Origin of the sequence: Proteus penneri, assembly GCF_022369495.1 — a bacterium.
In the GTDB taxonomy this organism is placed as follows: domain Bacteria; phylum Pseudomonadota; class Gammaproteobacteria; order Enterobacterales; family Enterobacteriaceae; genus Proteus; species Proteus penneri.
Genome location: NZ_CP059690.1, coordinates 3,286,961 through 3,344,631, shown reverse-complemented (window position 1 = coordinate 3,344,631; position 57,671 = coordinate 3,286,961). Strand labels below are relative to the sequence as shown.

Below are 57,671 nucleotides of genomic sequence, written 5' to 3'. Positions count from 1 at the left end.
TTTTATTGACATGTGGACTGCCTGTTTTTATTTGGTCACGTAAAGAGAAACACGATAATAAACCTATTTTTCAGAAAAAAGAGACGCTTTATCTCGTTATTTTATTACTACTTGATGTGATAGTTATCGGTTTACTGATGAAAGGAATTATCACGCTTTAATATTCTCTCATATTGCAATCAATAACCTCACGTACCATGGTGATGCGTGAGGTTATTTATACTATTTATCTAATAGTGAATTATGGTTAATTGTTTTTTTTCTTACAGTATGACGTAAACAATAAGGCAAAAAGAATAAACTTAATGCAGTCATAATAGCCGTGGCAATTAATACAACAAAAAAGGCATTTTCAAAGGCTAAATTTGCTTGAGATATCACAAGAGAAGCCACATCATTTGGTAATTTTTCTGCCACAATAAGAGCCTCATCTAAACTGTCATAGGCTGCATCATTGATAGCTAATGAATCAGGTAGTACGAGTTTTAAGGTGTACACTGTACTCATCAAACTGCCCATAAATGTCACTCCAATCACGCTCCCTAGCTCATAAGCCACATCTTCAATGGAGGCCGCCATTCCTGCTTGTTTATCAGCGACACTTAACATAATGGATGTCGATGCGGTGGTAAAAATAATACCTAAACCAAAGCCGATTAAAAATAAGCTACCAATTAACACCATTGGCGATGTTGTTTGATAAACAGCAATTAACCACAGATTTCCTATCAAAGTAAGCATAAATCCAGCAATAATTAAGCGAATTTCCCCTAGTCGTGTTAAAAAATAGCCCGCTAAAGGGGATGCCAACACAGAGCCAATTGGAATAGGTAAGATCACTAATGCTGCATTTAAAGGGGTAAAACCCGCAACAAGCTGTAAACGCTGGCTAAGTAGTAATTCAATGCCCACAATGATCACCATAGAAAGCACTGCCATTAAAATCCCGATACTAAAAAAGCGGTTTTTAAATAACCCAAAATCAATCATCGGGTGAGTTTGTTTACGTTGGCGCAAGGTAAATAGTGTGAGAAAAATTACCGCAATTACACCTGTAATAGTGACTTCATTCCACTGTGTATAAGGTTTTCCTAGTTCTTTTAAAGCATAAATAGCGCTGATTAAACCGATTAGGATCAGTACTGAGCTTAAATAATCAATTTTATGGTTACCATGTCCAGCAAACTTAGGAATAAGCCAAATCGAAAATGGTAATACCAAAAGCACAATAGGGACGTTAATTAAGAAGACAGAGCCCCACCAAAAATGTTCAAGCAACATTCCACCAATTAAAGGCCCTAAAGCCGCACCGCCAGAAGCAACCGCAGACCAAATGCCAATCGCAATAGCGCGTTCTTGCGAGTCGCTAAAGACTTGTCGCACTATCGACAGCGTAGCTGGCATACTCATTGCGGCTCCAACTGCTAAAAAACCACGAGAGGCAATTAAGGTCGTTGCGGAGGGTGAAAATGCTGCACACAAAGAAGCGAGAGCGAATAGCGGTAACCCACAAATAAAGAGTGTTTTATGGCCAATCCTGTCTGTGAGCATACCCGCTGCAGGTAGTAATCCAGCAACAATTAACGGGTAAGCATTCATTATCCATAATTTTTCTGATGCACTGGCGTTTAAATCATGAGTTAAACGTGGCAATGCGGTATAAAGCACTGTGACATCAACAACAATGAGAAACAGCATACTCGATACCAAAAGTAGTACTATCCAACGTTTATAATCTTTTATCATAGAAATCTCAGTTATTTTTATGTGTATTATTTTTACTAACGGCTACAATATAAATCCATACGGTCGTATTGAAAAGAGGTTTTTTTATGGGACGGCAAAGAACGATTGATAGAGAAAAATTATTAGAAGCGATCTTCGATATCGTTATGGAACAAGGTGCTGCCGCACTGACGATTGATACTGTTGCAAAAAAAATGGGGATCTCTAAAGGGGGTGTTCAATACTGTTTTAGCAGTAAAGAGGCGATGATTGATGCCATGTTTGAACACTGGGAAGGTCACTATGAAGCGCAGTTTCAAAAGAGTGTTGAAAACGATAACTCGCCAGAAAATCGTGTTGCTGCACATATTCATGCGACCCATAATCATGACAAAGTCGCTTTTGCCAAAGGTGCGAGTTTGATGGCGGCATTGTTACAGACGCCTGAGTATCTACAAAGTACCAAAGAGTGGTATCAACAGCGATTGGCGGGATTAGATACAACAACGGAGGTTGGAAAACGTGCACGATTGGCATTTTTAGCGACAGAAGGCACCTTTTTATTGCGTTATTTTGGACTAATGGATATTGATGATAACGAATGGCAATCTATCTTTGAAGATATTGATTCAGAGTTGCTTGAACAAGAGAAAAAACAATAAAAAAGCATGTTGCTAATAATAAAAACAACATGCTTTTTATTGAAGACAATATGGCTAAATGGAATTAGTAATACATAGCAATGAGTTTATTATCGAGCTCTTTAACGTCAACGGGGGTATCGAAAATATCCTCGATAATATCGGCTTTCATGATCTCTTTTGGTGAACCATGATAATACAGCTGTCCATTACGCATGGCTAAAATATAGTCTGAATAGACTGAAGCAAAATTAATATCATGAATAACGATAATAATGGTTTTTCCTAATTCATCTGCGGCTTTTCGCAGAAGTTTCATCATGATTACCGCATGTTTCATATCAAGATTATTCAGTGGTTCATCAAGCATGACATATTCTGTATCTTGGCATAGCACCATCGCAACATAGGTACGTTGACGTTGTCCGCCTGATAACTCATCTAGATAGCGATGACGAAATTCAGTCAAATTTAAAAAGGCTAATGACTCATCAATGACTTTTTTATCGTCGAGTGTTAACCGCCCTTTGCTGTAAGGATAACGCCCAAAGCCAACTAATTCTTCTACGGTTAAACGGCTGACGAACTGGTTTTCTTGGCGCAGTATTGAGAGGTTTTTTGCCAGCACATCACTATCTGTTGCCGCAACATCCATACCATTAACACTGACCATGCCACTTTCAGGAAGCAATAAACGCCCAATAACAGAAAGTAGTGTGGATTTACCCGCGCCATTAGGACCAATGATCGAAGTAATACCGCCACGTTGAATGGTTGTTGTAATATTATCGAGAACGGTTATATCTTGATAATGCTTTGATATCTTACTGATTTCAATCATATTAAAGTCTTCTTAACACCAAATAGATAAAGAACATCCCACCAACAAACTCAATCACAACAGAAAGTGTTCCTGTCATTTTTAAGCCATATTCTAAAACCAGTTGCCCACCGATTAAGGCAATAGTACCTAGTAGGAAGGCAACAGGCATTAAGAAACGGTGTTGGCTACTGCCACTGATATGGTAAGCAAGGTTAGCAACAATTAAACCTAAGAAGGTTAACGGGCCGACTAAAGCGGTCGAAACAGCCACTAAGACAGAAATGAGTAACAGAATATAAGTGGTCTGTTTGCGGTAATTAATACCGAGGTTAATCGCATTCGCTTGGCCTAATGCCATTACATCAAAGCTATAGCGCATACGCCAAAGTAAAACACCGACGACAACGATAATGGCTAAAGCGCAAAAGATAAGATCAGGGGTTGCACGGGTGAAGGTGGCAAACATGCGACCTTGTAAAATGGAGAACTCATTAGGATCCATCAAACGTTGTAATAGTGTGGCTGAACTACGAAATAACGTACCTAAGATGATCCCAATCATCAGGACTAAATTGATGTTAAAACGTACCGAGCTAAACAACCAACGATAAAGTACAACCGAAAATAGCACCAACAATGTTGATTCTAAAAAGAATTTTGATAAGTTCAACATCCATGACGCAGGCATATCGCCTTCAAAAAAGACAAATACGGTTTGTAGCAATACAAACAGGGCTTCTAATCCCATAAGTGATGGTGTCAAAATACGGTTATTTGCAATAGTTTGGAACAATATTGTTGAAACACCCGCGGCAAAAGCCACCACAATCATGGTGAGAATAATGTAAGCACGATGAGTCAAAATATAAGAGATATTGCCGTTTAGGTTTATCGTCATAAATAACACAATAGATAATAACGATACCCCTAATAATAACCAGATACGTGACATGGGCGAAAGGCGCGTTTTCTTATGTTCGGCAGCGCCAGTACATTTGCTAATTATGGATGAATTAACTTTTTGCATAACGTTGCTGCTTTAGTAGTAAAAAAAGGAAAATAACGGCACCCACCGCGCCTAAAATAACACTGGCAGGAATTTCAAATGGGTAGCGAATAAGTCGGCCAATGACATCACATAATAAAACAATCGCACCACCACTTAAGCAAACCCAAGGGATGGTTTTGCGGATATTATCCCCCATCACTAAGCTCACCAGATTGGGCACAATCAAACCAAGGAAAGGCAATGCACCAACAACAGACACCACAACACCACTAATCAGTGCAATAATCGATAATCCTATTATCATCACTTTGCGGTAATTCAGCCCCACGTTAATGGAGAACTCTCGTCCCATTCCGGCAACAGTAAAACTATCTGCAACCCAACACGCCATGATTGCTAGAGCACCAACAAGCCATAACAGCTCATAACGGCCTTGTAGCACACTTGAGAAATCACCACTTGTCCATGCATCTAATGATTGCAGTAAATCGAAATACACCGCTAAGAAGATGGTAAGTGCGCCAATAACCGCACTAAGCATAATGCCGACCAAAGGCACTATCAGTGTTGTTTTTAAGGTGATCTTTTGCAGCAACAACATAAACAACAATGTACCAAGAAGGGCAAAAACAGTTGCGACCATCATTTTGGTGAAGATGCCTGCCGCTGGAAAGAGCAGCATGACGACTAATAATCCAAGACTTGCAGATTGCGTTGTTCCGGCAAGAGAAGGTTCGACAAAGCGGTTTTGGGTAAGCAGTTGCATAATCAATCCTGCAACACTAATGGCACCACCGGCGAGTAATAATGATAGCGTTCTTGGAACACGGCTGATAAAGAAGATATCGCGCATATCGGGATCAGTAAAAAGCGAAGCAGGAGTAATATCTCCTGCGCCGATGAATAGACTGATCATTGAGAGGATAGCGATACCCCCTATCCCCAATGATAAATGGAACGTTTTCATTCAGTTACTTTATTTTTTTGATCCAAGGCTTGATTAATTGTATCCATTAAACGAGAGTAAGTTTGGATCCCGCCGGAGATATAAATGGAACTTGCATCAAGATAGATAACTTGGTCTTTGTTCCAAGCATTTACTTTTCTAACTAGTGCATTATCAAGAACTTGTTGAGCTGGTTGTGAATCTTCACGACCAATGGCTGCATCACGGTCAATGACAAACAGCCAATCTGGGTTAAGTTTTAACAGTAATTCAGAGTTGACGATGTTGCCGTGTGAACCTGGGCTATCAAAAACATAAGCGGGTTCAAAACCTAATACGTCGTAGATAAAGCCAAAGCGAGAGCTTGGGCCATAAGCCGAAATTTTACCGCCACTGACTAAAACCACCATTGCTTTACCTGCGTCTGGTGTTTTGGCTTTTACGGTATCAATTTTGCTATTGAAATCAGCCAGTAATTTTTTAGCTTGTTCTTCTTTGCCAAAAATTTGACCTAATGTTGTGGTGCGTTCAGCAAGGCTTTCAACGAAACGCTTCGGATCGATATCCATTGAAATCGCAGGTGCAATTTCACTTAATTTTGCATATGCATCACGAGCACGGCTACCACTTAAAATTAAATCAGGCGCTGTTGTGCTGAGCTTTTCATAGTTTGGCTCGAATAAAGCACCTTCATTGATATAGTCGTTCGGATTGGTGTATTTCTCTAAGAACTTTGGTAAATGAACATTCGTTTGTGGAAGACCAACAATAGAAACACCTAATGCATCAATAATATCAAGGGTTTCCATATTCATCACAACCACTTTTTGCGGGTGTGCAGGGATTTCAGTTGTCCCTTGGAAATGTTCAATCGTGAGAGTTTGTTTCTCCGCTGATTGTGCTGTTGATGCGTCTTGAGCGTTATCACAACCTGCGATAACAAGTGAAGAAAGCAGTAAAAACAGTGGGCTTAATGACTTTTTAAACATTCTCTTTCCCATATTGTTGCAACACGAAATAACACGGATCTTTACAGCAGTGGCTTAAATGTCGATCCACAAAGAAGGCGATAATACCATCAAAAACATAAAGAGTAATGATACTAATTCACATTCTCATAATAATAAAGGATTAACTTGACTAAAATGGCGAAATTTTGTGAGAGATCATTAAAGGAAAATAAAGAACAAATTTTGTGACGTGAAAGAACTCTTAAGATTATTTGCTCAATTTGTGAAGAGTGTCAAAAGAGTAGGTCAAGGAGAGACAATTCTGAACCACTAAGAAATATCGTTAGCCAGTATCATTGCGTATACTTCATTCAAGCAGAAACAATCCTTATTTTAATCTTACTTCGGTTTCTGTACTGACACAGTAATGAATGCACAAGAGAAAGCCTTGTTATCTCTAGGGTAAATCGTTGCCAACTCAAGAGGGTTTTATGCAAAAGAAATATATTTACTTATTTTGTTCTGCTGGCATGTCAACATCTCTTCTCGTGACCAAAATGCGAGCACAAGCAGAAAAATATCAAGTGCCTGTGGTTATTGAAGCATTTCCTGAAACCTTAGCGGCACAAAAAGGACAGGATGCGGATCTAATTTTACTTGGTCCACAAATTAGTTGGATGTTGCCTGATATCCAAAAATTACTCCCGAATAAACCGGTCGAAGTGATCGACTCTCTGTTATATGGAAAAGTAGATGGCTTAGGCGTGTTAAAAGCCGCTGTCGCCTCTATTAAAAAAGCATCTGCAACAACAAATTAATTTTATTTTTTTATTATTTAATTTTTTATTCCAGTCAAAGAGCGAATTTTTCAGCAAGCCGAGTAATTAGCGGCATTTTAAGGGTATTTTTCTATGAGTAAGTTCATTGGTTCATTTGAAAAGGTACTCCTTCCTTTTGCGGTTAAAATTGGAAAGCAACCTCACGTTAATGCGATTAAAAATGGTTTTATTCGTTTAATGCCGTTAACCCTTGCAGGGGCAATGTTTGTACTTATCAATAACGTCTTTCTTAGTTTTGGTGAGGGCTCCTTTTTTTATTCTTTAGGTATCCGCCTTGATGCATCAACAATAGAAACACTCAATAGTTTTAAAGCCATTGGGGGGAATGTCTATAACGGAACATTGGGTATCATGTCATTAATGACACCCTTTTTTATCGGTATGGGATTAGCCGAAGAGCGAAAGGTCGATCCTATCGCCGCGGGGTTACTCTCTATCGCCGCGTTTATGACTGTCACACCTTATAATGCTGGGGGAGCGTATGCTGTTGGCGCCAACTGGTTAGGGGGCGCAAATGTTATTTCAGGTATTATTATCGGTCTTGTTGTGGCTGAAATGTTTACCTTTATTGTGCGTCGTAATTGGGTGATCCGCTTACCTGATAGCGTACCAGTTTCTGTTTCACGTTCATTCTCGGCCTTAATCCCTGGTTTTATTATCTTATCTGTTATGGGAATAGTTTCGTGGGGATTAGGACATTATGAGACACATTTCCACCAAGTTATTTTGGACTCTATCTCAACACCTTTAGCCTCGTTAGGTTCTGTAGTGGGTTGGGCGTATGTTATCTTCACATCATTGTTATGGTTCTTTGGTATTCATGGTTCACTAGCGCTGACAGCGCTTGATAGTGGCATTATGACACCATGGGCATTAGAGAATATTGCGATTTATACAGAGTACGGTTCTGTTGAAGCCGCATTAGCGGCAGGTAAGACATTCCATCTCTGGGCCAAACCGATGTTAGACTCCTTTATCTTCTTAGGGGGTACGGGGGCAACGCTGGGGCTGATTCTGGCTATCTTTATCGCATCTCGTCGCGCCGATCATCGCCAAGTGGCAAAACTGGCATTACCAGCAGGTTTATTCCAAATTAATGAACCGATTATTTTTGGTTTGCCTATTATCATGAACCCAGTGATGTTTATTCCCTTTATTCTTATTCAGCCTATTCTTGCCGCAATTACTGTGACGGCTTATTACTTAGGGATAATCCCACCGGTAACAAATATAGCGCCATGGACGATGCCAACAGGATTAGGTGCATTCTTTAACACTAACGGCAGTATCGCAGCACTGTTATTAGCGCTGTTTAACTTGGGTGTAGCAACACTGATTTATCTTCCTTTCGTGATTATTTCAAATAAAGCTCAAACTGAAATTGAAAAAGAAGAAAGTGAAGAAGATATTGCTAACGCGTTGAAATTTTAAGTGATAGAAAATACAAGTGCAGAGGTTTCTCTGCACTTGCCAGTGTCAAAGAGGAAATATGATGTTAGATATTGAAAATGTCGTTGATAGCAGTGCAACCGATGATGAATTTGAAGAGATCATTATGGGGCTTATCATTAACTCAGGCCAAGCTCGTAGTGTGGCTTATGGCGCATTAAAAAAAGCCAAAGAAGGCGATTTTGAAGGCGCTAGAAAGTTAATGGAACAATCTCGTGAAGCATTAAATGAAGCACATAAAATACAGACTCGTTTAATTGGTGATGACCAAGGTGTAGGAAAAACGAAAGTCAGTTTAGTATTAGTTCACGCGCAAGATCATTTAATGACATCAATGTTAGCCAGAGAGTTAGTGACAGAATTAATCGAGTTACATGAGAAGATAAAATAAGATGAATATTGTGGTGGAGTCATTGAGAGCACCAAGCGAAATACGCATGGTCTATGAAGATCAGCTATTTAATGGCAAAAACTTTCATGTCTTTATTTATAATAAAACAGAAAGTGTCAGCGGACTGCATCAACATGATTATTATGAATTCACCATTGTTTTAACAGGGCGTTATTATCAAGAGATTAATGGTAAGAAGGTGTTATTAGAGCGAGGAGATTTTGTTTTTATCCCTATAGGCTCTCATCATCAAAGTTTCTATGATTTTGGTGCAACACGTATTTTAAATGTGGGAATTAGTAAGGCCTTTTTTGATAAACATTACTTCTCGTTATTGCCTGCTTATTTTATCGCTTCACAAGTTTATGAATTAAAAAATGAATTTCTTTCCTATATTGAATCCGTTATTGGCTCTTTGAATTTTCGCCATACGGAATTTAATGAATTTATTGAAATTGTCACCTTTAATGTGGTGAACAGATTACGACACCATCGAGATAATCGTATTGAAGATGATATTCCTTTATGGCTAAGAGATACCGTAAGCGAGATGCATGACAAACAAAAATTTGGTGAAAATGCATTGGTTAATATGGTGATGTTATCAGGGAAATCACAAGAATATTTAACCCGAGCAACTCGGCGTTATTACGATAAAATACCAATGCAAATTATTCATGATATTCGAATTAATTTTGCGAAAAAGCAATTGGAAATTACAAACTATTCGATAACAGATATTGCCTTTGATGCGGGTTACAGTAGTCCTAGTTTATTTATTAAGACATTTAAGAAAATAACTTCGCTAACCCCAAATAGTTATCGAAAAAATTTATGTAGTATTAAAGAAACAAACTAATTCATTATTGGGCGTAATAAATTAATCAACAATAAAGATTAAATTTATTAAAAATAAAAGAGAAAGAAGAAAATAAGCTTATTTTCTTTATGGCTCTTTACGCCTTAATTTTGCCATTAATACACAAATAACAGCATGATTACGCTGTATGGGAGTGTTTTATGAGTCATAAATTAAAAGTTGTTACCATTGGTGGCGGAAGCAGTTATACACCTGAGTTATTAGAAGGTTTTATTAAACGTTATCATGAACTGCCGATCACTGAATTATGGTTGGTGGATGTAGAAGAAGGAAAAGAGAAGCTCGAGATTATTTTTGAGCTTTGCCAACGCATGGTAAAAAAGGCGGGTATTCCTTTAACCATTTATAAAACCCTTAATCGTCGTGAAGCGTTAAAAGATGCTGATTTTGTCACAACACAATTGCGTGTTGGTCAATTGAAAGCAAGAGAACTTGATGAATCTATTCCGTTAAGTCACGGCTATTTAGGACAAGAAACCAATGGTGCGGGCGGGTTATTTAAAGGGCTACGCACGATCCCTGTTATTTTCGATATTATTAAAGATGTTGAAGAAATTTGCCCTAATGCGTGGATCATCAACTTTACCAATCCAGCAGGCATGGTAACAGAAGCGGTTTATCGTCATACCAACTTTAAGAAATTTATTGGGGTTTGTAATATCCCAATTGGTATGAAGATGTTTATTACAGATGTTCTTAAGTTAACAGATAAAGATGAACTCTCCATTGATTTATTTGGCTTAAATCACATGGTGTTTATTAAAGACGTTATTGTAAATGGCCAGTCTCGTTTCCCTGAATTATTAGACGGTGTTGCTTCAGGCACATTAACTGCTGGCTCTGTGAAGAACATTTTTGACCTACCCTTTAGTGAGGGATTGATCCGCTCTCTTAATCTGTTGCCATGCTCTTATTTGTTGTATTACTTCAAGCAAAAAGAGATGTTAGCTATTGAAATGGGCGAATACTATAAAGGTGGTGCTCGCGCTAAAGTAGTACAAAAAGTCGAAAAGCAACTGTTTGAATTGTATAAAAATCCTGATTTGAATATCAAACCGAAAGAGTTGGAATTACGTGGAGGGGCTTATTATTCGGATGCGGCCTGTGAAGTGATTAATGCTATTTATAATGATAAACAAGCTGAGCATTATGTGAATATTCCTCATCATGGTCATGTCGATAATATTCCAGCAGATTGGTCAATTGAAGTGACCGCGATTTTAGGGCGAGATGGTGCTAAACCTCATCCACGTTTAACACATTTTGATGAAAAAGTGATGGGATTAATTCATACCATTAAAGCCTTTGAAATCGCGGCCAGCAAAGCGGCTATTAGTGGTGAATTAAATGATGCTTTATTAGCAATGAATTTAACGCCATTAGTACTTTCAGATAAAGATTCAGAAGTGCTTACGCGCGAAATGTTATTAGCACATAAAGCGCATCTACCTAATTTTGCTAAAACAATTGCTGAGTTAGAAAAAGCCGCTCATTAATTGTCGGTAGATAAAAATAAGTAATAAGGAGACAGAATGGCTGGTTTATTAATTGTGAATGCAGATGATTTCGGACTGAGTAAAGGCCAAAACTACGGCATTGTAGAGTGTTTTCGTCATGGAGTGGTTAGTTCAACAACGGCACTTGTCAACGCTGAAGGAATTAAACATGCAGCACAATTGTGCCATGAGTTACCCGGTCTGGGTGTTGGGCTTCATTTTACTTTGACGATGGGTAAGCCGCTGTCTCCTTTACCTTCTTTAACGCGTGAAGGTGTACTAGGGAAATGGGTATGGCAAATGGCAGAAGAGGGCAATTTACCGCTGGATGAAATTCGAGTTGAACTTGACGCACAATATCAGCGTTTTATTGAGATCTTTGGTCGTGAGCCTGACCATATTGATAGCCACCATCATGTACATATGTTTAAGCAAGTTTTTCCTATCGTGGCGGAGTTTGCCAAAGAAAAATCGCTACCGATACGGGTTGATAGACCGTTAGCGCAAAAAGAAGGGATTGATACCCAAGGTGTGATAAGTAGTGATGGTTTTGATAGTCAATTTTATGGAGATGAAATCACTCAAGCTTTATTTTTAAAGGTGCTTGATGAGTCGAAAGCGCGTCATGAGCACTCTATTGAAGTGATGACACATCCAGCTTTTGTGGATAATCCATTACGTGCGAGTGGTTATTGTTTTCAGCGCTTAATGGAACTTGAAGTGTTAACAGATATGACGTTAAAACAAGCGATTATTGAACGAGGTTATCAATTGGGAACGTATCAAGATTTAATGAAATGATTTGGAATGTGATTTGGATGATTGATGTCTGTGTTATTCCCTGGTGTGGGTCTTTTTGAGTTATTTTGCCTCTGTTTGTTATAACGCAGAGGCGTTTTTGTTTTTACCACCGTAGAAATCAAAACCGATAACCAATATTGCTGATAAGTGCATAACTTGGATAGCTTTTCCCTGCCATTTTAAAGTAACTGCCTTCATAGCCTAAAGTAAGTGTAATATTTTGTGGTGATGTAAATGTGATACCTGTTCCCCAACTGACAGATTTAGATGAATTATCTTTATTTATATTTTCTTTGGTTTGATAACTTATTCCACTGGCACCAATTGTGGCATAGAGATCAATAAAAGATGTTAGAGCATAAGCAGGTCCTAAAGCGATAGAAACATAACGTAACCTGCCATTATCTGATAATGATTGATTCGATAAAGTTCCTGCAAGTTGTATTGAGATTTTTTTATTAGCTGCCGGTAATGCTTGAATTCTCATATTAATCCCATTTGCTGTGGGTAAATCTTTCACTTTAATATAAGCATAACCAATAGAATATAAAGGACGATCACTTTTAGCATAAGTGAAAGAAGTAAAAAGTAATGTAGAAGAGAATAGTGATAATAATATTTTTTTCATAAGAATAATGAATTTAATAATAATCAAAATAAGAAAAAAGCACATATTATAAAAATAATATGTGCTTTTTTTATTAGAATCGATAACCGATATTAGCGATAAATCCATCCATGACAATTTTACTATCGCTCAACTTATCAAGTTTATAGCGGCTATTTTCATAGCCAAGTGAAATAGAAACCATTTCGGCAGGATTAATGATCAAGCCAGCTCCCCAGCTAAATGCATTTTTCTTGATTTTTTCGTTGAGATCCACACCTTTAATATTCTTCATCTCAATTTGGCTAATCCCTGCGGCACCATAAACACTTAGGTAATCATTTAAGCGTAGAGTAGGGCCTGCCATAACAGAATAATAGCGAGTATCTACATCTTTTAAGAACTGTTTAACAGGTTTATCTAAATCGTAATCTTTTTGAGCGTATGAACCTGTGATAAGAACACCGAGTTGTTGATTAAGTTCTTGGCGTAACGAAATTGTGCCACCATGCATCGGTTTTTGGCCTTCCATTTTGAGTTGTGCGTAACCCGCTGAAAGTGTTGTTTTGCCAAGGTTAAAATCTTCTTGAGCATAAACAGAAGATGCAGCTAATAAACTAGATATAAATAAAGTTGATAGTAATTTGGTTTTCATAGTTATATCCCATAATTAAAATAATAAGAACGCATTATTAAGCGATCAAATTATAATAACGAGTCCATTTCTAATGGAATAAAAAATAGCACGAGAATTTAAATATGGTTGTTTTATTAAAGTGCCTTATTAATTATTATCAATATTATATAAATAATAATATATATGCGGTGTAAATCATCATAAAAATAAATAAGAATTAAGATAAAGGCTCTCTAAATAATAATAGAGAGCCTTTTTAGGTTTATTTTAGTCCTAAATCACTTTGTAGACTAATGACTTGATTTTGTAAGTTTTCTAATTCAAGCTGTTTTTCCATCACTGATTTTGATGGGTTGTTTTGTGCTGCTTTCATTTGCTTATCAATTTCATTGATCTGCTTTTGAATATCATTTTGCCCTTTGGTTTTTTGGCGAATTTGATTTAACAGATTATTCATTGATTGACTTAATGCACGTTGACTAGCTTGTTTACTTTTTAGATCTGCATTGGTCTGTTGTTTTTCTTTCTCAATGGCAGCAAGAACGGCTTTAAACTCGGTGTTTAATGCTTGTTCGTTACCTAAAATCGCTTTTTTTTGTTCAATACGATTGTCATAAGTCCCTGAATAATTACAGTTAAATTTAGTAATTATACTGACATCACCCGTTGTCGGATCACAATCCGCGGGATTGGTGACACATCCACTTAAAAGTAAGCTCATGCCAACAAGGGAAAGAGGTAAAAATTTCATTATCATCCTTTTTAACGTTAACTAAGTCTTATTGCTGTGCGTTGAGTATAAAGACTATCAAGCTCTTCTTGTAAAGAGGCAACTTGTTGCTTCATCCCATCGATTTGTTTATCAAGCTGTGCGGTTTTTAAGCCATCTTGACGACTTTGAGCAGCGATATCACGCCATTCACCTTCACGTTTTTTCATATCAGCTAAGCGCGAACGAAGTGCTGCAATGTTGGCATCAATACCTTTGAGTTGTTTCTCTGCGGCGTCTTTATTTAAACGTTGTTGTTTCATCTCTTGCTGAATTTTAGCGATGGCTTTTTTATCATCAGCAATAACGGCTTTCGCCGTGTTAGAAGCATTTTGTAAGCGCTGATTTTCATTTTGAATATCAGCAATCATGGAATTGAGCATCTCTTCTTTTGTCGCGTAATTTTGGCGTTTATTGTCTAAATAGGCATTGGCACCAATACCAACACCACAACCCGCGACAGCAGCAATGAGCATACATGCGCCTTTATTGCTGGAATTTGAAACTAAGCAGCCTAATGCACCAATCGCGGCACCCCCCGCACAGGCTGTAATACCTGATTTGCTGAAAAACTCCATATCACTGTTGTTTTTCAAACGAGGATCAGTACCGTTATTACTTTGGCACCCTGATAAGGCAAGTAAAGCACTAATGCTAAGTACCGCCATAAGTTGTTTATTCATACCACACCTATCCCAAAGTCTCTGTTATTGTTTTTTACACGCTTCAAGCCATTCATTCCGTGAAACTTTACCGTTAGCCCAATATCCTTGAAGTCCTTGCATATACGTTGAAAGGTACGTATTTAAATTTGATTTACCTCTGGCCTCCATCAATTGGCGTACAACGTCAATTTGCGGTTTTACTAAAGAGGCGTCGTATGTTGTTGCCATATCCACTAACGTGTCAGCGTAATAGCTCACAACAAAGTCGAGGGTTTTCTTATGTTCGTTGACTTGTTCTTGACGTCGTTCACAAGTGGCATCTTTAGTGCCAGCAGGGCAGTTTTTTTCATGTAATGCGATTAATCGGTCGTAGAACTCGCCATCATCTTTTAATTTGGTACATAAAAAAGCACCTAATTGTAGTGAAGTACGGATAGCTTGATCACGTTGCTCATCACGCAGTTGTGCATTGGCTCGTAATGTATTTTTCAATTCAGCTAACTGTTTTTTCAATGCTTCATCTTGCACTTGAGTTGACAGTGTATTCAGGCTATTAATGGAATTATCGCTATTGGATTTCGATTTATTATTTGCTGGCTTCTCATTACCTAATTGCTGCCACTCTTTTTCTATCTCTTTGATTTTGTCGCGTGATGTTAATGCTGGGGCAACAATGGCTAAACGAAAGCCAGTGTATTTGTTTTTATTTGCACCAGTGTCAGTGTAATAAGGCTCTTCTTGACGCCATGAACTGCGTATATCACTCTCCGGCGTGAGATAACTACCGCCACGTACAATAAATCCACCTGCTTGCCCATGTAAGCGGTCGAGTTTATTTAATCTAAAAGGCTCAAACATCATTTCAGCGACATTACCCAACATATCATGTAAGCCTAATGGATTGGGTGATAATAAACCGGTGAGTTGTAATGAGCCATTAGCAGATTGGCTGCCTGCTGACCAAATATAATTTTTGGTACCTTCTGGCATTGGAAAACGCACATCACGAAACTCGGAGGCTGAGACTTTTAGGCCACCACGCGCTGCGAACTCCCATTCTGTTTCTGTCGGTAATCGTGCAAAACCTTTTGCGCCATCTTCAACGGGTAATGCCTCGGGATGTTTGCTTCTTAACCATTGGTTATATTGGTCTGCAAATTGCATCGCTTCGTACCAACTAATATTCACTTTTGGTAAACGTAATTTATTTGAAGCGACAGGGCACTCTTTATTGTTAATCACGCTCTGCATGGCGTTATATTGCAGATCGGTAACGGGGTATTTTGCCATAAGGTAGTAACGGCCTTTTTCTTTGCCTTTTAGTGGGAAACTACCCGCGATATGTTCAGCTCGTGATTGTTCTAAATACCCCCATTCATCCCCTTCTTGCCCTAAAGTCACGCTGTAGTCTTGTAAAGGCTGACTGAGAGGGATAGTCACTTGGCGAAATACCATTGAACCTTCACAAGGGAAAGGCAAGATCACATCATCAGGCAACGCTTTTGGGTTAACGAATTTATCGTCCCATTTGGCAGATACGGTAAAACTGCTAGATAACAGCGCAAATGATAAAGTTAAAAGCGATAAATTAAATTTCACGTAAGCTCTCCGCAGGTTCAATCGAAACGGCACGTAATGCGCCAATACTTGCCACTACTAAGGCCACAAGTAAGGCACTACACATGGCGATCAATAAATCCCAAAACGTTAACTGACAAACAAAGGCTTGTTCAGGTAAATGGGTGCCTAATAATGTGGTAAATAAGGTGCTACCAATGCCATAAAGCCCAAGGGCTAAAATAAAGGCAACGCTCGTTAATAGCAGCGCTTGCAATACAATATATAAAGAAACAGCAAATTGACGAAAACCTAATAGGCGAAGGACTGCCATGTCTTTGCGTTTACGATCAATATTGGCAAGAAAGGCGCCAATTAATGAGGCAATACAACCTAATAGTGAGACCCAAGCAATAACAGAGAAAATAACGTTAAGGACATAACTGATCGCTTTTACAGACTCTATTTGGCTTTTTTGTGTTATTACATCAATGTGTTGTTGCCTAAACCAATCATCTAATGGTGCGATGGCATCTAAATTTGTGGCGTAAAGGCGAGCTTTAGCAAACTGGGTTCTTGGTTTTGACTCAACTCCTTGTGTAATACCAAAAAGAGGCGCCTGATAACCATCTCGGTAATCTTCCATTGCGACTAAAATATCAAGAGAAACAAAGGCCGCCGCTCTTGAAAATTTGCTATCACTGATAATGGCGCCGACAGTAAAGGTGCGTTTGGCCCGTTCATTAACGCCATTAAGCTTACGGCTGATAAATAAGCGCACTCTATCGCCTACATTTGCCTGTAGCTTTTGTGCTGCATTGGCAGAAAGCACTAAAGTGTCTGCATTTTGGGGAATAGCTACACCTTCTAATAAAGGATCGTTGTCTGCCGTCGGGATAACTTCAGCGTTATCAATAAAATGCTGTCCATCAATTACAATATCGGCTTGTGTGTTTAAGCTACGTGTTAATGGGATAACAAAACGGACTTCTTCTTTTTGCGCAATTTCATCAAACCAGCTTTGTGGATAATTACCATTGCCCAACATCCGTATTTCAAGGTTACGAGGATCATTTAGCAGTTGATTATGAAGCTGCGTTACAATGCCATTCTTTAATCCAAACAGCAGTAGCAGTGGCGCAATCACTGAGACCAAAGAAAACACAATACATAATGCGACTTTGCGATCGTAAATTAAGTCGCGCCAAGCGAGTGAGCTGAGTAACCCAAGGCGATTAGGATTGGCACTATTGTTTGATAAAGACACTACCGCCTCCTTCGAGTTGTGCGTGATAGTGGCTAAATCCAAAACGCTCGACTAAAGACCAATCGTGGCTAACAACCAGCGCAGAAATTTCCAGTTGCTTTACCATCTCTACAATGAGTGCATACAGCGCTTGTGCATTATGGGGATCAAGGGCTGCTGTAGGTTCATCAGCAAGTAATAAAGCAGGCTCATGAGCGATTGCGCGAATAAACGCTGCGCGTTGGCGCTCACCAATAGAGAGTTGGCGAGGAAGACGAGTTAACAATGGGCGTAATTGCAGATGGTCAATGGCGTGATCAAGCCAAGCGGAGTGTGGCGGTAATTCCAGCATTTTGCGAGGTAATTGAATATTTTGCATGACGGTTAAAAAGGGAAGCAATCCGCCACTTTGGAGCATAAAACCCAATTTTTCGGCACGCAATGATGCGAGTTGTGCCTGCTCATTACTCAACACCGCTTGTGTGATAATGACATCATCACCGAGTTGGAAATGGGTTAATTTATCAGGACGTAAGATTAACCCGATCATTTCTAGTAAGGTGCTTTTACCACAACCACTTAATCCTGTTAGCGCGCCAATTTCCCCTTTTTTAAGGGTCAATGAAGGAAGCGCAACACGAAAACCGTGTTGCGCATCACCACGCGTAATTGCCATGTCTTCAATCTGGATCATTAAGGCAGGTTTTCCAGTGGGACAGGATAAACGTGATCGCGCGGATCGCTTTGTGGTGCGAGGGATATCCAACGATCAACATCTTCGTTATAGCGTTGATAATATTGCAACTTGGTATTGAGTCGGCGGATAAACTTCTCTTGCTCAAGGCCATCCCAGCTTTTCCATGTCTCTTCATCTAAGCCTAAAACTTCACTTAAATAAGGGAGATTTTCGATATATTCACCGAGTAAGCCCATTTCACCTAATTTGGTTGCCGAACCCTGTTTGATTTGATTAGGATCGTTACCCATTGTGGCAGCAATCGAGCGTAAATCTGCAAACATATTGTCAGGTGAGATCAAACCTTCATTAGCCGCATTAACGATTTTTTTCATCACGTCACTCAAATCGCTAAGCTCACTTTTGGTCAGTAACACTTGTACTTCTGTGGTTGGGATATTTTGCTGTAATAAGTCACGATCACTTATCCATGCTTTAAAGACCGGAGGCGCTTTTGTACCTTGTTTTTCACCTAAATACGCTAAACGCATGGCATAGCCTAAATCGTGTGCATCACTAAGTAAGGTGTCAGTCTCTTTATCTTTGCCATAAGTAGGATCAGCATTTAATGCACTTCCCACAGTAGCTTCACCACGATAAGCGGTTTGAATTTGCGTGGTGACAGCAGTTGCTAAACTGTCTACCATACGACCAAAACTATTTACATCTCCTGAGTTGATAGGGTAGTAAAGCGATTTGTGTAAGAACGGATTCAGCGTTAATGCTTCATATTGCGTTTGTGCTGAAGCATGATTTTTTGCACCTGACGGGGTTTTTAAATGCAGGGTATAAAGTGCAACACCACGATAAGCGGCTTCTTGGCGAATTTGTTCAGCATCGAGTTTAGTGGATGACAGAGGATCATCGCCCGTTAATGCGCCCGCGTCGGTGATTAAAATAACGTAACGCGCACCAAAACGAGTCCAATCAACATCATCAAGGGCTTGCATAACACCAGCATATGCATCTTCATCAAAACGACTACTTGAGACTTTTGCTTGACGCAATTCTTTTACTTTATTCAGGAAATCAGGGCCATCTTTTACGTCATTGGGGTTTACAAACATTTTGCTATCGTATTCCAATGCGGGAACGGCTTTGATATTAGAGCGAAACGCCACTAAACCAAATTTTACCTTATCCAACATATTGTCTTTTTCGATTTGAGTATAAACTTTCTGAATCGCTTCTTTGGTTCTATCAATGTAAGGGTCCATTGATATTGTTGAGTCGATAACAAACACGACAGCCGCAGAAAAACCTTGCATCATATTGTCAGCATCTTTGCTATCTGGCGTTGCTGGTTTTGTATTGTTTGCGGTTGCATTTGTATTCTGTGCGTCTTTGCTGTCTTTGGTTTGTGAAGAGACCGATGCCACATTAAGCACTCGCACTTTATAGCCCGCGTCAGTAAAGACTTCATCTGAGCCTAGTACAGGTAACAGATAAAAATTACTTTTCTGATCAATCATATAATCGGGCTCTTTAGCTAAAATAGCCGGATTGACTTTTTGATTTTTGATATCAGCTAAAAAAGGTTGATACTGTTTTTCGGGAGTAGGGCTTTCAAGTAAGCCTTCAACCGTTTGCTTATCTTTGAAAAACAGCATTGGGTTACGACCCGCAGGGTTAGTAAATGCGAGTGTTAACTGCATTTTCCATTCAGATGTGCAGCTTGCATTCATCCAACCGCTAATATGTCCCAAGCTATCAGGGCCGACTTGTAACCACTCATTGGTGCCTTGTTTTTGACGTTGATAAACATAAAAACGGCTAAATGCGGGTTGTTCTTTACCTGCTGCACCAATTGTGTCTGCCACTTGGCAACCTGGGTAGGTTAATACACGCTGATAGAGCGTCTTTTTCCCCTCTTGTAATAGCGGTTTTTTCTCTTCAGCACTGGCAGGTGCTGTTAGAATTAAACCACTGAGAATAAGTGTCAGCCAATGCGCCTTTTTCATGTGACTTTCCTATTTTTTCAAAGCTTCAAGACGCGCTTTTGCGTCACTGTTTTGTGGATCATGATTTAAAACTGCTTCGTACCAATAAATAGCGGTCTCTTTGTCTGCACTAAAGCAACCTTGTGCTGATGCGGTTTCTGGATCGTATTCACGAGCATAATTTAGTGCGATTTCAACATCACCTGATTGCGCTTTATATGCATATAAACGCTGAGCAACATCACATTGATTGTTCTGTTTTGCGAGTGAGATCGTTGCGAGGATAGTTTTGCTATCTGGTTGGCTCTGTATGCAACTTTGTACAAAAGCGAGCGCCGTACCTGATTTCATATTTTCAACACTACACACACTTGGTGTTGATGGCTCTGATATCGGTTGTGGTGCTGGTTCACCTGCTGGATTGCCTCTTAGTAAGAAGAACCACGTTAAGATACCCGCTAAAATTAAGATCAGGATAATTGCTAAAATTAAACCAATTTTAGATTTTTTCGGTGCAGGTGGTGTCGGCCGTTGTGGCGGTTCATCTACTTTAATTTCAGGAATAATCGGCTCAGGCTCTTTGATTGCTTCAGGCTCCGGCTCTGGCGGTGTTTCGACAATCGGAGCCGGTGGAACGGCTTGAGTATCTAATGTTGCCGTTGATTTTAATGCTTCACTTTGACCTTGTGCTTGAGAAGCTAATACACCATCACGAATACGTAATCGACCGATATCTTGTGTTTCATTATCGTCTTTTAACGTAAATTGATACGCCATTTGTAAGTTGCTAACGAGGGGATCAACTAACGTTTTATCAAGAACGATTTGATAACCGTCATCAGCATCTTCAAGAGACAGCTGGTGGAAAAAGGCATTACCTACCCACTCCCCTTTATCATTTAAGAAATAGCGATCTTGGTTGCGCTGAATGCTTAAATAAACAGGGGAAGCGTCACCTTCCCAATTACGAATACTTAATACCGCAAAGCCAGGACGAGCAGGTTGTACGGGTTTTAATTCTGGATTAAACACGAATTATGACTCCACGACGGATGATTTCATGGTTTGAATGATTTGGCCTAACTGTGCGTTTTGTTCAGCACTGATTTCTCTTCCTGCTGAATGACCTGCATTCTCAGTAATAACCGCCGATAAAGCGATAAGCCAATCAATCACAAATAAAAGGGTATAGTTAACTGGGTTGGTAGGTAAGCGGACTAAGCGCTCATCATCACCCCATTGCACGCTAGTGTTATCGGGTCTTTCAAAGATTTTATGGCCTACATTGATTTTGCTATCTGGCTTCTCAACACCGTTATCTTTGAAATTAAACCAAGTAATAAAATCACCCAATACATTATAAACACGAGATGATTGCTGTTCGGCTAAGTCATCACGGCGGGCAATGGCTTCAGTTCCTGCCAGAGTTTTCAACATGCGTTGTTCAACACCAAGACGATTAATCGCGGTAATAAGTTCATCAACTAACAGCACCATAATTTCTTGGTCGATACCGAGATAGGTTAACAATGTATTGTTATCAGGTAGACTACGCAGATGGTTTATCCATAATGCCATCACTTTTTTAGGGTAGGTAACCTCATTGCCGTGGCCTTTAGGGGCTTCATCTTCTTCTGGCACCAAAGAGATTGGCGCATCGCTAAAGAGATCAAAAGTCGGTTGTTCCATAGCAGCAAAGGCAGAAACTGGGGCTTGTGTTGCTTTTTTGTTGTCTGAAAGGGTATCGACAACCTCTTTTTCCTGCATATACAGGTCGTAGAGAGATTTACGAGACGGCAACAGGTAATCTAGTAAAGCACCTTGTAAATAAGGGCGACTTTGCATAAAACGCAAAATAGTCGCGGCATTACGACGTTTTACTTGTAATTCCTCTTCACCACCTGATTGATACCATTTCTCAAGATGATGACCGATTAAATCACGTTGAATTTCTTGCAGTTGCTCACTGATACGTTCAAGTTTTAGTGATTTTAAGGCAACGGTTTCAAGATAATCGGCAAGGCGTTGCATACCCCCATCGTTAAGCGACAACATGGCATCCCATGCTTGGTCAGGCTCACGAATATAACGTTGGACAGTTTCGTCTTCAGCAAAGGTTTTTTTCATCAGATGTAATTGTGAAACACTGTCTTCATTTAGAACCGTTTCTTTACCATTACTGATTTGAATAAACGGAGTGGGTACGCCCGGTTTTCGCACTAAGAAGGTGTTATTAAACGCTTCACCATTGATCCAATCCGATGACATCCATTCGTATTGACCAAAGCGCTCTAACATAGCCATTTTTATCATGCCCCCTTTACCCCATGATTGGCGTAATAACGCTTCATTCATGGTTAAAGAGTTGGTAATACGCATATCAAACATGGTCATCGCCCAAATCAAGCCAGAAGGGCGTTTAGCACGAGTTTGTGCATCTTTACCTTGCGTGTTATTGATCCATTCTGTGAGGACAGCTCCCACTTCTTTTACATCGGATTGTTTGTTTGATGCGGTACATACCACCAGCACATTCATCTCTTGGTTATCGGTATAGCGCTCAAACAGATAGGCGACTTTACCCCGAAGAATAAGCTGAGCGAGTGGATTTGCGCTATCATCATTAACCTGACGGCGCACATCCGCCATGGTTTCAACCCCTAAACGCCCGCGATAACCCGGAAAATCCAGTAGCTCAACCTGTTCAAACAGCGTTTTACTTGGTGCATCTAATAACGGGACGACTAATTCAACCGTGAGTGCAGTTAACTCTGCTAACGAAAGGGTTACAGGGGTATCAATACGATCACCATGAACAGGACAAATGCTGATCTGGCTATCATTAGCAGTATTGAGACGCTCTAACATATCTACGTTCATAATACTGTCGTTTTGTACTAACACACCGTCTTGTTCTTTGACTAAAGAAGAAAGCGGAGCCAAAACTAAAGGTGCATTACCTAAAGAGGCAAGTGTGGTACTAAAACGCTGATAAGCAGATGTCAGTTCTGCAATGTCGCCCCATAACACTGAAAATAACTTAGCACGTTGGGCTATGCTGAGATAAGGCGCTAATTCAATCGCTTTAGGCCAATAGGTTGTCGCTAATTTCTTCTGACTTTTTTCCGCGTGGCGTTGCAGGTAATCCCATAATGAAACAACATCATCATGAGTAATACCAGCAACAGGTGTCGCACTGCGTTGTGTACTTAATGACTTGATTAAACGAGAGATTTTTTCCTCATCTAATTCAAAATCAATTTTTTCCTGATTAAAGTCATACAGGTAAGCATTAGCGAGAATTTTAACGATCTCAATTTCGCTAAAAAGATGTAGCTCGACAGGAAACGCTTGCGTACCTTTTGTGGCGTTGCGACTAAAGCGAGTCACTAAGCCTGTGGCTTCTTTGCCGCCACCTGGTGGGTTGATATGGTCGATAAAATCAAGTGTTTTACCTGACATGCTGGTTCTTAAACGACCTTCTTGTCCTGCGGCAAGGGCTGAGATCAGATACGATTTTCCTGCCTGAGACAGACCAAAAAAGCCCACTGACATTGGGCGTTGGGTCGCTAAGCTGAGATTTTTTGCCATATTACGGCTACGGCGCAGGCGATAGATAAGGCTATCGGCTTCGGTATTTAAACGAGGTGCATTACCTCTTACAGCACTTACCCAATCAATGGCTTTGCCTGCACCTTGATAAATGGCATCCCATTTGGCTGTTAACTGTTTTTCATCCATCATATTCATTTACCTAATACACTCCCGCTATCCAGCCAATAGGATGTTTCACCAATACCACTATCTGCTAACGTATTGAGTTTGAAGCTTAAACCGTTTTTATTAACGCCACCTTTGCCATTAATAAGCTCCATTTCTTCAATCCGTAATTTTTCAGATTTATTGTCATTATTATGGCTAGAGGCTCCGCGCTCTTCGCCTAGCTTAATATGCAATACGCTGTCTTCTTGGCTTAACTGTTGTGCCAACTTCGGATTTTTAATGCGTAAGGTATAAAGTGGCGAGGCAGGCCAACGGGCGTTATCTAATTGACGAAAACCTAAACGTATTCCGCCTCTGACTTCAAAATAGGTATCAGGATCAGGTTCAAATTTATCCTGAATATCTCGGTAATAAACGTCATTATCGGAAATCGTGTTGTTATTATCTAACATCCCTAAATAACGGACTGTTGAGTAAGTTTTAAAATTACCTGTCGAGAAGTAAAAGTTGAGTAAACGTGCATTCTCAGCCATTAAACACAACATCGCACCAACCGCAGCGGTTGATTTTGGATCGTCAATGCGGCCTTTTTTATTGAACGGATACCAACCCCCCGTTTTGTAACCATGTAATGGCAATATACGAGAAGGTGGTACAGGCTGTAATACTTTTAACAGTGCTTGAATACCCGGTAAGCGAGAAGGGCGACCTGTGAGTAGTAAAACATCACAGGAGTAGTAATAAAGTACCTCACACAATGCTTTTAAACTACGGGTGATGTTAATACGTTCACCTGAAATAAATTCAGCGTGTAGTTGTGTAAAGTTAATTTGTACTGGCACATTCAAGATAGAGAAGCTATCTCCGCCACCTAACTCTTTATTGGCGGCATCGTCAATATAACGTCGCACATGCTCTGTTGGTTGGACATCTAGCAATTCGCCAAAGGTGCTGTTAATACCTTCATGAGGCACTAATGGATCGAAGTTTTCGTATTGGCTTAAAATACGTAATCCAATTGGATTGAAGATTTGTAAGGTAAGCTGTTGACGCAATACTTGCTGACCCGCATCTAAACCTTCACTACCAAAAAGAGAAGACATCAGAGCATCGGCATCAGAAATACCCGCATCTGTTAATGCTGTGCGTAATGCAGGCAAAACACAGATCTGGATGATATCTAATAAAATATCATCACCCGCGATTTTGAATCCTTCGCGGAATAGTTGTGTTGGAATAATTTTGACGTTGCTACCGGTACCCGTATCCAGTTTATAGCGCGTGATAACGAGATCGGTTGTTCCGCCACCAATATCAATTGAGGCAATCTTTAACGTGCTATCACCGGTTAATGCGCGGTTATCTTCCCGCACTTGGCTGGCAAAAAAGGCTTCAGTACGCTCGCCAAATTTAATTTGTGTTTCGTTGTAGAGGTAAACTAATTGACCACAAGTGGCCTCATCCCATTTCACATGGATGTTTGGCATTGGTATACGACATTGTTCATCTTTACCATCAAAACGCAGTTTTTCATCAGTTGGGTCCCAATTCATCGCTTTCCAAATGAGGCCTAATGCATTTTCCATGCACGTTTCAAAAATCGCGCGCTCTGGTTTTGGCATCGCAGGTGGGATCGTTAAAATGATATTACGCAATTGACGAGGCGCACTTGCGTGACTCATTTTAAGGCGTTGAGCTGGGCTGTTCATTTGCGTTAATGCCTGTGCTAACACCTCGGTTAACATCATGGTCATTAATGAACTACGTGTGTAGTTTGGCGTAAAGACAGGCATACGCTCATCAGGCTCTAAACGGAATAACGGTTCACCATGATCGTTTAGAAGGTATGTCATAGGTACAGCGGTTGCCAGTGGCTCTCTGTCTGTTTGGCCAAAAGAGCGACTAAAGCGCCAACCTGGAGAATAGGGTGAGTCATCCCATAAATAACGTTTAGGGCTTGAAATACCTGTTGAGCCTTCGGTTCCTAAGCGTTGTGCTGCCATGCGGTTAGCTTCAGGGCCAACGCGACCAATAGTTGGCCACATAAAGGCATTATTTCGACCGCTATTAACTGAAAAATCTTGTTTACCGAATTCCGCTTGCGCAAATTCAACACGGCTTTCAAATGGCTCGTTGTAGATTTGATAGGGGTGGCTTAAATCACGCAATGTCATTTCATAAAGTTGAGTTAACCCTTTATTATCATTGATATGATCTTCAATTAAGATCCCACATGTACGTGAGTTACCCACATCAAGGATAAGGTCAACTTCAATGGCAGGCTCTTGCGGTTTGGATTCATTAATTTTGATCTCAGGTAAGTGGAGTTTCTCACCTAATATATTGAGCAAATTGAGATAATGTGCCTGATGTTGAAACTCTTTCAGCGCCTCATCCAGTTCATCATGGTACATTTTGGTTACAGTCAGCGCTCTTTCACTAAAGACTTCCTTTAACCAACCATCAATCCAAGGTGTTTCAAGGAAATTTTCCACCTCATAACCTAGATAGGCGAGAGCAAAAGCAACACCAGAACGAACATCTTCTTCGTTTGGTGCGAGATAAGCCGTATTAGTGCGATTGGGTTCAATGCGAGTATCAAAAGCCACTACAATGCGATGTGTATGCCCATCTTCATCTGGCTCTGGCAGTTGGTGAAACATCATTCTCACCCAGTTATCAGGGCCTTGAGAGAATGAGCGTGGCGGATTAAAGCGAAAAAACGGCACTGGCAACCAAGTGTCATTGAGTAAATTTAATGACTCTTCAAGAGAGAAGCTAAATTCTGCTTCTCTCGGTGTTTGTGGTTGATTTTTCGGCGCTGGATAAAGATAGTTATCGTCTCGCTCATTATAGATGAGTCGCATTAACGGGCCGTTTTCGCCTTTTTTAACAAACTCACCATATTCTTTGCGCTGTGGTAGCGTAAAACCAAAATCCAGAAACTGAATATTGCTGTCACGGATAAGGGTGATTTTATCTTTATAATCGGTCAGTGGCGCTAACATGAATTAATTATTCTCCCGCTTCATTGATAATGGGAATGGCTGACTGTTCTCATATTTCCCTTGGCAATCAGCAATATTTTGGCTTCCAGGTTGGCAAATAATATTTGGCATCAAATAGTTTGAGCCATCACTACACAGAGCCTGACCTTGGTTATTTATATTCAGCCCACCGTGATTGACGGCTGCGTTAACAGGGGCTTTGCAGGTCACGCCATCACTGCGTGTCATGACGACTTGCCCTTTACCATTATCTAATTGATAGTTCAAGCTCAGTGGTTTACCTGTTTTTTGATCTTGAATACCGGCACCTGCTTTCCATTGGCCATTAAGGAATTGGGTTGAGCCATTAGCTAACGCATTTGCAGGAATAGTCAGTGGTGTTGTGTTATCAGCCGTGGCTGGTGGTGTGACATCGGGTGGTGCATTAGGATCAACCGGAGGGTTGGCGGTATTGTTCTCATTCCCTGCATTTTGAGGAGTATCTGTTTTCGGTTGCTCATTTTGTGTTGTGGGATCAACAGGAGGCACATTCGATTGTTGCGCATCGTTGGGCGCGGCTCCTTCAGGTAAAGCACCTTGGTTATTATCTATTTGAGGATCAACCACAGGTAACCCCGTATTAGGATCAACTACTGCACTGTTCCCATCAGTGCTATTAATCACATTTCCATTTGCATCTACGGTGCCTAATGTACCTGTGTGAACGGTACCTGTTGGTATACCAACGGTATGACCATTAGTCACCACAGTGGGAACGTTTGGCTTTTCAAGCGTAGGATCGGGTAGTTGAGGCGCTTCAATATTGGGTGTTTTAATATCGACCGTAGGTAACGTTGGCGCTGAGAAACAGCCTCTTAAGAAGAAAATAGCGAGTAGAAGTAATAATAAAGGTAACAGCCACCATAAGAAACGCCACCAAGGGCGCTTAGTCTCAGTGATAATGACTTTTTCTTGCGCTGGTGGGATCGTTGTTGATGTTGGTGCGATTGTCGCAACAACGGGTTTTAAGCAAGCAACAGGATCAATTCTTAGTTGTTGATTGGCGCTGACAAATCCCCAAAAGGTAATAATCGGTTGGCCATCAACAATAAAAATATGGTTTTCGTCAGGAAATTGGATGGTTTTACTGAGGAGTGCGCCAAAAAGCTGACTTTCTTTATTTCCAGCCTTTTGCCTCTCTTGTTCACTAAAAGCGATTAAATCATCTTGATTTTTTTTCAGCACAGCATAAGCAGCTGTACGCTCTTCTTCGGAAGCTGCAGACCAAGGAATAACCGAGCCATCAATCGGTGAATACCAGTCAATGCGCTCGCCAGTTTCATTCGGCTGAGGAATGGCAAGGCATTGAGAAATATGTGCCTTTCCTTTCAAACGCAGAGTTTCACGTAGCTGCAGTGCAGAGATATAAACAGCCTGTCCATTTTCTCCCATCGGGAGGTAACTTTCTAATTTACCACTTCGTAAGAATGCTTTATTCACGACGATCATTCCGCTAGGCAAGATTATCTATGGGTAAGTTGGCTTATCCGTAAATAGGCTTTAAGGCTAAAAATAAAGATATAAAATTGATATACATTTTATATTATCAGAAATTAGGTGTCTATCTAGCGGATTATTTAGGGTTAATTAACTGATTATTATTAAACACTTTTTTATTTTTCTTGCGTGAAAGCGGGAATATTGAGATAGCGATTATGATAATTAAATCGTGGCAATATAGGTTGCGCTATATTTTTTGAAATATATAGATTAAATCACTGGAATGTTGGGTTTTACATTAAAAAATAAGGAAATAGAAGAAAAAAAGAAAAAATATAAAAGAATAAACTATTAATAATCATCTAGTCACTGTGATAATAATCACAAAATAGGTTTATTCTGAATAATGAGAGAGCAAGAAAAGAAAAAAACATAATTAAAGAATGGTCTGCAATCGATAAGATATAGAGATTGCTAACTTCAATATAATAATAAAATACACGCGATACGTGAAAAAGTTCACCCTCAATGTGAAACCAAAGAGGGTGAATTAAATATTAGAAATAGTAATTAATCATTATTTACAGTTCTTCGGAATATAATCTTCAATCGCTTTGCGAGTCATTAAACTGACTTCATTCGCATTACGTGCAGTGAAGACTTTACCGCCCGTTGCATTCGCCACACAGTTACCTGCACCCGTTCCTAAGATATCGACAACATTAATAACTGCGCGAGGATGAGCACGTTTTAATGTTCTGGCTGCTGAACATGGATCTTGATCGCAAGACTCTAAACCGTCAGATAACAACACAATAATGGTGTCACGATTATTGCCTTTAATTAGATTACTCGCACGTTTAATCGACTCGGCTAATGGTGTGCCACTATCTGGCTCAATACGCTTAATGTAGTTAAGCAATTTTGACCGCTCATTACCCCCATAAGCAGGGCTTGATTTCACAACACCACAGTCAGATGCCACAACGGTAGTGATTTTCATATCTGACGGAATGTTATTAATGATTTTTATTGCGGCGTTTCTTGCTGTCGTGATCCGTCGGGGTTCGGCATCATAACCTGGGAAAAGTTGTCCAGTTGAAGCAATATAATCTAAATCACTTTCTGTTAAATTCATGCTCAGTGCCATCGAGCCAGAAGCATCAAAAATAAGAATGACCTGTGGTGCTAATTCTGGTGGACGTTCGGCTGGACACATTTGCTTAATTTTATTTGCCAAGCGATTTTCACAAGTTGCATTTGCCGTTTTCTCTGTCACACCGGTTTTTTTCAATTCATCTTGTACACAAGCTTCTAGTGGTGTGAGTTTTTTCACTGGCATAGGCTTGGGCACAGGTGCAGGTGTTGGGGCTGGTTCTGGCTCTGGTTCAGGAATAGGCTCCGGTACAGGTTCAGGAGTGGGTTCAGGGGTCGGCTCTGGCTCAGGGGCAGGCTCTGGTTTTGGCGGTATAACAACAGCCGGTTTTTCTTCCACAACAGGAGGAACGGTCTTGGGATCAAAACACCCTTTTAGCCAAGAAGCCAATAAAATTAAAAACAGCAAGAATAAGAAGAGTAATAGCCAACGTAACCAGCGATTGCGTGTTTTGGCTGGCACATCAGCGAGTGCAGCACCCGCCGCCGCGGCACTTGCACCCGCAGTAACTTGAGCAATAGGTGGTGGTAATGGGGTTGTGCGAGGCCACCATGTAATAACAGGTTGCCCATTAATTACATAGACACTTTCGCTATCAGGCAGCGTTGATGCGGTATCTAAAAGGTGGCGCTCTTCATCCGTAATTCTATTTTGTGAAGCCAATAACGCTGTTTGCGTTTTAATATCGTTAAGGCGTTCATCTAAAATGCGTCTTATTTCTTGTTGTTCTTGGTCTTGTAACGAGGTTAAAGCGACAGGGTTGCCAGAAACAGGAGAATACCATTCAATCACGTCATCCGATTTTTTCTCTGGAGTAGCAAATAGAGAATGATACTTAGTCGGAAAATGTTGGGTCAGCAATTGAAGTAATTGCTGTTGATGCGTGAAGGCAAAATCGGCGCGGGTAATATCAGCCGTTAATCGTGAGATTCGATTCATATTTTAGAGAGCCTTATGTGACGGCTTTATTCGTTTAAAGAAAGAAATTTAAGATAACAATATTATTGACTATAACGGTTTTATAAAAAAGGTGAAATTAAAGCGCCCACTTTTTTAATACAAGACAAATTTTATTTTTATTTCTAAATTCGCTCAATTTATTTCTCTATTTTAACAGGAGAAATAATCCATTTGCTTATTTATCTTCACCCCTATTAGGATGCGTATTTATGTTAAAGAGGAAGATCGCAAATTGGCTGATCTTCCTGATTAAGTACTGGTGAATATTGATATAGCACATAGAGCATCTTGGGGTTACAAGGTATGTTACCCACACTAAAAAATAGCCAAATCATTCGCTTTTAGGGGAATTTATTCCTCTTTTTATGTGGATATAACAGCAGGTTTCTGATGACAAATAAAATAAATAATAACCAATTACTTAATGATGTAACTCGCTACTGGAATATCAGAGCTGAAAGTTATAGTGAGTCTAATCAACAGGAATTGCTGAGCGAGAAACAACAGAAATGGCGTCATCTGTTATTGGGGCATATCAAAGAAGGCGAAACCTTAAAGGTGCTTGATATTGGGACAGGCCCTGGTTTTTTTGCCATTTTATTAGCGTTATCGGGTCATGATGTCACGGCAATTGATGCAACTGAGGGCATGTTGCAGGAAGCTAAACAAAATGCACAAACACATCAGGTAAATATTCAATTTATTCGAGGCGATGTACATCAACTGCCTTTTGCCAATGAGCAGTTTGATCTTGTTGTCAGCCGTAATGTCACTTGGAATTTAAAAGCGCCGCAAAAAGCGTATTCGGAGTGGTTTCGTGTATTAAAACCGGGAGGCAGTTTAATTAATTTTGATGCTAATTGGTATTTACATCTCTTTGATGAGAATTATTGGCAAGGTTTTGTAGCAGATAGAGAGCGTTCAATTGAAAAGCAAGTTGAAGATCATTACGTCAATACAGATACCAAAGAGATGGAACGAATTGCCCGCCAACTTCCATTGAGTCAAATAAAGCGTCCTCAATGGGATATTAATACTTTGTTAGAAGTCGGTTTTAGTCGATATATGATAGATACTCGCATTGGTGATTTTGTATGGAACGAAGAAGAAAAAATTAATTATGGTTCAACACCGATGTTTATGATCCACGCTCAAAAACAAAGAATAAATGATTAAAGGAGAATAACGTGAAGCCCTTATTTTCAGTGTTCTCAACACTATTATTAACATTTACATGTGCTTTTCCTGCGTTAGCAGATAAAAGTAATAATATGTTGGATTATGCTAGCACAAAAGATATTCGTGATATTAACCCGCATCTCTACTCAGGTGAGATGGCGGCTCAAAATATGGTATTTGAATCCCTTGTATTAAATACCGAAAAAGGTGTTGCACCTTATTTAGCGGAACGTTGGGATATTTCCCCAGACGGCAAAAGTTATACCTTTTATTTACGTCATGATGTGACCTTCAGTGATGGCGAACCGTTTAATGCCAACGCGGTAAAATTAAACATTGAAGCTGTGCTAGACAACTATGAACGACATGCATGGTTAGAATTAGTGCGTCAGATTGATAACGTTGAAATTGTCGATGAATTTACCGTTAAATTAAATTTAAAACATCCTTACTACCCAACATTAACTGAATTAGGTTTAACTCGCCCATTCCGCTTTATTTCGCCAAATTCATTTATTAATGGCAAAACAAAAACAGGTGTTGCGAACTATATTGGTACGGGGCCTTGGGTATTAACTGAACATAAAAAAGACCAATATGCAGAGTTTAAAGTTAACCCAAATTATTGGGGAGAAAAACCTGTATTAAATGGGGTAATGTGGCGAGTGATCCCCGATAGACAAACCATGTTACTTTCTCTACAAAAAGGGGATATTCAGCTTATTTTTGGTGCAGATGGCGACATGTTAGATATGGATTCATTTGAAGCTCTTATGGCATCAGATAAATTCAATACTGAAATGAGTGCACCGATCGCGTCTCGCGCGATTGTGCTCAATAGTAGTCGTGCAATAACATCCAGCCAAAAAGTTCGTCAAGCATTACAATATGCCGTCGATAAAGAGGGGATAGCACAAGGTATTTTAGCGGGCAGTGAAAAAGTCGCTGATACTTTAATGGCGCGTAGCGTGCCTTACTGTGATTTTACTTCTCCAACTTATGTTTATCGACCGACAAAAGCGATTGAGCTATTAGAAGCCGAAGGCTGGGTATTACCAAAAGGTCAGGCTATCCGTGAGAAACAAGGTCAGAAATTACAGCTGTTGCTCTCTTATAATGTGAACAATGCGGTTGAGAAAGAGATAGCTGAACTTATTCAAGATGATTTTAAAAAGATTGGTGTCGGTTTAACGATTTTAGGTGAAGAGAAACAAGCCTATTTAGATAGACAAAAAAATGGTGATTTCGATTTACAATATTCACTCTCATGGGGAACACCTTACGATCCGGCTTCTTTTGTTTCATCATTTAGAATACCGGCTCATGCGGATTATCAAGGGCAAAAAGGGTTGGCTAATAAAGCCGAATTAGATGCCATGATTGGTGAGCTATTAATTACACCTGATGAAACACGACGTCAGGAACTCTATAAAACCTTATTTACTTCATTAGCAGAGCAAGCGGTCTATATCCCATTAACCTATTCACGTACTAAGGCTATCCATCGCAGTGAATTAGAAAATGTTGGCTTTAATCCGTCTCAATATGAAATACCGTTTGAAAAGATGCGTTTTAAGCCTTAATTAATACATCAATGAGATTAACCCAAATAAGTGTGGCACGTAATATCAACATGCCACACTGATTAAATCTTATGCTACGTTATATATTCTGGAGAGTGCTGGCGATCTTCCCACTGGCACTGATGATTTCATTTATTGCTTTTATTCTGTTGGAATTAGCCCCGTCTGATCCTGCGGAGGTTGCGCTACGTGTCAATGAAATCGTACCCACACCCGAAGCCATTGAAGGCATGCGTCATGAGCTAGGTTTAGATAAGCCTTTTTTTACGCGTTATTTTTTATGGTTAATGGCGGGGTTCCAGCTCGATTTTGGTACGTCTTTTCTTACCAGAACCCCTGTTATTCAAGAGATGTTAAGGGCATTACCTCCAACACTTTGGCTAGCCTCGACGGCGCTATTCTTTACGATTATTTTGGCACTGCCTTTAGCATTGTGGTGTGTGGCTAAACCTCAAAGTTTTATAGATAAATGTATTCGTTTCATTGTGTTTGTTTTAACGGCTATACCTAATTATTGGTTAGGATTGCTATTAATCTGGGGAGTCGCCGTTTATTTAGATTGGCTCCCTGTCAGTGGAATGTTATCACCACAATCTGTTATTTTGCCTGCTCTGGCGCTTTCTTTAGGGTATATCGGTACTTATTTACGCTTGTTAAGAGGTGCGATGTTAAACCAATGGCATCAGCCTTACGTCTTTTATGCCAAAGCACGAGGATTACCGGATAACCTGATTTTACGTCGCCATATTTTACGAAATTCGCTGTATTCCAGTTTAACGGCACTGGGTATGAGTATTCCGAAGCTTATTGCAGGTACAGTGGTCATTGAAAATATTTTTGCATGGCCGGGAATTGGGCGACTATGTATCAGCGCCATATTTGGTCGTGATTATCCGATGATACAAGCTTATATTTTATTGATGTCACTGCTCTTTCTGTTTTTTAATTTTCTGATGGACGTCATTCAAATGATGGCAGATCCACGGTTAAGGAGAGAATAATGTGGCGGATTTTTTGGCAACGGCTCGCAAAAGATAAAAGTGCACAACTGTGTTTATTGGTGATTATGATTGTGGTTATTGCAGGAATATTCGCCCCTTGGTTAGCACCGCATGATCCCACATTAACTTCAATACGTTTGAAATTTAAGCCCATGAGTGTTGATTATCCGTTAGGTACGGATAATTTAGGGCGCTGTATCTTTTCAAGGTTATTGTTTGGTGTAAGAACGACAGTATTTTATGCCTTATTTGCCATGAGTGTGACATTAATCATTGGTTGGTTAATGGGGATGTTAGCCGGATTTTTCCATGGAAAGACAGATACCTTGATTATGCGATTATGTGATGTAGTTTTGTCATTTCCTGCAGAAATTATGATCTTAGCGTTAGTGGGAATAATGGGGCCGGGCATTGGTAATATCTTAATTGCCGTTGTTTTAGTGAAATGGGCATGGTATGCCAGAATGATCAGGGGGGTTGTTCGCCAATATTCACATCGTAACTATATTGCTTACGCCCGCGTGATTGGTGCGCCTTCTCACCATATTTTACGACGCCACTTATTACCTGTGACGTTTGCTGAAACTATCGTCTTAGCATCAACCGATATTGGCAGTGTTATTTTAATGATCTCGGCGCTCTCTTTTTTAGGGTTAGGCGTACAACCACCGATCCCAGAATGGGGAAATATGCTCAGTGAAGCAAAAAATGTCATGGTATTACATCCAGAACAGATGTTGCCTGCGGGGATTGCTATCACTCTTGTTGTCACTGCCTTTAATTTTTGGGGTGATTTTTTACGTGATGTGTTTGATCCTGATAATCGCCAGTCAGTAGGAGAAAAGCATGAACAACTTACTGACGCTTGAGCATGTTTCTATTACTCATCAAGAAAGCGGAAAAAAGCTGATTGATGATGTCTCTTTCTCGATAAAGCAAGGGCGTACATTCGCAATTATCGGAGAAAGTGGAAGTGGCAAAAGCTTGATGAGTAAAGCCATTATGGGATTACTGCCTGAACAATTAGTAGTATCAGGGGAGATCCTCTTTGAAGGAAAGAAAATCAGTGATGAGGCATTTTCTCAACGTCGAGCTTTATTGGGAACATCTTTAGGTTTGATTGTTCAAAATGGCATGAGTGCGTTTGATCCTTTGATGAAAATAGGTAAGCAAATCAGCCAAACTTTAATCTACCATTTTTCCTATACTAAAAAGCAAGCGCTGGAAGAAACTCAGTTGGCATTATCTCATGTTTTTCCTCATCAATTTCAATCTATTATGCAGGCATTCCCTCATCAATTAAGTGGCGGACAACTACAACGTGTGATGATTGCAATTGCGCTCGCGTTGTCACCTAAACTATTAATTGCTGATGAACCGACAACGGCGCTTGATGCACCCCTTCGTCGAGAGATTTTAAAGCTACTCCAGCATGTCGTCACCACTCATCATTCAACGCTGATTTTTATTTCCCATGACTTAGGACTCGTTAATGAAATTGCTGATGATATTGTCGTGATGCAAGAGGGAAAAATGGTTGAATGTGGTGATAAAGCAACCGTTTTAACATCTCCAACACAGGAATATACGCGTTATTTAATTAATGCACGCCGACAGCTTTCATTACGTTTTGAGCAATTGATTAATAAAAAAACAGATTAATATCATCATAATAAAAGAGATGCTATGTTATTAAACGTTGAGAATATCAGTAAGTTTTATACTCAAAGAAATAACACTTTATTCGGTGAAAAAGTGAAGGTTATTGATGCGCTTTCTTTTAATATAAATACCCAAGAAACTTTTGGTTTAGTAGGGGAAAGTGGTAGTGGTAAAAGTACCTTAGCTCGTTTAATTTGTGGATTAGAATTACCTGATAGTGGTGTTATCTCTTTAAATAATAAGCCCGTTACAAAACGACTTCATCGCCAAGGTATAATCAGTATCGTTTTTCAAGATTATCTGACTTCTGTTAATCCGACATTAACGGTAGGCGAAATTATTGCTGAGCCGATTAAAATCATTAATCCAAGTATTCGCCATCAAGCACTCAGAACACTTATTTTTGCTTTTTTAGATAAAGTAGAATTACCTAAAAGTTGCTATACCCGTTATATATTTGAACTGTCTGGTGGTCAGGCTCAGCGGGTATGTTTATGTCGTGCATTAGCGTCTTATCCAAAACTTATTGTATTAGATGAAGCGCTTAGCTCTTTAGATATTCCCACTCAAGTTCAAATATTAGATTTATTAAAACAGTTAAAAGAAGAATTTTCACTCTCTTATCTTTTTATTAGTCATGATATTCAAACGGTGGCTTATTTCTGCGATAAAGTGATGTTCTTTTTACAAGGTAAGAAAATTGAATTATGTGAGGTAAATAATCTAGGTAATGTTACACATGATTATTCTAAAAAACTTATTCAATCTGTTATCTAATTAATAAACAGCAATACTGTTAAGTATTTTTTGATGTGATTCTTTTTCTGCTAATGTCGCTGAAAAAGTAGTAGAGAGAGACTGACAGCAATATTTTTTAACATGATCAAACACTCCAAAAATGAATATATAAATTTAAATTAACTTATTAAAAATAAAGTAATAGAGCGTTATAGCAATAGGAATATTATTGTTTTCCCTGATTTCATTATTTTTTGAATAATATCTTTCATTATTAGTGAGATATCTTTTAATAGAAGAGAGGGTATTGTTGAGGCGTTAATATTATTTTAAGTGTTTTTACTTACATTATTAATTAAATGTTCGTTAGTTTCATAGCGAACATAATCGATTCAGTACGTCATCTAAATAATGCATAAAGCCAAATAAATAAATTACCTATAAAATCATATAGTTAAATTATCTATGTAGATCTGCATCACAAACTACTCTTATTGTGATTGTTTTTTCGTCATGCTCGAATTAACTTGCTAACTCGAAGTAGCAAAAATTAGCATAGCGTTAGCAAATGATGAGGGTTCGCATGGAACAACAATATTTTATTGGCGTTGATGTTGGCTCAGCCAGTGTCCGTGCAGCGGTATTTGATAGCAATGGAAAGCGTTTGGGCTTTTCTGTCCGCCCTATTGCTCAATTCCGTCCAAAAACGGATTTCGTTGAGCAATCGTCTACCGATATTTGGCAGCAGGTTTGCACTACCGTAAAAGAGGCGGTGGCGTTATCTGCTATTGATCCTATCCATGTGAAATCTATTGGTTTTGATGCCACTTGTTCTTTAGTTGCAGTGGGTAAGGACGGTAAAGGGCTTTCTGTTTCACCAAGCGGTAACACTGAACAAGATATCATCATGTGGATGGATCACCGAGCTGTACAAGAAACGGTCACCATCAATCTGACCAATGATCCTTCACTGCGATATGTCGGTGGTGAAGTGAGTATTGAAATGGAATTGCCAAAAATTCTGTGGTTGAAAAACCATTACCCAGAACGTTATCAAAATGTATGGCGATTCTTTGATTTAGCAGACTTTTTAGTTTGGAAAGCAACATCAGGAGATGTAGCAAGTACCTGCACATTAACCTGTAAATGGAACTATTTAGCACATCAGGGACAATTCAGTGAGAGTTTGTTAGCCGATGTAGGTTTGGATGAATTATTAGAAAAAGTACCACAAACCATTCTGGCATTGGGTGAACAAGCAGGTTGTTTAGATGAGTCGGTTGCCAATGCGTTTGGCTTGCACACAGGTGTCATTGTTGCTTCAGGCATTATTGACGCACATGCGGGTGGCTTGGCATTAACGGCATCACAACCTGAAGGGAGTTTGGCAATTATCAGTGGTACATCTAACTGCCATATGATTGTGAGCCAATATCCCATTATGGTGCCCGGTGTTTGGGGACCTTACTTTGGCGCGATGTTACCCGAATTATGGCTAAACGAAGGTGGTCAAAGTGCCGCTGGTGCGTTAGTTGAATGGTCTATCCGCCGTCATGAGTCATGGGCTGAATTAGAGCAAGAAGCGAATGAAAAAGGCGTTAACTACTATGCCTTATTAAACGAAGCTGTCGCTGAATTGGAAGAGAATGAACAATATCCAACGACACAGTTTCATGTTTTAGCTGATCATCATGGCAATCGTTCTCCGCGCGCCAATCCTGCTGCAAAAGGTATGGTAAGCGGATTAACACTGGAAAGTGGTCGTGTTGCATTGGCTCGTTATTATCTTGCAACACTGCAATCTATTGCTTATGGCACACGCCATATTATCGACACACTTGAAGATGCTGGACATCAAATCAATCGCATCGTGATGTGCGGTGGAGCAACGAAAAATCCATTGTGGCTACGCGAATACGCCAATGCGACAGGTCGTGAAATTCATTTAGCACAAGAAGAAGATGCGGTGAATTTAGGGGCTGCGTTACTCGGTGCTGTCGCGTGTAAAGCCTTTGATGATTTCTCAAAAGCTGCCAGCGCAATGGTACGAGAAGGCAGCATTATCACACCAGATAGCGACACGTTTGCTTTCCATCAAGCTAAATATCAAGTTTATTTGCAGATGTATCAAGATCAGCAGCGTTATAACGAAATGATGTCAGATTGTTGACCTCTAATTTTTCCGATTATGAACCAAGTTTACCTCACCAGGGATATCTTATGTTGAACTTAAATCTACCAAAATTACCAACAACCATCACAGCAGGTCAGAAAGAGATCCTGATGGTCACCAACGCAGACTTACGTGAGCCTGCAAACGTAACATGCTGGCCTGTACAGAAAAAATTTGAAGATAAATTGGCTGCAGCATTAGAAGCTCAAGGTTACAAAATGAAGCGTGCTCATGAAATTAATGAAGCTCGCGGTCATGGTTTTATCAGTAGTCAGCGTGAAGGTTGCGACATGTTTGCCGCTATCGATCCTGATGCGCCGGTTATCGTGTTATTAACTGCATGGCAATATTCACACCATATTGCCTCTTCATTAGCACACCATCGTGGTCCTATTTTACTGCTAGCTAACTTTGATGGTACATGGCCGGGTTTGGTAGGAATGTTGTGTTTAGCGGGCACGATGACCAGTTTAGGTAAAAATTATTCACGTTTATGGTCAGAAGAATTTGATGATGAATTTTTTGTAGATGGCTTAGCGACTTGGTTAAAATATGGTTATGTAAATCATAAGCTTAGCTATCTTACAGATATTGCGCCAACACACAGGGTAATGGCGACAGACGCTGGCGAAGTGGGTCGTAAAGTCGGCGAATATATAATTAAAAATAAAGAAATAATTGGTTTGTTCGATACATTCTGTATGGGAATGATTAACGGGGTCTTCCCACAACAGGCGATGATCAATATTGGTATGCCAATTGAATCCCTTTCTCAATCTGCGTTACTGGTCGAAATGGCGAAAGTGCCGACAGAATTAAGAGAGGCATGTTTACAGTGGTACGAAGATAACGGGATGACGTTTATGTTTGGTCAAGATGACAAAACTGAACTCACTCGTGAACAGGTAATGGAGCAGTGCGCCATGATGATTGCAATGGCGCGTTTCGTCAAACGTTTTGGTTTAACTGCGGTGGGTGTGCAATATCAGCAGGGCTTAAAAGATTGTTGCCCAGCGTCTGACTTTGCTGAAGGTGCGATTGGTTCAACCGCGCGTTTCCCACTACCAGATGAAAACGGCGAGATTATCTGCCCTAATACACCAATTCCTTGTATCAACGAAGTGGATATGGGTACGGCTATTCCTCAAACGATGTTATGGCGTTTATTAACCTCATTAGGATTACCGGCTGAAACCACATTGCATGATATTCGTTGGGGTAGTGAGTATGAAGGCACGTTCTACTGGGATATGGAAATTTCAGGATCGGTTCCTTTTGAACACCTCAAAGGCGGCTTAAAAGGTGCGACAGGTTATCGTCAGCCTCCGATGTTCTTCCCTAAAGGAGGATCAACTATCGCAGGTCAAGGTAAAGCAGGGCGTTTGTTATGGGCGCGTGCACACTATGAAGGTACTGATGTAATTATGCATATTGGTACTGGCGTAGCGGTGGAATTACCTGAAGCAGAATTTGAACGTCGTCGTAGAGCAACTAACTACGAATGGCCATTACTGAACTGTACGTTAGATGGCGTAACACGTGATGACCTTATGGCGGGGCATCAAAGTAACCACATTACCGTGGCTTATGTTGATGAAGATAAATTGGCGTTTGTGCTTAAAGCATTCGTTGCTCAAGCATTGACTCAAGGTATCCAAGTGAAAGTGGCAGGCGATGCCATTAACTTACTGTAAGGAATTGATGATGAGCCAGCAAAAATACGTCGGTGTTTGGCCTGTTATGTTAACTCCCTTTGATGCCAAAGGGGAGATTGATTGGGCGTCATTAGAGCGCCTTGTAGACTGGTATATCGATTCTGGTGTACATGGACTCTTTGCTGCCTGCCAATCAAGCGAAATGTTTTATTTAAGTGATGAGGAAACTCAAGCACTTACCCGCTTTATCGTTGAAAAAGCAGATGGAAGAGTACCTGTAGTGGCTTCTGGCCATACTGCAACCGCATTAAGCCAGCAAAAAGAACAATTGCAGGCAATGGCAGGTACAGGTGTTGATGGCGTCATTATGATCAGTAATCGCTTAGCGCTTATTGGTGAGTCTGATGATAAAGCGCTGGAAACACTGCAAGTCTTAACCAATGTGGTACCAAAAGAGATTGATTTGGGCATTTATGAATGTCCTCATCCTTACAAACGCTTGTTATCTGAAGAGATTGTAGAGTGGTGTGCACAAAGTGATCGCTTTACTTTCATCAAAGATACGTGTTGTTCTCTACCAATGATAGAGCGCCGTTTGGCATTATCAAAAGGAACTCGCTTGCATCTTGCAAACGCCAACAGTCAAACGCTATTAGCTTCATTCCAAGCAGGATGTCAGGCATATAGCGGTGTTATGGCCAATTTCCATCCAGAGCTTTATGTTTGGCTTTATGAGAATTGGAAAGATAAACCAGAGCAGGCTGCGGTGTTAGCAGATTATTTATCAACAGCAGCGATGACCGAAACACTGGATTATCCAGCATGCGCTAAATATCATCAGCGCCTGATTGGTAACTTCAGCACACTGGTCTGCCGTTCCCGTAACAGCAGTCAGTTTGAAAACTCATTTTTCCCTTCTGCCGTCAATAGCATGACTGCATTGGGTGAGAATATGAAGAAGTGGCTTTCGTTAGATTAATTTAGGACACAGGAGTAGGAATATGCCTTTCGTGATGAAGGAAACCCAGTTTGTGCTTGATAATGCACATTCACTTTTTAATCACTGCCATGCTTCAACGATTGTGCGTGTGCCTAACTCTGAGCGTTTGTTAACCGCTTTTTTCGCTGGCGATAAAGAAGGTAGCGGTAATACCGCTATCTGGCTAGTGATGAAAGAGGGTGATCATTGGCAACACGCTCAACCTGTTGTTAAAAATCCGGGTGTTGCACACTGGAATCCAGTTTTACATGTTGACCCATCAACAGGTAATATCTGGCTGTTTTATAAAACGGGTCCCGATGTACATAGTTGGACGACCCAATACGTTATCTCGAAGGATGGCGGAAATAGCTGGAGTTTACCGAGTGAATTGGTTTCTGGTGATGTAGCACCTAGAGGTCCTGTGAAGAACAAAGTATTAGTGATGTCGAATGGCGAGTGGTTGGCACCAGGATCGGTTGAGGATGATCAATTCTGGGATGCGTTTGTCGATATTTCAAGTGACAACGGTCAACACTGGTTGCGAGTGGATATTCCGATTGAACATCATAAAGGTGGGCAGACGGAACATGAAATCTGGCAGGGTTTAAAGGACGATGCCCTATGGGAGACTGATCTACAACGCGTTTTTCAATGGGATGGCGTGATACAGCCAACACTATGGGAATCCCAGCCTGGGCATGTGCATGCCATGATGCGGAGTACGCGCGGTACTATTTATCGTAGCGATTCAACGGATTATGGGCGCAGTTGGTGTCCGGCTTATGCAACAATATTACCAAATAATAATAGCGGCATTGATGTCGTCTCCTTCGCAGATGGTCAACTGGCATTGGTGTATAACCCGAATTCAGGTAACTGGAGCCGTCGTTATCCTATCTCTGTCAGTCTTTCATCCGATAATGGCAGTACTTGGTCTGAACCATTCGATTTACTCGATGGGGAAGGCGAATTTTCATATCCGGCTATTATTGCTGAAAACAATACCCTACACGTGACCTTTACTTGGAATCGAAAAAACATTGTTTATCAGCAATTAATGGCTACTCAATAAAAATGTGGAGAAAGGGTTTTATGAAAAAGAGTCTACTCGCAGCGTTGGCGATTACGATGACACTGGGCATGGGGAATGCTGTTGCCCAACAGTTAACGTATCCTACAAAAAATATTGATGTTGTCATCCCGAAAAATCCGGGCGGTGGTACTGATACTTCTGCTCGTACTATCATTGAATTTGCAAAAGATGTTATGCCAGCTGGACGTATCTTCGTTCCTGTGAATAAGCCTGCTGGTAATGGTTTAACGGGTCTGATTGAAGTTGCTAATGCGCGCCCAGATGGCACAAAATTAGTGATGACAACCGTCGAATTGGCGATGTTCCCACACCAAGGAAAATCACCTGTTACTTATAAAGACTTTACCCCAATCGCAACAACTATTGCCGACCCAGTGGTATTAGTTGTTAATGCAGAATCACCTTACACCACGTTACAAGAGTTTATCGATGGCGCGAAAGCGAATCCGGGTAAACTGAAAGTCGGTAACTCGGGTATGGGTGCTATTTATCACTTAGCGGGCGTGAATATCGAACGTACTACTGGCGCTAAATTTAACCATATCCCTTATAACGAAGGTACAGGTCCTTCAATCGCAGCATTAGTGGGTAATCACATTGATGGCGTATTAACCACACCAGGTGCGGTTAAATCTCAAGTTGATGCGGGTATTTTACGTGTTCTTGGTGTAATGGATGAACGTCGTTTCCCATTATTCCCAGCAGTACCGACTTTCAAAGAAGCATTGAAATTAGATACTAACGTGAAAATGCGTGCTTGGGCTGTATTAGCAACAACCGCTAATGTACCTGATAACGTGAAGAAAGAGTTAGTGGATGCATTCTCTGAAGTGGTTCAAAAACCTGAATATCAAGAAGCATTGAAAAAACAAGGTATTATGCCTGTATTCATCACTGGTGACGATGCTTACCAAATGATGAAAGAAGACCACGAGATGTATGCTGAGTTAATTTCAACAACCCTGAAAAAATAACCTTTCTATTATTATAAACCACCCTACCTGTTACGGCAGGTAGGGTCGGGGAGATCCCGACATGACAAAAATCAATACAATCATCGGTGCGATTTCAGTGGCTTTCGGGGCACTAATTATCTATCTCTCCCGTGATATGAGCATGTTTGATGATTATGGTGTACCAGGGGAACGTTTCTGGCCTTACGGTTTAGCCATCTTATTTATTTTACTGGGGATTTTTCAATGGATCAGTGTTGTGGTTGATAAAATCAAACATGTACACCAGTCTGTTGACCTGAGTTCTACTGCAGTTAAACGCGCTTACGGTTTGGGCCTCTTTATGTTGGTCTATGCCACAGGCCTGCACTTTTTTGGCTTTATTATTCCGTCACTGCTTCTTATCCCGATCATTATGTGGCTGATGAATGAAAGAAAACCTATTGCATTGGTTGTTATTCCGGTTGTAATAGTTGCCGTCGTTTATGTCTTCTTTGACATTATCTTTAATTCACCTCTGCCAACCTCCGTCTTTTTTGAGTAAGCGGTAAAGGAGCTTTGAGATGGAAATACTAGACGCTTTAATGGTCGTTTTCAGTCTGGAAACGATAACGATGATCCTGTTAGGGGTGTTCGCGGGTATTATTATCGGCGCATTACCAGGCTTAACAGTGAATATGGGGATTGCATTACTTCTCCCATTAACTTATTCCTTCCAAGGAATGACAGGGATCCTCCTGTTATTAGGCATGTATTGTGGTGCCGTTTATGGCGGCTCAATTACTGCGATATTGATTAGTACGCCGGGTACTCCCGCTTCCGCTGCAACGGTATTGGACGGTTATCCAATGGCGAAAAAAGGGGAAGCAGGCAGAGCGTTGGGTTTATCTACGATGGGCTCTATGTTTGGAGGCGTCTTTAGTACGATCGCCCTGATTGTTATTGCGCCTCAATTAGCAAAAGTGGCGACGGGTTTCTCGGCGGCTGAATATTTTGCGCTCGCTGTATTTGGCATAAGTATTATTACCAGTGTATCATCGCAATCGATTGTGAAAGGATTAATGGGTGGTGCGATAGGTTTAGCGATTGCAACTATTGGTCTTGATCCAATGACATCTGGGCCTCGCTTCACCTTTGATACCGTTTACCTAATGGGTGGCGTTTCGTTTATCCCTATCTTGGTGGGTCTGTTTGCTTTCTCTCAAGGACTTATTAGCTTTGAAGAAGAGTACCGTGAACGCAAACAGAAGAAGAGCGAAAAAATTAACGCACGTATTCACCGTGTATTACCGACATGGGCTGATTTTAAACGTGTATTACCAACTTATTTTCGTTCATCTGCCATTGGTACAACGATTGGGGCTATTCCGGGAACGGGCGGAGATATCTCATCATTTATCTCTTATAACGAAGCGAAACGTTGGTCTAAACACCCTGAAGAATTTGGTCACGGCTCACCAGAAGGTGTTTCTGCACCAGAGGCTGGTGCAAACTCAGTCACAGGCGGAACCATGGTGCCGTTAATGACCTTAGGTATCCCAGGTGATGGCGCAACCGCCATTATTATGGGTGCGTTTATGGTTCAAGGATTGGCATTGGGGCCTCAGCTTTTTACGGACAATCCCGTTGAAGTAAACAGTATTTTTATTGGCTTGATGATGGCGAATATTTTCCTCGGTATCTTAGGTTTCTTATGTATGAAACTCTTTGTTCGAGTGATGGATGTGCCACGCCGTGTATTAGTACCTATTATCTTTGTATTATGTAGTGTCGGTGCTTATTCTGTGAACCATAGTATCATCGATGTATTTGTGATGATGGGGGCAGGATTGCTCGCTTACATTATGATTAAGCTCGATTTTTCCATGTCTCCTGTGGTTATCGGGATTATCTTAGGGCCGATGGCAGAATCAAACTTACGTCGTGCTTTAATGATGTCTCAGGGTGATTTATCTATCCTGTATACACGCCCGATTACAGCGACATTCTTAGGTATTGCGATACTGACGTTGATCCTACCCATTATTGGACCTTCGTTAAAAGCGATGTGGAAGAAATACCGAGCTAAGCCTGCTCAGTAAAGGTTAACAGGCCCTCATCATTACGATGAGGGCACAATATCAATAATGGAATATTAATGGCAAAAACAGTTGAACAGATTGCAAATGACCTGAATTTGTCTATTACCACAGTCAGATTGGTATTAAATGGCAAAGGTGATCAATACCGGATCAGTGCAAAAACGCAAAAGAAAATAGCGGACTATGTTGAGGTGTTTGGCTATACCGTCAATCATGCAGCTAGAAGTTTAAAGCTGAATAAAACAGATACCTACGGATTGGTTATCCCTCGTCTTTCTAACCCATTCTTCGCCGCTTTAGCAGAAAAATTAGAGATGCATTGTCACCAAATTGGTTGCCAGCTAACAATTAGCTGTACCTATGGTGATATCAAAAATGAAAATAAGCTTGTTAAATCAATGGATGAACGCAATGTTGATGGTATTTTCATTGTTTCATCAAGCCGCAAAAATCAGCTACACCATGTTAAGCATCGTCAAAAACCATTGGTATTTTTAGATAGAGATTTCTCTGTGAGTGAGGCTATTTGTGTCGCTTCAGATAACTGTGACAGTGGTGCTCAACTGACAAGAGCGATGATAAAGCAAGATGCACCAATCCATTTTTTTGCGGGAGATGCATTACTGCCTACGATTGCAGCGCGTTTGCGCGGTTATGTGCAAGCGATAAAAGAGCATTATGGCGATGATAGTCGTGTCACGGTCTCTTATGCAGAACAGAATACGACCAAAGATGGCGAACAAATGATGAAACAGTATTTAGAGCAACATCAGCAAATACCGACTCATTTTATTGCCTCATCACTGCCTATTCTTGAAGGTCTATTGAGTGTTATTCGTCAGCGTGAAGGTGTTATTCCTGCTCACCTCCATATTGGTACCTTCGATGATCATGTGATGTTGAGCTTTTTACCTAATAACGTGTGGTCAATGAAGCAAGATGAGGCTTTATTAGTCGAAAAAGCGTTTGAAATCATGACGGCAAAAATTTCAGGTAATACCGTGAAATCCCCTTCACTTATCAAAACGCAGCTTATCGAGCGCCTAATCTCTACCCAGTGAGTCAATTAAATTGCTTATTCGCCTCACTTTGTGAGTAGATTAGCAAGATTAATTGACTTATCACTGTATAAATAAAATACAATAGGAACATGAGTCTGCTCGTTTTATTGTTATTCTTTTTTTATTTCTGTGGGCACGCGTTACGCTATTTATATAGCCTTATAAAAAATAGGGACTCTTGATTATCTGTAATCAGAGGCTCATAATTTAAGCGGATAGTTCCATTTTATTAATATAAAAGGATATTAAAGAAAGATGAACGATGATGTTGACCGATGTCCTGAATGCGAAGTAAGGGCATATTATACGAATGATTTTGTTCGTGTTTATCAAGCCTATTCAAATACTATTGCTCAGAGCGCAGTCGCAAACGGAACATTTGTTTCGCCCCCCTTTAGTATGACCCGCATGACTTGGGTAAAACCTTCCTTTCTTTGGATGATGTACCGTTCTGGTTGGGGACGTAAAGATGCTAACCAAGCTTCTATTCTTGCCGTTGATATTACCCATGAAGGCTTTCAAGAGATGCTGACACAAGGTGTTGTGAGTCATTTTGACCCAGACCGCTATGTCAGTGCTGAGGCTTGGAAAGCGGCATCAGAAACCAGTAATATCCGTATTCAGTGGGATCCTGAACGTGATATTTATCTGAATCGACTCAGTTATCGCACTATCCAAATTGGTTTGCGAAATCAAGCAGTTGAAAAATATTGCCAAGAGTGGATTGTGAATATTACGGATATTACCGATAAGGCACGTAAAATAGATAATTGTATTGCTAATGGTGATCTCGACACCGCATACAGCCTATTGCCAGTAGAAAAGCCATATCACTTTGGTGAGTAATCTATCACGATGTCACCCCGCTTAATTAGCGGGGTAATTGTAAGTTAGGATCAGGCTTGTACCAGTTCAGGACGAACGCCTAGCGTATGGCAAATAGCATAGGTCAGTTCTGAGCGATTAAGTGTATAAAAATGGAAGTCTTTGACGCCTTCTCGGCTTAAGATCTTCACCATATCAATTGCAATTGATGCACCTACCAGACTACGGGTTTCAGGATCATTATCTAACCCATCAAACATTTTATGCATCCATCCCGGAATTTTTACATTGGTTAAATCGGCAAAGCGTTTTAACTGTTTAAAATTAGTGACAGGTAAAATACCTGGCACAATTTCCACATCAATACCTGTTGAAACACAGCGATCACGAAAACGTAAATAGCTTTCGACATCAAAGAAGAACTGAGTGATGGCGCGATTTGCTCCCGCATCGACTTTTCTTTTTAAGTTAATTAAATCCGCTTGTGCGCTTTTTGCTTCAGGATGGACTTCAGGATAAGCTGCAACGGAGATATCAAAATCACCCACGCCTTTGAGTAAATGAACTAAATCGGTGGCGTACATATCGGGCTTTTGAGTGTTGTCCGGTAAATCACCTCGTAAGGCAACAATATGGCGAATACCACTTTGCCAATAATCTTGTGCGATATGCTGTAGTTCTTCACGGCTAGCATCAACGCAAGTCAAATGCGGTGCGGCTTCTAATCCTGTACGCTCTTTGATCCCTTTAATAATCGAGTGCGTTCTATCTCGCTCGCCTGAGTTTGCACCATAAGTCACAGAAACAAAGCTCGGTTTTAAGGTATTTAAGCGCGCAAGAGATTGCCAAAGAGTATTTTCCATCTCTTCGGTACGAGGTGGGAAAAACTCAAAAGAAACTTGGATCTGGCCATCAAGTTCGGCAAGATTTTGGTTTAATGCTTCATGTTGGCTTGCGTGATAAAAGCTCATACCTATACCTCATCAATCATGTCACTGTGTTGTTATTCTTATTTAAGTATCACTACCTAGTTACCCATCTAACCATTTAGACGTCTAGATGTAGATTCTCTTAATTAGGTTATTTAGTCAACAACTATTCACCTTGTTTTTGATGAGGATAATTCAATCAAAAGGAGAGAAAATTTCATGTTGAAAGAGACTCTATGATGAAAATGAGCGTATTGAGAGGTCAATCTTCTCATTTTTCTTCTACAATAAAGTTAACTAACGTATTGATGAGAGGCGAAATGATCACTTGTAAACGTGTTTATGATGATAAAGACGGCGAGCATGAAGGTTATCGTGTGTTAGTCGATAGGCTCTGGCCAAGGGGTGTGAAAAAGACCGATTTTCATTATGATGAATGGAATAAAGGTGTCGCGCCTTCGACTGAATTACGAAAATGGTTTCATGGCGGAGGGGGCGATTTTACTGAATTCAGGCAACGTTATACGCAAGAATTAATGGCTGCACCTGAACATTGGCAATCACTTGTCGCAATAGCCAAAAAGCAACCGCTGGTATTACTTTATTCAGGTAAAGACGAGCAACAAAATAATGCAACAGTGTTAAAAGCTTTTCTAGAAAAGCAGTTAACTCATGATCAATGATGAATAATTTTAGCGTTTTGGTAAAAAAAGCAAAAAAAAGTGGCGCGGTATTAGGCGCCACAAAAATTGCTAATAAAAACATCGAACAGAGTCAGAGAATAGGGTGACTATTCTTATGAATTTTGTGTATTAGCCGCTAACCATTGACTAATACGTTGTTTTTGTTCGTCATCTAGCCACATGCCGAGTTTGGTACGACGCCAAATCGCATCATCAACTTCGATAACCCATTCATGTTTCACTAAATAACGTAATTCTGCTTCATACAGATTATGACCGAAGTTTTCGCCCATACCGGCTAAATCAGTAATACCTTCAAGCAGTAATTCAGTGTTGCTACCATAAGTGCGGGCAAAACGCAGCGCCAGTGCTTCAGGTAACCAAGGATGACGTTGACGAATTAAACGTGAATAACCATCACGATCACAACCTTCTAAATTACCACCCGGTAATTGACCATTTTTGGTCCACGGTTTACCCATGTTAGGGAAGTAGCTTACGAGTTTATCAACGGCGTGTTCGCCTAATTTACGATAAGTCGTTAATTTACCACCAAATACAGATAATAGTGGTGTTTGACCATTATCATCGTGAACATCTAAGGTGTAATCACGGGTTATCGCTTGTGGTGAATCGGATTCGTCGTCGCACAATGGGCGTACACCAGAGTAATTCCAAACGATATCTTCTTTGGTTAACTGCTTTTTAAAGTGATCGTTATAAACTTTCAGTAAATACTGAACTTCGTTGTCATCAATAGCGACATCTTTAGGATCACCTTTATATTCAACATCCGTAGTACCGATGATAGAGAATTCATCCATCCAAGGAATAACGAAGACAATACGGTTATCTTCGTTTTGTAAAATATAAGCTTGTGGTTCGTTATGAGCACGAGGAATAACAATATGGCTACCTTTAATTAAGCGGATACCATAAGGTGATTTCAGTTTTAAGCCTTCGTCAAACAGGGTTTTAACCCAAGGACCAGCCGCATTGACAAGAGCTTTTGATTGATAAAGCGATGTTTTACCAGTACGTAAATCTTGCGCTTCTACCATCCACAAATTATTTTCACGCCAAGCGCGGGTTACTTTTGTGCGAGTACGCACTTCACCACCACGACGGACGATTTCTTGTGCATTGAGTACCACTAAACGTGCATCATCAACCCAACAATCTGAATATTCAAAACCGCGTGTTAATTCTGGTTTTAAAACAGAGTTTGCACCAAATTTAATGCCTTTACTGCTTGGTAGACTGACACGTTTTCCTAAATGATCATAAAGGAATAGACCAATACGGATCATCCAAGCTGGGCGTAAGTGTGCTTGATGTGGCAGGCGGAACCGCATTGGAAATGCGATATGTGGTGCTAAGCGTAATAATACTTCACGCTCTGCCAGTGCTTCGCTAACTAAGCGGAATTCGTAGTGTTCTAAATAACGTAAACCACCATGAATAAGTTTAGAGCTCGCGGAAGATGTCGCACTTGCTAAGTCTTGAGCTTCCAGCATAAGTACTGAAAGGCCTCGGCCAGCTGCATCCGCCGCAATTCCAGCGCCGTTTATCCCGCCGCCGATGACAATCAAGTCTTGAGTTTTCATAACATCCTCCTACGAATGCGCGAAATAATTCTTTAATGTTCGTTTTCGCTCACAATTGTAATAAAGTTTGATGAAAATGCCAACTATATAACTGATAAAAAACATAACCGCGTGATATGGGTAACAATTTATTATCATATCCACATTTTTTGTGGGTTTATTAATAATAAGCAACATTGTTCATGTATTAATGAAAAAGAGTGTAGACAGATCAAAAATGAGAGCAAATAGAATGGCTTAATCTGAGTTTAGTAGGAAATAGGCGAAAAAAAAGTACCTGATAAGGTACTTTTTGAGGAATTTATTCAATTAACATAATTCGAGTTGAACGTTGTGTTGCTCAACAATTTTTTGGATCCCTGCGGGGGGTTCTTGATCGGTAAATAAGTAATCGATTAGATTCATATTACCTAAATTCACCATCGCATTACGACCAAACTTAGAATGATCAGTCACCAACATTACACAGCGTGAATTTTCGATAATTGCGCGTTTAGTGCGAACTTCATGGTAATCAAACTCAAGTAGAGAACCATCCATATCAATACCGCTTATCCCTAAAATACCGTAATCAAGACGGAATTGAGAGATAAAATCAAGTGTCGCTTCACCGACAATGCCACCATCTCGTGTACGTACTTCACCACCCGCAAGAATTAAGCGAAAGTCTTCTTTGCCCATCAGTAACGTTGCCACATTGAGATTGTTGGTCACGATACGTAGGTTTTTGTGGTTAATTAATGCATGTGCGACCGCTTCAGGTGTTGTACCGATATCAATAAACAGTGTTGCACCATCAGGAATTAAGCTTGCTACTCGTTGTGCGATACGTGATTTTTCATCAGACCACATAATTTTACGATCATGATAAGCCGTATTCACTGAGCTTGAAGGTAATGCCGCACCACCGTGATGACGTTGGATTTTGTTCTTTTCCGCTAATTCATTTAAATCACGTCGGATGGTCTGTGGGCTGACTTCAAAATGCTCCACCAATTCTTCAGTGCTGACATAGCCTTGTAGGCGTACCAGTTCAATGATGGCATCATGTCGTTGCGTTTGCTTCACAGGTATCCCCTAATGTTAAAAATATCATGTTAATTTTATTATGATCTACGAGATAATTGATGTCGATTATCCCACAAAGCCATCAATAAGCCGATAAGGAAGCCTGCAAAATGTGCAGCATTCCCGATAGAGTCACCTAAAACGCCCATATAACCAGCAACAATCCACAAAATTGAAAAGACGATTAAACCTGTTGGAGCGCCAATACCTTTTTCTGGATTACGTATTCCTGTTAAACCGACATAGCCAATTAATGCGTAAACAACGCCAGAAAGCCCACCAAAGTTGGAATCTGTAAACAAGGATTGTGCCCAATTACTAAAGAGCGCAGAAACGAGCATGATCACAAATAATTTACCGGTGCCTAATTGTTGCTCTGTTTGACTTGCGAGATACCACCACATAGCAAGGTTGAAGGCGATATGCATCAGTGAAAAATGAATAAACGCTGGGGTAATATAGCGCCAAACTTCAAGGTTTAAGCTCTCTTCATAAGGCCATGCTAAATGGAGCATGACATCATAGTCACCAACCACTTGTTGCCAGATAAAAACGAGGATACATAAAATAATCACCAGTACCGTTAACGGCCCTGAACGTTGCACCATATTTTTTATCGAAAAAGCTGGGCGATATTTGATACCCGTATTTTGCGGATTACCGGTTTGCCAACTTGCGGCTTGGTAACGTGGGTGAAAAGGCTCGCGTAAAAAAGTATTGAGTTCTTTTTCAACCATATCCAATTGATGTTGGTCTTCTAACCAAAGTGAGATCTGCTGATTTTCATTTTTTGCGTGAATTCGCACACCTTTTGTTGCCATATAATTGACAAATAAATCAGCTGCTTGAGGGTTAGAAAGCGTAATAATGTGGATCATTAACAAAACTCATCTGTAGTTATTGCAGAGAGGTTATCGCTTGTGGAAACTCTCTTAGCCATGCTTCAAAACCACCATTAACACTGTAAACGGTTTCAAAGCCCATATTGACCAGATATTGAGCTGCTCCTTGACTGCTATGACCGTGATAACACATCACCATCACAGGCACATCAAAGTCAGCATCTTGTAAAAATTTGTTTAGCGTATCATTGGTGAGATGAAATGCGCCGGTAGCATGACCCATGCGGTAACTCTGAGGATCTCTAACATCAACTAAGATTGCCGATTGAGATGTCCAGAATTGATAGGCTTGTTCAATGCTGAGAAATTGAAACTTATCCATAATTGTCTTATTTATTATATTGTTAATTGATTTATTTGTTCTGAGCGAGAGAACGGTACATTTATCATAACGTCAAATAGGTAAAGATGACGTTATACTTTGTAAATGATTATTTTAATAAACAAATCCCCCATGATATCCGTGCAGGTGAGTATCATAGGGGATGTGATACTGAAGGATCAGTAGTAGGAATGTTCACCACGTTGGTGTTCAGTTAAGTCTTTCACACCTTTTAATTCATTTGGGAACTGGTTTAACAGTTCTTTTTCGATACCATCTTTTAATGTGACATCAATCATTGAACAACCGTTACACCCACCACCGAATTGTAAGATAGCATAACCATCTTCTGTGATTTCCATTAGACTAACACGACCACCATGCCCTGCTAATTGTGGGTTAATTTGTGATTGTAGTACGTATTCTACGCGTTCAATTAATGGTGCATCAGCATCGACTTTACGCATTTTTGCGTTAGGTGCTTTCAGGGTTAATTGTGAGCCTAGTTGGTCAGTAACAAAATCAATTTCTGCATCTTCTAAGAAAGGTGCGCTGATGTCATCAACATACGCAGAAAGTTTTTCGAACTTAATTTCAGTATCGTTTGGTTCTACGGCATCAGGTGGGCAGTATGAAACGCCACATTCAGCATTAGGTGTGCCTGGATTGATAACGAATACGCGAATTTGGGTGTTGGGTTCTTGGTTAGCCAGTAGTTTGGCAAAATGCGCCTGTGCGGCATCAGTAATAATAATCATATCGTCTTGCTCAATAGTTGACTGTTCTGGTTGGTTATCATACGCCCAATTGGCGGTTAACTACAAGGTTCGACAAATCGCCCATACCTCAACAGAGCGTGCTCCCGCACGAAATAACAAGGGGACAATACTCTTTAATGTCGCGCCTGTAGTGATAACATCATCAATTAGTGCCAGATTTTTCCCTGATACCGACACTGTGTTATTTAATATAAATGCATTCTTTAAATTTTGTTGCCTTTGCTTGGCATTAAGATGCGTTTGCACCAGTGTAGCACGAGTTCTTATCAGGGTATCTGGTTGATAAGCACAATTTAGCCACCTTGCCAAAGGCTTAGCAATCGCTTCTACTTGCTCAAAGCCCCTAGACCAACGGCGATGGCGATGCGAAGGAACGCTAATAATTCTATCGGGTTTCTGCACCCCATTTTCTCTATGATGTGAAAGCCATCGCAATAGAAAAAGTCGTGCGAGACATAAAGCTATTTGAGGGCGAGGTTGGTATTTATAAAGGTGTAATAATTTATTTAATGGAGGTTGATAGTCTGTGACTGTCAACATCTGTTTCCATGGTGGAGGCGATTGTAAGCAGCGCCCACATAGCATCATAGCGTGAGATGAGGGATATAAACAGCATGGGCAACGGTTATGTTGTTTAGGTAAATAGCGAATACAACTCGAACAAATACCTTTAGTATCATAATGTAAGGGTTGGCGACATAACCAACAATATCCTGCTATTGTTATCCACATAATCAAAATCCCTGTATTAAGAGAAGAGATCATAACAATGAATAAATTGTATTGGCAGACAATCGGTGAAGGAAAAACAGATCTTGTGCTATTACACGGGTGGGGATTGAATGCCGAGGTCTGGCAATCATTAATACCGCGGCTAAGCTCGCATTTTACACTGCATCTTGTTGATTTACCGGGTTATGGGCGTAGCCAAGGTTTTCCTGCCCTCACATTAAAAGAGATGGCAGAGATTGTTTTTACAAAAGCGCCTGCTAATGCTATTTGGCTAGGATGGTCTCTAGGTGGATTAGTCGCGAGCCGTGTTGTTTTAGATAATCCTAATAATGTGCAAGCGTTGATTACCGTAGCTTCTTCACCTTGTTTTGGTGCTCATGACGATTGGCCTGGTATCAAACCTGAGGTTTTAAGAGGGTTTGAACAGCAGTTAAATGAGAATTTTCATCGTACAGTTGAGCGCTTTTTAGCACTGCAAACATTAGGTACTCAAAGTGCGCGTGAAGATATGAAGGCATTAAAATCAGTGGTATTAGAACAACCTCTTCCTTCTGTTGAAGTGCTTAATGGAGGATTAGAAATTCTGCGTACTGAGGATTTACGAGAAGAGTTGAAAATGCTGAGTTGCCCTTTTATTCGTTTTTACGGTTATTTAGATGGGTTAGTACCTCGAAAAGTAGCTGGGTTATTAGATGCTATTTATCCACAATCACCTTCGGTTATTTTCCGTAATGCGGCTCATGCACCGTTTATTTCACATCCAGATGAATTTAGTGACGCACTTATTCACGCATGTAAAGAATGAACTACTATTATGCACCAAGCAAGATAGAACCGAGTGTGATGATAGAAAAATCCCCTATAAAAATAGGGGATTTAAGTCGGTTATACACTATTATTGTTAGCGTAATTGATAAAGCTTTGTCTGGCAGGCGGTGGCTTCAGGGCAACTTTTACAACTGCCCGTAAGACAATCCTCGACATCTACCTCTTGAAGCTTACCCATCAATGTGAGCCGCTCTAACATTGCTTGCACCAACGGTTCAGGCATATTGAGTTGATGGCTGATAAGACGGGCATCGGCTCGACCATTAAGGGCGATACAATCACGTACTTCTATCAAACTAGCCATCTTACTTTTCCTTGGTCACTTAGTGACAACTACCTTTTGAACAACATTGTTTAGCCAATGAAGGTTTATTGCTTAAGTTAATTGTTAGACGATTACGGGCATTACGCAACAAGATAAACAAAATTAAGTTGAAGATAACTACAGCCGCAATGGTGATACCACTACTTTGTGGATGCTCGCTAAAGGTTGCGGTTTGATAGAACAGCGCAGCCAGTGAGTAAGCAATATTTAATCCCCAAAGAATAGAGAAGGTCATCCAGCCACGACTGGTTTCACGCGCAATAGCACCCATCACTGAAACACAAGGCACATACAGTAAAACAAAGATTAAATAGCTGTATGCAGCAATGCCGGAGCCAAATTTTGCCCCCATAGTTCCCATTGTGCCGGTATCCATTTCACCATCACCTTTACTTGCTTCAATTGGATTAGAAAGTGCAGCTAGCGTGAAAGTCTCTTTTAAGCTATCCCATGTTTCACCAAAGGCGTCACCAATTTCACCCCACAGATCGAATTCTTCAGGATCAAAAGGCTCGTTCACAATGCTTTCCGCGGTATAAAGGGTATTTAATGTTCCCACAACCACTTCTTTTGCCATTGCACCGGTGACTAAACCTACCGTTGCTTGCCAGTTATCGTTATGAACACCAATAGGTTGCAATAATGGTGTGATCACTTTACTGACCTCTGCCAATGCAGAGTCATTGATGTTATCGGCAGGCTTACCTGAGAAAGTGAAGCTATTTAATGCACCGATAAACATACTGGCAATAATAATGACTTTACCCGCACGTACCACGAAGCCTTTTAAACGTTGCCAAGTTTGCATTAGTAACGTTTTTAGGTGAGGAACATGATAAACAGGCAGTTCCATCACGAAAGGTGACGCTTCGCCGCGCATAATGGTGTGTTTTAGCAACAAGCCTGTGAGGATAGCAACCACAATACCCAGAAGATAAAGCGAGAAAACAACACTCGCGCCGTTTTTACCAAAGAAAGCTGCCGCAAATACCGCGAAGATCGCTAAACGAGCACCACAAGACATAAACGGTGCCATTAATACGGTGATCAATCGCTCTCTGGGTGCATCTAGAGTACGCGCACCCATAATGGAAGGTACGTTACAACCAAAACCGACAATCAGTGGTACGAATGATTTACCCGGCAATCCCAGAGCTTGCATCAATCTATCCATAACAAATGCGGCACGAGCCATATAACCTGAGTCTTCAAGGATAGATAAAAAGAGGTACATCATCCCGATTTGTGGCACCAATGGAAGAACAGTATTGATACCGCCACCGACACCTTGAGCAAGGAAAATTGTCAGCCATTCAGGGAAGTTAAACGTTGCACCAACCCATTGAATACCATGAATAAAGATAGCTTCGGAGCCACCTTCAAAAGCAGGTTGTAATGCACCACCAATGTTAATTGCTAGAACGAACATTAAATACATAACAAACAGGAAGATAGGAACACCTAACCAACGGTTTAATATCACTTTATCGATATTTTGTGTCAGAATATTCGGCTTAATGGACTCCATATTGATCACGGTATGACAGATGCGCTCAATATTTTGGTAACGGGCATCCGCAATGACTAATTCTGGTTCATTATTCTGTTCGTCTTGAATGCGTTGGCGGATGTTTTTGATATCTTCACTCGTGATTTGAGCTCGTTGGTGAGTATAAATATCGCCCTCTAAACACTGTAATGCCATCCAACGACGTTGCTGTAAATTAAACTCATCATGATTAATTTTTTCAGCAAGTACCTCAACTTCATTTAATAACCATAGTGGATAAGAAGTGAGTAATTCTTGTGGTTTTTTCTTTTCAGCCGGGAAGGTATCAATGGCTTCTTTGAGCTTATCAATGCCAGATGCTTTGGTTGAAATCATTGGAATAACAGGACAACCCAAATGTTCTGAAAGTGCCTTGATATCAATTTGCATATCTTGGTGTTCTGCAATATCGAGCATGTTTAATGCCACGATACACGGAATACCAAGCTCAAGCAGTTGCAATGTCAAATAGAGGTTACGCTCAAGGTTTGATGCATCAACCACGTTAATCAACATGTCAGCTTCATT

General features: G+C 40.3%; 52 protein-coding genes (2 of these 52 running past the window's edge). 25 read left to right on the top strand and 27 right to left on the bottom strand.

Annotated features, from left to right (window positions below; translation table 11 throughout):
* Nucleotides 1-161, top strand: partial view of a basic amino acid/polyamine antiporter gene (locus H1225_RS15035; RefSeq protein ID WP_161706738.1) — the end only. 1,351 nt of this gene lie to the left of the window's left edge; 161 of the gene's 1,512 nt are visible here — the last part of the coding sequence; its start codon lies beyond the left edge, outside the window; the stop codon is at nt 159-161.
* Between the two features lie 61 nt (nt 162-222).
* Here H1225_RS15035 and H1225_RS15030 read toward each other — a convergent pair whose 3' ends face one another.
* The gene (locus H1225_RS15030) at nt 223-1,746 is read right to left on the bottom strand and encodes an MFS transporter (RefSeq protein ID WP_239739216.1); all 1,524 of its coding nucleotides are present in this window, start codon (nt 1,744-1,746) and stop codon (nt 223-225) included.
* A gap of 86 nt (nt 1,747-1,832) precedes the next feature.
* Between H1225_RS15030 and H1225_RS15025 the strand changes: the two genes are divergently transcribed.
* Nucleotides 1,833-2,387, top strand: coding sequence for a TetR/AcrR family transcriptional regulator (locus H1225_RS15025; RefSeq protein ID WP_161723969.1), 555 nt, complete (start codon nt 1,833-1,835; stop codon nt 2,385-2,387).
* A gap of 64 nt (nt 2,388-2,451) precedes the next feature.
* On the opposite strand, the gene H1225_RS15020 is transcribed toward H1225_RS15025, so the two are convergent.
* Genes H1225_RS15020 through H1225_RS15005 form a run of 4 tightly spaced genes read right to left on the bottom strand, consistent with a single transcriptional unit; the run spans nt 2,452 to nt 6,133 of the window.
* Nucleotides 2,452-3,207, bottom strand: a complete 756-nt coding sequence (locus tag H1225_RS15020; RefSeq protein WP_006534486.1) for an iron ABC transporter ATP-binding protein — start codon at nt 3,205-3,207, stop codon at nt 2,452-2,454.
* Nucleotide 3,208: 1 nt separating this feature from the next.
* Nucleotides 3,209-4,216, bottom strand: coding sequence for an iron chelate uptake ABC transporter family permease subunit (locus H1225_RS15015; protein WP_006534487.1), 1,008 nt, complete (start codon nt 4,214-4,216; stop codon nt 3,209-3,211).
* A complete protein-coding gene (locus H1225_RS15010) occupies nt 4,203-5,165 on the bottom strand; it encodes an ABC transporter permease (protein ID WP_109399155.1) in 963 nt (320 codons plus the stop codon). The genes H1225_RS15015 and H1225_RS15010 overlap by 14 nt, the downstream gene beginning before the upstream one ends.
* Complete coding sequence (locus tag H1225_RS15005) at nt 5,162-6,133, bottom strand: siderophore ABC transporter substrate-binding protein (RefSeq protein ID WP_072064961.1); 972 nt, start codon at nt 6,131-6,133, stop codon at nt 5,162-5,164. The genes H1225_RS15010 and H1225_RS15005 overlap by 4 nt, the downstream gene beginning before the upstream one ends.
* A gap of 452 nt (nt 6,134-6,585) precedes the next feature.
* Between H1225_RS15005 and H1225_RS15000 the strand changes: the two genes are divergently transcribed.
* From H1225_RS15000 to chbG, 6 genes are all read left to right on the top strand, one after another.
* Nucleotides 6,586-6,912, top strand: a complete 327-nt coding sequence (locus H1225_RS15000; protein WP_006534491.1) for a PTS sugar transporter subunit IIB — start codon at nt 6,586-6,588, stop codon at nt 6,910-6,912.
* Nucleotides 6,913-7,005: 93 nt separating this feature from the next.
* Nucleotides 7,006-8,364 carry a PTS N,N'-diacetylchitobiose transporter subunit IIC gene (chbC, locus tag H1225_RS14995; protein ID WP_239739215.1) on the top strand — a complete coding sequence of 453 codons (1,359 nt, stop codon included), beginning with the start codon at nt 7,006-7,008 and terminating at the stop codon, nt 8,362-8,364.
* Nucleotides 8,365-8,425: 61 nt separating this feature from the next.
* Complete coding sequence (gene chbA / locus H1225_RS14990) at nt 8,426-8,773, top strand: PTS N,N'-diacetylchitobiose transporter subunit IIA (protein WP_072065055.1); 348 nt, start codon at nt 8,426-8,428, stop codon at nt 8,771-8,773.
* Between the two features lies 1 nt (nt 8,774).
* Nucleotides 8,775-9,632 (top strand): transcriptional regulator ChbR, encoded by an 858-nt coding sequence (gene chbR / locus H1225_RS14985; protein ID WP_239739214.1) that lies wholly within the window; start codon nt 8,775-8,777, stop codon nt 9,630-9,632.
* 161 nt (nt 9,633-9,793) lie between these two features.
* Nucleotides 9,794-11,149 (top strand): 6-phospho-beta-glucosidase, encoded by a 1,356-nt coding sequence (locus H1225_RS14980; protein ID WP_006534496.1) that lies wholly within the window; start codon nt 9,794-9,796, stop codon nt 11,147-11,149.
* Nucleotides 11,150-11,185: 36 nt separating this feature from the next.
* On the top strand, nt 11,186-11,950 hold the full coding sequence (gene chbG / locus H1225_RS14975) for a chitin disaccharide deacetylase (RefSeq protein ID WP_115065689.1): 765 nt from the start codon (nt 11,186-11,188) through the stop codon (nt 11,948-11,950).
* Nucleotides 11,951-12,068: 118 nt separating this feature from the next.
* On the opposite strand, the gene H1225_RS14970 is transcribed toward chbG, so the two are convergent.
* From H1225_RS14970 to H1225_RS14910, 13 genes are all read right to left on the bottom strand, one after another.
* The gene (locus tag H1225_RS14970) at nt 12,069-12,578 is read right to left on the bottom strand and encodes an outer membrane beta-barrel protein (RefSeq protein WP_157955981.1); all 510 of its coding nucleotides are present in this window, start codon (nt 12,576-12,578) and stop codon (nt 12,069-12,071) included.
* Between the two features lie 73 nt (nt 12,579-12,651).
* Nucleotides 12,652-13,212, bottom strand: coding sequence for an Ail/Lom family outer membrane beta-barrel protein (locus H1225_RS14965; RefSeq protein WP_161723976.1), 561 nt, complete (start codon nt 13,210-13,212; stop codon nt 12,652-12,654).
* A 244-nt stretch (nt 13,213-13,456) separates the two neighbouring features.
* Entirely contained in the window at nt 13,457-13,945 is a 489-nt protein-coding gene (locus H1225_RS14960) for a coiled-coil domain-containing protein (protein WP_229096460.1), read from the bottom strand.
* 17 nt (nt 13,946-13,962) lie between these two features.
* Complete coding sequence (locus H1225_RS14955; RefSeq protein WP_006534503.1) at nt 13,963-14,646, bottom strand: hypothetical protein; 684 nt, start codon at nt 14,644-14,646, stop codon at nt 13,963-13,965.
* A gap of 24 nt (nt 14,647-14,670) precedes the next feature.
* The gene (locus H1225_RS14950; RefSeq protein ID WP_161706151.1) at nt 14,671-16,227 is read right to left on the bottom strand and encodes an SUMF1/EgtB/PvdO family nonheme iron enzyme; all 1,557 of its coding nucleotides are present in this window, start codon (nt 16,225-16,227) and stop codon (nt 14,671-14,673) included.
* Nucleotides 16,217-17,452: an ABC transporter permease gene (locus H1225_RS14945; protein ID WP_239739213.1), complete on the bottom strand. Its 1,236-nt coding sequence runs from the start codon at nt 17,450-17,452 to the stop codon at nt 16,217-16,219. Before H1225_RS14945 ends, H1225_RS14950 begins: the two co-directional genes overlap by 11 nt.
* The gene (locus H1225_RS14940; RefSeq protein WP_161723978.1) at nt 17,433-18,125 is read right to left on the bottom strand and encodes an ABC transporter ATP-binding protein; all 693 of its coding nucleotides are present in this window, start codon (nt 18,123-18,125) and stop codon (nt 17,433-17,435) included. Before H1225_RS14940 ends, H1225_RS14945 begins: the two co-directional genes overlap by 20 nt.
* A complete protein-coding gene (locus H1225_RS14935) occupies nt 18,125-20,128 on the bottom strand; it encodes a vWA domain-containing protein (protein ID WP_109848018.1) in 2,004 nt (667 codons plus the stop codon). The genes H1225_RS14940 and H1225_RS14935 overlap by 1 nt, the downstream gene beginning before the upstream one ends.
* A 9-nt stretch (nt 20,129-20,137) precedes the next feature.
* Nucleotides 20,138-21,139: a hypothetical protein gene (locus H1225_RS14930; RefSeq protein ID WP_161706152.1), complete on the bottom strand. Its 1,002-nt coding sequence runs from the start codon at nt 21,137-21,139 to the stop codon at nt 20,138-20,140.
* Between the two features lie 3 nt (nt 21,140-21,142).
* A complete protein-coding gene (locus tag H1225_RS14925) occupies nt 21,143-23,851 on the bottom strand; it encodes a putative virulence factor (RefSeq protein ID WP_237585296.1) in 2,709 nt (902 codons plus the stop codon).
* Between the two features lie 2 nt (nt 23,852-23,853).
* Complete coding sequence (locus H1225_RS14920) at nt 23,854-26,838, bottom strand: virulence factor SrfB (protein ID WP_072064938.1); 2,985 nt, start codon at nt 26,836-26,838, stop codon at nt 23,854-23,856.
* 3 nt (nt 26,839-26,841) lie between these two features.
* The gene (locus H1225_RS14915; RefSeq protein ID WP_161670855.1) at nt 26,842-28,317 is read right to left on the bottom strand and encodes an SrfA family protein; all 1,476 of its coding nucleotides are present in this window, start codon (nt 28,315-28,317) and stop codon (nt 26,842-26,844) included.
* A 577-nt stretch (nt 28,318-28,894) separates the two neighbouring features.
* On the bottom strand, nt 28,895-30,412 hold the full coding sequence (locus H1225_RS14910; protein ID WP_239739212.1) for a vWA domain-containing protein: 1,518 nt from the start codon (nt 30,410-30,412) through the stop codon (nt 28,895-28,897).
* Between the two features lie 411 nt (nt 30,413-30,823).
* Here H1225_RS14910 and H1225_RS14905 point away from each other — a divergent pair, with 411 nt between their 5' ends.
* From H1225_RS14905 to H1225_RS14835, 15 genes are all read left to right on the top strand, one after another.
* Nucleotides 30,824-31,609 carry a class I SAM-dependent methyltransferase gene (locus tag H1225_RS14905; RefSeq protein ID WP_072064934.1) on the top strand — a complete coding sequence of 262 codons (786 nt, stop codon included), beginning with the start codon at nt 30,824-30,826 and terminating at the stop codon, nt 31,607-31,609.
* Between the two features lie 11 nt (nt 31,610-31,620).
* Nucleotides 31,621-33,195 carry a nickel ABC transporter substrate-binding protein gene (gene nikA, locus H1225_RS14900; RefSeq protein ID WP_109848017.1) on the top strand — a complete coding sequence of 525 codons (1,575 nt, stop codon included), beginning with the start codon at nt 31,621-31,623 and terminating at the stop codon, nt 33,193-33,195.
* 71 nt (nt 33,196-33,266) lie between these two features.
* Nucleotides 33,267-34,196, top strand: coding sequence for a nickel/cobalt ABC transporter permease (opp1B, locus tag H1225_RS14895; RefSeq protein ID WP_109848016.1), 930 nt, complete (start codon nt 33,267-33,269; stop codon nt 34,194-34,196).
* On the top strand, nt 34,196-35,065 hold the full coding sequence (gene opp1C / locus H1225_RS14890) for a nickel/cobalt ABC transporter permease (RefSeq protein WP_109848015.1): 870 nt from the start codon (nt 34,196-34,198) through the stop codon (nt 35,063-35,065). The genes opp1B and opp1C overlap by 1 nt, the downstream gene beginning before the upstream one ends.
* Nucleotides 35,043-35,858, top strand: a complete 816-nt coding sequence (locus tag H1225_RS14885) for an ABC transporter ATP-binding protein (RefSeq protein WP_109399137.1) — start codon at nt 35,043-35,045, stop codon at nt 35,856-35,858. Before opp1C ends, H1225_RS14885 begins: the two co-directional genes overlap by 23 nt.
* 24 nt (nt 35,859-35,882) lie before the next feature.
* Complete coding sequence (locus H1225_RS14880) at nt 35,883-36,635, top strand: ABC transporter ATP-binding protein (RefSeq protein WP_115065683.1); 753 nt, start codon at nt 35,883-35,885, stop codon at nt 36,633-36,635.
* Between the two features lie 544 nt (nt 36,636-37,179).
* The gene (locus H1225_RS14875; RefSeq protein WP_109848014.1) at nt 37,180-38,766 is read left to right on the top strand and encodes an FGGY-family carbohydrate kinase; all 1,587 of its coding nucleotides are present in this window, start codon (nt 37,180-37,182) and stop codon (nt 38,764-38,766) included.
* A gap of 50 nt (nt 38,767-38,816) precedes the next feature.
* Complete coding sequence (locus tag H1225_RS14870) at nt 38,817-40,463, top strand: hypothetical protein (RefSeq protein ID WP_006534527.1); 1,647 nt, start codon at nt 38,817-38,819, stop codon at nt 40,461-40,463.
* Nucleotides 40,464-40,473: 10 nt separating this feature from the next.
* Nucleotides 40,474-41,403, top strand: coding sequence for a dihydrodipicolinate synthase family protein (locus H1225_RS14865; protein WP_109399133.1), 930 nt, complete (start codon nt 40,474-40,476; stop codon nt 41,401-41,403).
* A 22-nt stretch (nt 41,404-41,425) separates the two neighbouring features.
* Nucleotides 41,426-42,478, top strand: coding sequence for a sialidase family protein (locus H1225_RS14860; RefSeq protein WP_006534529.1), 1,053 nt, complete (start codon nt 41,426-41,428; stop codon nt 42,476-42,478).
* Nucleotides 42,479-42,498: 20 nt separating this feature from the next.
* On the top strand, nt 42,499-43,473 hold the full coding sequence (locus H1225_RS14855) for a tripartite tricarboxylate transporter substrate binding protein (RefSeq protein ID WP_228407144.1): 975 nt from the start codon (nt 42,499-42,501) through the stop codon (nt 43,471-43,473).
* A gap of 61 nt (nt 43,474-43,534) precedes the next feature.
* Nucleotides 43,535-43,996, top strand: coding sequence for a tripartite tricarboxylate transporter TctB family protein (locus H1225_RS14850; protein ID WP_006534532.1), 462 nt, complete (start codon nt 43,535-43,537; stop codon nt 43,994-43,996).
* Between the two features lie 19 nt (nt 43,997-44,015).
* A complete protein-coding gene (locus H1225_RS14845; RefSeq protein ID WP_006534533.1) occupies nt 44,016-45,533 on the top strand; it encodes a tripartite tricarboxylate transporter permease in 1,518 nt (505 codons plus the stop codon).
* Nucleotides 45,534-45,589: 56 nt separating this feature from the next.
* Nucleotides 45,590-46,594 carry a LacI family DNA-binding transcriptional regulator gene (locus H1225_RS14840; RefSeq protein WP_006534534.1) on the top strand — a complete coding sequence of 335 codons (1,005 nt, stop codon included), beginning with the start codon at nt 45,590-45,592 and terminating at the stop codon, nt 46,592-46,594.
* Nucleotides 46,595-46,849: 255 nt separating this feature from the next.
* Nucleotides 46,850-47,440 carry a DUF4291 domain-containing protein gene (locus H1225_RS14835; RefSeq protein WP_006534535.1) on the top strand — a complete coding sequence of 197 codons (591 nt, stop codon included), beginning with the start codon at nt 46,850-46,852 and terminating at the stop codon, nt 47,438-47,440.
* Nucleotides 47,441-47,490: 50 nt separating this feature from the next.
* Here the strand turns inward: H1225_RS14835 and metF are convergent, their stop codons facing one another.
* Nucleotides 47,491-48,390 (bottom strand): methylenetetrahydrofolate reductase, encoded by a 900-nt coding sequence (gene metF / locus H1225_RS14830; protein ID WP_109399131.1) that lies wholly within the window; start codon nt 48,388-48,390, stop codon nt 47,491-47,493.
* Nucleotides 48,391-48,668: 278 nt separating this feature from the next.
* Here metF and H1225_RS14825 point away from each other — a divergent pair, with 278 nt between their 5' ends.
* Complete coding sequence (locus tag H1225_RS14825) at nt 48,669-49,031, top strand: DUF488 domain-containing protein (RefSeq protein ID WP_072064908.1); 363 nt, start codon at nt 48,669-48,671, stop codon at nt 49,029-49,031.
* 113 nt (nt 49,032-49,144) lie between these two features.
* Here H1225_RS14825 and glpD read toward each other — a convergent pair whose 3' ends face one another.
* The 6 genes from glpD to gntX all read right to left on the bottom strand — a co-directional run bounded on the left by glpD (nt 49,145) and on the right by gntX (nt 54,441).
* Nucleotides 49,145-50,638: a glycerol-3-phosphate dehydrogenase gene (gene glpD / locus H1225_RS14820; RefSeq protein WP_006534540.1), complete on the bottom strand. Its 1,494-nt coding sequence runs from the start codon at nt 50,636-50,638 to the stop codon at nt 49,145-49,147.
* Between the two features lie 309 nt (nt 50,639-50,947).
* Nucleotides 50,948-51,706 carry a DeoR/GlpR family transcriptional regulator gene (locus H1225_RS14815; protein WP_006534541.1) on the bottom strand — a complete coding sequence of 253 codons (759 nt, stop codon included), beginning with the start codon at nt 51,704-51,706 and terminating at the stop codon, nt 50,948-50,950.
* Between the two features lie 38 nt (nt 51,707-51,744).
* Nucleotides 51,745-52,584, bottom strand: a complete 840-nt coding sequence (glpG, locus tag H1225_RS14810; RefSeq protein ID WP_109399129.1) for a rhomboid family intramembrane serine protease GlpG — start codon at nt 52,582-52,584, stop codon at nt 51,745-51,747.
* Between the two features lie 19 nt (nt 52,585-52,603).
* The gene (glpE, locus tag H1225_RS14805; RefSeq protein ID WP_006534543.1) at nt 52,604-52,930 is read right to left on the bottom strand and encodes a thiosulfate sulfurtransferase GlpE; all 327 of its coding nucleotides are present in this window, start codon (nt 52,928-52,930) and stop codon (nt 52,604-52,606) included.
* A 179-nt stretch (nt 52,931-53,109) separates the two neighbouring features.
* On the bottom strand, nt 53,110-53,688 hold the full coding sequence (gene nfuA / locus H1225_RS14800) for a Fe-S biogenesis protein NfuA (protein WP_006534544.1): 579 nt from the start codon (nt 53,686-53,688) through the stop codon (nt 53,110-53,112).
* Between the two features lie 60 nt (nt 53,689-53,748).
* Nucleotides 53,749-54,441, bottom strand: a complete 693-nt coding sequence (gntX, locus tag H1225_RS14795; protein ID WP_072064903.1) for a DNA utilization protein GntX — start codon at nt 54,439-54,441, stop codon at nt 53,749-53,751.
* Nucleotides 54,442-54,478: 37 nt separating this feature from the next.
* Here gntX and bioH point away from each other — a divergent pair, with 37 nt between their 5' ends.
* Nucleotides 54,479-55,246: a pimeloyl-ACP methyl ester esterase BioH gene (gene bioH / locus H1225_RS14790; RefSeq protein WP_006534546.1), complete on the top strand. Its 768-nt coding sequence runs from the start codon at nt 54,479-54,481 to the stop codon at nt 55,244-55,246.
* A 96-nt stretch (nt 55,247-55,342) separates the two neighbouring features.
* Here bioH and H1225_RS14785 read toward each other — a convergent pair whose 3' ends face one another.
* Nucleotides 55,343-55,573 (bottom strand): FeoC-like transcriptional regulator, encoded by a 231-nt coding sequence (locus tag H1225_RS14785; protein WP_006534547.1) that lies wholly within the window; start codon nt 55,571-55,573, stop codon nt 55,343-55,345.
* 19 nt (nt 55,574-55,592) lie between these two features.
* Nucleotides 55,593-57,671, bottom strand: partial view of a Fe(2+) transporter permease subunit FeoB gene (gene feoB, locus H1225_RS14780; RefSeq protein ID WP_006534548.1) — the 3' portion only. The gene runs 249 nt beyond the window's last position; only the last 2,079 of its 2,328 coding nucleotides appear in the window; its start codon lies beyond the right edge, outside the window; the stop codon is at nt 55,593-55,595.

Excerpts from the sequence above, each read along its gene's own strand:
- H1225_RS15030 (WP_239739216.1), bottom strand. The coding sequence starts at position 1,746 with ATGATAAAAGATTATAAACGTTGGATAGTACTACTTTTGGTATCGAGT.
- H1225_RS15025 (WP_161723969.1), top strand. The coding sequence starts at position 1,833 with ATGGGACGGCAAAGAACGATTGATAGAGAAAAATTATTAGAAGCGATC.
- H1225_RS15020 (WP_006534486.1), bottom strand. The coding sequence starts at position 3,207 with ATGATTGAAATCAGTAAGATATCAAAGCATTATCAAGATATAACCGTT.
- H1225_RS15015 (WP_006534487.1), bottom strand. The coding sequence starts at position 4,216 with ATGCAAAAAGTTAATTCATCCATAATTAGCAAATGTACTGGCGCTGCC.
- H1225_RS15010 (WP_109399155.1), bottom strand. The coding sequence starts at position 5,165 with ATGAAAACGTTCCATTTATCATTGGGGATAGGGGGTATCGCTATCCTC.
- H1225_RS15005 (WP_072064961.1), bottom strand. The coding sequence starts at position 6,133 with ATGTTTAAAAAGTCATTAAGCCCACTGTTTTTACTGCTTTCTTCACTT.
- H1225_RS15000 (WP_006534491.1), top strand. The coding sequence starts at position 6,586 with ATGCAAAAGAAATATATTTACTTATTTTGTTCTGCTGGCATGTCAACA.
- chbC (WP_239739215.1), top strand. The coding sequence starts at position 7,006 with ATGAGTAAGTTCATTGGTTCATTTGAAAAGGTACTCCTTCCTTTTGCG.
- chbA (WP_072065055.1), top strand. The coding sequence starts at position 8,426 with ATGTTAGATATTGAAAATGTCGTTGATAGCAGTGCAACCGATGATGAA.
- chbR (WP_239739214.1), top strand. The coding sequence starts at position 8,775 with ATGAATATTGTGGTGGAGTCATTGAGAGCACCAAGCGAAATACGCATG.
- H1225_RS14980 (WP_006534496.1), top strand. The coding sequence starts at position 9,794 with ATGAGTCATAAATTAAAAGTTGTTACCATTGGTGGCGGAAGCAGTTAT.
- chbG (WP_115065689.1), top strand. The coding sequence starts at position 11,186 with ATGGCTGGTTTATTAATTGTGAATGCAGATGATTTCGGACTGAGTAAA.
- H1225_RS14970 (WP_157955981.1), bottom strand. The coding sequence starts at position 12,578 with ATGAAAAAAATATTATTATCACTATTCTCTTCTACATTACTTTTTACT.
- H1225_RS14965 (WP_161723976.1), bottom strand. The coding sequence starts at position 13,212 with ATGAAAACCAAATTACTATCAACTTTATTTATATCTAGTTTATTAGCT.
- H1225_RS14960 (WP_229096460.1), bottom strand. The coding sequence starts at position 13,945 with ATGAAATTTTTACCTCTTTCCCTTGTTGGCATGAGCTTACTTTTAAGT.
- H1225_RS14955 (WP_006534503.1), bottom strand. The coding sequence starts at position 14,646 with ATGAATAAACAACTTATGGCGGTACTTAGCATTAGTGCTTTACTTGCC.
- H1225_RS14940 (WP_161723978.1), bottom strand. The coding sequence starts at position 18,125 with ATGATCCAGATTGAAGACATGGCAATTACGCGTGGTGATGCGCAACAC.
- H1225_RS14935 (WP_109848018.1), bottom strand. The coding sequence starts at position 20,128 with ATGAAAAAGGCGCATTGGCTGACACTTATTCTCAGTGGTTTAATTCTA.
- H1225_RS14925 (WP_237585296.1), bottom strand. The coding sequence starts at position 23,851 with ATGATGGATGAAAAACAGTTAACAGCCAAATGGGATGCCATTTATCAA.
- H1225_RS14920 (WP_072064938.1), bottom strand. The coding sequence starts at position 26,838 with ATGTTAGCGCCACTGACCGATTATAAAGATAAAATCACCCTTATCCGT.
- H1225_RS14910 (WP_239739212.1), bottom strand. The coding sequence starts at position 30,412 with ATGAATCGAATCTCACGATTAACGGCTGATATTACCCGCGCCGATTTT.
- H1225_RS14905 (WP_072064934.1), top strand. The coding sequence starts at position 30,824 with ATGACAAATAAAATAAATAATAACCAATTACTTAATGATGTAACTCGC.
- opp1B (WP_109848016.1), top strand. The coding sequence starts at position 33,267 with ATGCTACGTTATATATTCTGGAGAGTGCTGGCGATCTTCCCACTGGCA.
- opp1C (WP_109848015.1), top strand. The coding sequence starts at position 34,196 with ATGTGGCGGATTTTTTGGCAACGGCTCGCAAAAGATAAAAGTGCACAA.
- H1225_RS14885 (WP_109399137.1), top strand. The coding sequence starts at position 35,043 with ATGAACAACTTACTGACGCTTGAGCATGTTTCTATTACTCATCAAGAA.
- H1225_RS14880 (WP_115065683.1), top strand. The coding sequence starts at position 35,883 with ATGTTATTAAACGTTGAGAATATCAGTAAGTTTTATACTCAAAGAAAT.
- H1225_RS14875 (WP_109848014.1), top strand. The coding sequence starts at position 37,180 with ATGGAACAACAATATTTTATTGGCGTTGATGTTGGCTCAGCCAGTGTC.
- H1225_RS14870 (WP_006534527.1), top strand. The coding sequence starts at position 38,817 with ATGTTGAACTTAAATCTACCAAAATTACCAACAACCATCACAGCAGGT.
- H1225_RS14865 (WP_109399133.1), top strand. The coding sequence starts at position 40,474 with ATGAGCCAGCAAAAATACGTCGGTGTTTGGCCTGTTATGTTAACTCCC.
- H1225_RS14860 (WP_006534529.1), top strand. The coding sequence starts at position 41,426 with ATGCCTTTCGTGATGAAGGAAACCCAGTTTGTGCTTGATAATGCACAT.
- H1225_RS14855 (WP_228407144.1), top strand. The coding sequence starts at position 42,499 with ATGAAAAAGAGTCTACTCGCAGCGTTGGCGATTACGATGACACTGGGC.
- H1225_RS14850 (WP_006534532.1), top strand. The coding sequence starts at position 43,535 with ATGACAAAAATCAATACAATCATCGGTGCGATTTCAGTGGCTTTCGGG.
- H1225_RS14845 (WP_006534533.1), top strand. The coding sequence starts at position 44,016 with ATGGAAATACTAGACGCTTTAATGGTCGTTTTCAGTCTGGAAACGATA.
- H1225_RS14840 (WP_006534534.1), top strand. The coding sequence starts at position 45,590 with ATGGCAAAAACAGTTGAACAGATTGCAAATGACCTGAATTTGTCTATT.
- H1225_RS14835 (WP_006534535.1), top strand. The coding sequence starts at position 46,850 with ATGAACGATGATGTTGACCGATGTCCTGAATGCGAAGTAAGGGCATAT.
- metF (WP_109399131.1), bottom strand. The coding sequence starts at position 48,390 with ATGAGCTTTTATCACGCAAGCCAACATGAAGCATTAAACCAAAATCTT.
- H1225_RS14825 (WP_072064908.1), top strand. The coding sequence starts at position 48,669 with ATGATCACTTGTAAACGTGTTTATGATGATAAAGACGGCGAGCATGAA.
- glpD (WP_006534540.1), bottom strand. The coding sequence starts at position 50,638 with ATGAAAACTCAAGACTTGATTGTCATCGGCGGCGGGATAAACGGCGCT.
- glpG (WP_109399129.1), bottom strand. The coding sequence starts at position 52,584 with ATGATCCACATTATTACGCTTTCTAACCCTCAAGCAGCTGATTTATTT.
- glpE (WP_006534543.1), bottom strand. The coding sequence starts at position 52,930 with ATGGATAAGTTTCAATTTCTCAGCATTGAACAAGCCTATCAATTCTGG.
- nfuA (WP_006534544.1), bottom strand. The coding sequence starts at position 53,688 with ATGATTATTATTACTGATGCCGCACAGGCGCATTTTGCCAAACTACTG.
- gntX (WP_072064903.1), bottom strand. The coding sequence starts at position 54,441 with ATGTGGATAACAATAGCAGGATATTGTTGGTTATGTCGCCAACCCTTA.
- bioH (WP_006534546.1), top strand. The coding sequence starts at position 54,479 with ATGAATAAATTGTATTGGCAGACAATCGGTGAAGGAAAAACAGATCTT.
- H1225_RS14785 (WP_006534547.1), bottom strand. The coding sequence starts at position 55,573 with ATGGCTAGTTTGATAGAAGTACGTGATTGTATCGCCCTTAATGGTCGA.